General features: G+C 68.0%; 46 protein-coding genes (2 of these 46 cut by a window edge). 29 read left to right on the top strand and 17 right to left on the bottom strand.

The features are described from left to right. A protein-coding gene (gene tyrS / locus ACUDTM_RS14145) for a tyrosine--tRNA ligase (RefSeq protein WP_072168694.1) crosses the window boundary here: on the bottom strand, nt 1–726 show its 5' portion. It extends 486 nt beyond the left edge of the window; 726 of the gene's 1,212 nt are visible here — the first part of the coding sequence; its start codon is at nt 724–726; its stop codon lies off the left edge, out of view. Nucleotides 727–893: 167 nt separating this feature from the next. Here tyrS and ACUDTM_RS14140 point away from each other — a divergent pair, with 167 nt between their 5' ends. Beyond that, nucleotides 894–2,366: a M23 family metallopeptidase gene (locus ACUDTM_RS14140; RefSeq protein WP_180868022.1), complete on the top strand. Its 1,473-nt coding sequence runs from the start codon at nt 894–896 to the stop codon at nt 2,364–2,366. A gap of 65 nt (nt 2,367–2,431) precedes the next feature. Then, on the top strand, nt 2,432–3,559 hold the full coding sequence (locus ACUDTM_RS14135) for an anhydro-N-acetylmuramic acid kinase (protein WP_334271705.1): 1,128 nt from the start codon (nt 2,432–2,434) through the stop codon (nt 3,557–3,559). Nucleotides 3,560–3,633: 74 nt separating this feature from the next. Here the strand turns inward: ACUDTM_RS14135 and ACUDTM_RS14130 are convergent, their stop codons facing one another. From ACUDTM_RS14130 to ACUDTM_RS14120, 3 genes are all read right to left on the bottom strand, one after another. Beyond that, nucleotides 3,634–3,864, bottom strand: a complete 231-nt coding sequence (locus ACUDTM_RS14130) for a hypothetical protein (protein WP_005420465.1) — start codon at nt 3,862–3,864, stop codon at nt 3,634–3,636. Between the two features lie 78 nt (nt 3,865–3,942). Then, the gene (locus ACUDTM_RS14125; protein WP_445391368.1) at nt 3,943–5,247 is read right to left on the bottom strand and encodes an AmpG family muropeptide MFS transporter; all 1,305 of its coding nucleotides are present in this window, start codon (nt 5,245–5,247) and stop codon (nt 3,943–3,945) included. Continuing rightward, on the bottom strand, nt 5,244–6,044 hold the full coding sequence (locus tag ACUDTM_RS14120) for an exodeoxyribonuclease III (RefSeq protein ID WP_069140053.1): 801 nt from the start codon (nt 6,042–6,044) through the stop codon (nt 5,244–5,246). Before ACUDTM_RS14120 ends, ACUDTM_RS14125 begins: the two co-directional genes overlap by 4 nt. Nucleotides 6,045–6,205: 161 nt before the next feature. Between ACUDTM_RS14120 and pyrE the strand changes: the two genes are divergently transcribed. From pyrE to ACUDTM_RS14080, 8 genes are all read left to right on the top strand, one after another. Further along, nucleotides 6,206–6,865: an orotate phosphoribosyltransferase gene (gene pyrE, locus ACUDTM_RS14115; protein ID WP_005420471.1), complete on the top strand. Its 660-nt coding sequence runs from the start codon at nt 6,206–6,208 to the stop codon at nt 6,863–6,865. Nucleotides 6,866–6,884: 19 nt separating this feature from the next. Next, nucleotides 6,885–7,547 (top strand): hypothetical protein, encoded by a 663-nt coding sequence (locus ACUDTM_RS14110; RefSeq protein WP_445391367.1) that lies wholly within the window; start codon nt 6,885–6,887, stop codon nt 7,545–7,547. Nucleotides 7,548–7,768: 221 nt separating this feature from the next. Beyond that, nucleotides 7,769–7,861 carry a potassium-transporting ATPase subunit F gene (locus ACUDTM_RS14105; protein ID WP_005407770.1) on the top strand — a complete coding sequence of 31 codons (93 nt, stop codon included), beginning with the start codon at nt 7,769–7,771 and terminating at the stop codon, nt 7,859–7,861. 12 nt (nt 7,862–7,873) lie between these two features. Then, nucleotides 7,874–9,583 (top strand): potassium-transporting ATPase subunit KdpA, encoded by a 1,710-nt coding sequence (kdpA, locus tag ACUDTM_RS14100; RefSeq protein ID WP_111200526.1) that lies wholly within the window; start codon nt 7,874–7,876, stop codon nt 9,581–9,583. A 10-nt stretch (nt 9,584–9,593) separates the two neighbouring features. After that, on the top strand, nt 9,594–11,651 hold the full coding sequence (kdpB, locus tag ACUDTM_RS14095; protein WP_445391366.1) for a potassium-transporting ATPase subunit KdpB: 2,058 nt from the start codon (nt 9,594–9,596) through the stop codon (nt 11,649–11,651). Next, nucleotides 11,648–12,298, top strand: coding sequence for a potassium-transporting ATPase subunit KdpC (gene kdpC / locus ACUDTM_RS14090; protein WP_111007692.1), 651 nt, complete (start codon nt 11,648–11,650; stop codon nt 12,296–12,298). The genes kdpB and kdpC overlap by 4 nt, the downstream gene beginning before the upstream one ends. A 51-nt stretch (nt 12,299–12,349) precedes the next feature. Further along, on the top strand, nt 12,350–15,010 hold the full coding sequence (locus tag ACUDTM_RS14085) for a sensor histidine kinase (protein ID WP_072168700.1): 2,661 nt from the start codon (nt 12,350–12,352) through the stop codon (nt 15,008–15,010). After that, entirely contained in the window at nt 14,991–15,704 is a 714-nt protein-coding gene (locus ACUDTM_RS14080) for a response regulator transcription factor (RefSeq protein WP_005420506.1), read from the top strand. The genes ACUDTM_RS14085 and ACUDTM_RS14080 overlap by 20 nt, the downstream gene beginning before the upstream one ends. Nucleotides 15,705–15,800: 96 nt before the next feature. Here ACUDTM_RS14080 and ACUDTM_RS14075 read toward each other — a convergent pair whose 3' ends face one another. From ACUDTM_RS14075 to coaBC, 3 genes are read right to left on the bottom strand one after another with little or no spacing between them, the layout of a single operon-like run. Then, nucleotides 15,801–18,149 carry a phosphomannomutase/phosphoglucomutase gene (locus tag ACUDTM_RS14075; protein ID WP_111007693.1) on the bottom strand — a complete coding sequence of 783 codons (2,349 nt, stop codon included), beginning with the start codon at nt 18,147–18,149 and terminating at the stop codon, nt 15,801–15,803. 12 nt (nt 18,150–18,161) lie between these two features. Further along, on the bottom strand, nt 18,162–18,635 hold the full coding sequence (gene dut, locus ACUDTM_RS14070; protein WP_061478745.1) for a dUTP diphosphatase: 474 nt from the start codon (nt 18,633–18,635) through the stop codon (nt 18,162–18,164). Beyond that, the gene (gene coaBC / locus ACUDTM_RS14065; RefSeq protein ID WP_061478746.1) at nt 18,632–19,921 is read right to left on the bottom strand and encodes a bifunctional phosphopantothenoylcysteine decarboxylase/phosphopantothenate--cysteine ligase CoaBC; all 1,290 of its coding nucleotides are present in this window, start codon (nt 19,919–19,921) and stop codon (nt 18,632–18,634) included. The genes dut and coaBC overlap by 4 nt, the downstream gene beginning before the upstream one ends. Nucleotides 19,922–20,120: 199 nt before the next feature. Here coaBC and ACUDTM_RS14060 point away from each other — a divergent pair, with 199 nt between their 5' ends. The 4 genes from ACUDTM_RS14060 (at nt 20,121) to ACUDTM_RS14045 (ending at nt 24,233) form a co-directional block, all read left to right on the top strand. Then, entirely contained in the window at nt 20,121–20,747 is a 627-nt protein-coding gene (locus tag ACUDTM_RS14060; protein ID WP_072168702.1) for a response regulator transcription factor, read from the top strand. Nucleotides 20,748–20,817: 70 nt separating this feature from the next. Continuing rightward, nucleotides 20,818–21,522, top strand: coding sequence for a RadC family protein (gene radC / locus ACUDTM_RS14055; RefSeq protein WP_014035697.1), 705 nt, complete (start codon nt 20,818–20,820; stop codon nt 21,520–21,522). Nucleotides 21,523–21,635: 113 nt separating this feature from the next. Continuing rightward, nucleotides 21,636–23,324 carry an arginine--tRNA ligase gene (gene argS, locus ACUDTM_RS14050; RefSeq protein ID WP_072168704.1) on the top strand — a complete coding sequence of 563 codons (1,689 nt, stop codon included), beginning with the start codon at nt 21,636–21,638 and terminating at the stop codon, nt 23,322–23,324. Nucleotides 23,325–23,345: 21 nt separating this feature from the next. Beyond that, nucleotides 23,346–24,233, top strand: a complete 888-nt coding sequence (locus ACUDTM_RS14045) for an SPOR domain-containing protein (RefSeq protein WP_088497606.1) — start codon at nt 23,346–23,348, stop codon at nt 24,231–24,233. Nucleotides 24,234–24,332: 99 nt separating this feature from the next. Here the strand turns inward: ACUDTM_RS14045 and ACUDTM_RS14040 are convergent, their stop codons facing one another. Both ACUDTM_RS14040 and ACUDTM_RS14035 read right to left on the bottom strand, forming a co-directional pair. Continuing rightward, a complete protein-coding gene (locus ACUDTM_RS14040; RefSeq protein ID WP_005420523.1) occupies nt 24,333–25,085 on the bottom strand; it encodes an SDR family NAD(P)-dependent oxidoreductase in 753 nt (250 codons plus the stop codon). An 87-nt stretch (nt 25,086–25,172) separates the two neighbouring features. Continuing rightward, nucleotides 25,173–25,661: a hypothetical protein gene (locus ACUDTM_RS14035; protein WP_072168706.1), complete on the bottom strand. Its 489-nt coding sequence runs from the start codon at nt 25,659–25,661 to the stop codon at nt 25,173–25,175. Nucleotides 25,662–25,744: 83 nt separating this feature from the next. Here ACUDTM_RS14035 and ACUDTM_RS14030 point away from each other — a divergent pair, with 83 nt between their 5' ends. Then, nucleotides 25,745–26,212, top strand: a complete 468-nt coding sequence (locus ACUDTM_RS14030) for a YehS family protein (RefSeq protein WP_005420526.1) — start codon at nt 25,745–25,747, stop codon at nt 26,210–26,212. On the opposite strand, the gene ACUDTM_RS14025 is transcribed toward ACUDTM_RS14030, so the two are convergent. After that, complete coding sequence (locus ACUDTM_RS14025) at nt 26,181–27,068, bottom strand: LysR family transcriptional regulator (RefSeq protein WP_188241600.1); 888 nt, start codon at nt 27,066–27,068, stop codon at nt 26,181–26,183. The two genes, ACUDTM_RS14030 and ACUDTM_RS14025, sit on opposite strands and share 32 nt — an antisense overlap. Nucleotides 27,069–27,210: 142 nt before the next feature. Here ACUDTM_RS14025 and ACUDTM_RS14020 point away from each other — a divergent pair, with 142 nt between their 5' ends. Continuing rightward, nucleotides 27,211–28,359, top strand: coding sequence for an MFS transporter (locus ACUDTM_RS14020; protein ID WP_194434067.1), 1,149 nt, complete (start codon nt 27,211–27,213; stop codon nt 28,357–28,359). Here ACUDTM_RS14020 and ACUDTM_RS14015 read toward each other — a convergent pair. Beyond that, complete coding sequence (locus tag ACUDTM_RS14015) at nt 28,356–29,054, bottom strand: TorF family putative porin (protein WP_111007697.1); 699 nt, start codon at nt 29,052–29,054, stop codon at nt 28,356–28,358. The two genes, ACUDTM_RS14020 and ACUDTM_RS14015, sit on opposite strands and share 4 nt — an antisense overlap. A 178-nt stretch (nt 29,055–29,232) precedes the next feature. Between ACUDTM_RS14015 and ACUDTM_RS14010 the strand changes: the two genes are divergently transcribed. Continuing rightward, nucleotides 29,233–29,622: a DUF6165 family protein gene (locus tag ACUDTM_RS14010; protein WP_049414316.1), complete on the top strand. Its 390-nt coding sequence runs from the start codon at nt 29,233–29,235 to the stop codon at nt 29,620–29,622. 6 nt (nt 29,623–29,628) lie between these two features. Here the strand turns inward: ACUDTM_RS14010 and ACUDTM_RS14005 are convergent, their stop codons facing one another. Then, nucleotides 29,629–30,306, bottom strand: a complete 678-nt coding sequence (locus tag ACUDTM_RS14005; RefSeq protein WP_180885742.1) for a response regulator transcription factor — start codon at nt 30,304–30,306, stop codon at nt 29,629–29,631. Between the two features lie 198 nt (nt 30,307–30,504). After that, the gene (locus tag ACUDTM_RS14000) at nt 30,505–31,077 is read right to left on the bottom strand and encodes an OmpO family porin (protein ID WP_072168711.1); all 573 of its coding nucleotides are present in this window, start codon (nt 31,075–31,077) and stop codon (nt 30,505–30,507) included. A 276-nt stretch (nt 31,078–31,353) separates the two neighbouring features. Here ACUDTM_RS14000 and ACUDTM_RS13995 point away from each other — a divergent pair, with 276 nt between their 5' ends. After that, nucleotides 31,354–31,713, top strand: coding sequence for a DUF1428 domain-containing protein (locus ACUDTM_RS13995; RefSeq protein ID WP_049414306.1), 360 nt, complete (start codon nt 31,354–31,356; stop codon nt 31,711–31,713). A gap of 15 nt (nt 31,714–31,728) precedes the next feature. Here the strand turns inward: ACUDTM_RS13995 and ACUDTM_RS13990 are convergent, their stop codons facing one another. Beyond that, nucleotides 31,729–32,421, bottom strand: coding sequence for a hypothetical protein (locus tag ACUDTM_RS13990; RefSeq protein WP_072168713.1), 693 nt, complete (start codon nt 32,419–32,421; stop codon nt 31,729–31,731). Nucleotides 32,422–32,527: 106 nt separating this feature from the next. Then, entirely contained in the window at nt 32,528–33,400 is an 873-nt protein-coding gene (locus ACUDTM_RS13985; RefSeq protein WP_227836905.1) for a histone, read from the bottom strand. 490 nt (nt 33,401–33,890) lie between these two features. Here ACUDTM_RS13985 and ACUDTM_RS13980 point away from each other — a divergent pair, with 490 nt between their 5' ends. The 9 genes from ACUDTM_RS13980 (at nt 33,891) to ACUDTM_RS13940 (ending at nt 41,799) form a co-directional block, all read left to right on the top strand. Then, on the top strand, nt 33,891–35,324 hold the full coding sequence (locus ACUDTM_RS13980; RefSeq protein WP_072168715.1) for a Do family serine endopeptidase: 1,434 nt from the start codon (nt 33,891–33,893) through the stop codon (nt 35,322–35,324). Between the two features lie 101 nt (nt 35,325–35,425). Next, nucleotides 35,426–35,791 (top strand): hypothetical protein, encoded by a 366-nt coding sequence (locus ACUDTM_RS13975; RefSeq protein ID WP_010486932.1) that lies wholly within the window; start codon nt 35,426–35,428, stop codon nt 35,789–35,791. A gap of 8 nt (nt 35,792–35,799) precedes the next feature. Then, entirely contained in the window at nt 35,800–36,270 is a 471-nt protein-coding gene (locus ACUDTM_RS13970) for a phage holin family protein (RefSeq protein ID WP_004153834.1), read from the top strand. Next, nucleotides 36,267–36,728: a protein sip-5 gene (locus ACUDTM_RS13965; protein WP_069138037.1), complete on the top strand. Its 462-nt coding sequence runs from the start codon at nt 36,267–36,269 to the stop codon at nt 36,726–36,728. The genes ACUDTM_RS13970 and ACUDTM_RS13965 overlap by 4 nt, the downstream gene beginning before the upstream one ends. Before the next feature lie 67 nt (nt 36,729–36,795). Further along, nucleotides 36,796–37,905, top strand: coding sequence for an AI-2E family transporter (locus ACUDTM_RS13960; protein WP_111007548.1), 1,110 nt, complete (start codon nt 36,796–36,798; stop codon nt 37,903–37,905). A gap of 31 nt (nt 37,906–37,936) precedes the next feature. Beyond that, on the top strand, nt 37,937–38,656 hold the full coding sequence (locus tag ACUDTM_RS13955; protein ID WP_053499497.1) for an HAD family hydrolase: 720 nt from the start codon (nt 37,937–37,939) through the stop codon (nt 38,654–38,656). 3 nt (nt 38,657–38,659) lie between these two features. Then, nucleotides 38,660–40,027, top strand: coding sequence for a leucyl aminopeptidase family protein (locus ACUDTM_RS13950; protein ID WP_445391365.1), 1,368 nt, complete (start codon nt 38,660–38,662; stop codon nt 40,025–40,027). Nucleotides 40,028–40,162: 135 nt separating this feature from the next. Beyond that, on the top strand, nt 40,163–41,266 hold the full coding sequence (locus ACUDTM_RS13945; RefSeq protein ID WP_065178988.1) for a catalase family peroxidase: 1,104 nt from the start codon (nt 40,163–40,165) through the stop codon (nt 41,264–41,266). Beyond that, nucleotides 41,263–41,799 carry a cytochrome b gene (locus tag ACUDTM_RS13940; protein ID WP_072168719.1) on the top strand — a complete coding sequence of 179 codons (537 nt, stop codon included), beginning with the start codon at nt 41,263–41,265 and terminating at the stop codon, nt 41,797–41,799. The genes ACUDTM_RS13945 and ACUDTM_RS13940 overlap by 4 nt, the downstream gene beginning before the upstream one ends. A gap of 629 nt (nt 41,800–42,428) precedes the next feature. On the opposite strand, the gene ACUDTM_RS13935 is transcribed toward ACUDTM_RS13940, so the two are convergent. Both ACUDTM_RS13935 and ACUDTM_RS13930 read right to left on the bottom strand, forming a co-directional pair. Beyond that, on the bottom strand, nt 42,429–43,031 hold the full coding sequence (locus ACUDTM_RS13935; RefSeq protein WP_005420563.1) for a response regulator transcription factor: 603 nt from the start codon (nt 43,029–43,031) through the stop codon (nt 42,429–42,431). After that, complete coding sequence (locus ACUDTM_RS13930) at nt 43,028–44,251, bottom strand: sensor histidine kinase (protein ID WP_445391364.1); 1,224 nt, start codon at nt 44,249–44,251, stop codon at nt 43,028–43,030. Before ACUDTM_RS13930 ends, ACUDTM_RS13935 begins: the two co-directional genes overlap by 4 nt. 327 nt (nt 44,252–44,578) lie before the next feature. Between ACUDTM_RS13930 and ACUDTM_RS13925 the strand changes: the two genes are divergently transcribed. Both ACUDTM_RS13925 and ACUDTM_RS13920 read left to right on the top strand, forming a co-directional pair. Next, entirely contained in the window at nt 44,579–45,826 is a 1,248-nt protein-coding gene (locus ACUDTM_RS13925; RefSeq protein WP_088497249.1) for an efflux RND transporter periplasmic adaptor subunit, read from the top strand. Between the two features lie 102 nt (nt 45,827–45,928). Beyond that, on the top strand, nt 45,929–46,174 hold the 5' portion of the coding sequence (locus tag ACUDTM_RS13920) for an ABC transporter ATP-binding protein (protein ID WP_005420572.1). Its footprint extends 444 nt past the window's final position; 246 of the gene's 690 nt are visible here — the first part of the coding sequence; the start codon lies at nt 45,929–45,931; its stop codon lies beyond the right edge, outside the window.

Here is a 46,174-nt window from a genome sequence, read left to right as displayed (position 1 = left end):
GATGGCCGGCTCGCTGATACCAATGTAGTTGCCCAGCGACTTGGACATCTTGTTGACGCCGTCCAGGCCCTCCAGCAGCGGCATGGTCAGCACCACCTGCGGCTTCTGGCCATGGTGTTCCTGCAGGCCACGGCCCATCAGCAGGTTGAACTTCTGGTCGGTACCGCCCAGCTCGACGTCGGCCTCCAGGGCCACCGAGTCGTAGCCCTGCACCAGCGGGTACAGGAACTCATGGATGGCGATGGACTGCTGGGCGGCATAGCGCTTGGCGAAGTCGTCGCGCTCGAGCATGCGTGCCACGGTGTGCTGGCCGGCCAGGCGGATCATGTCGGCCGCGCCCATCTTGCCGAACCACTCCGAGTTGAAGCGGACTTCGGTACGGCTGCGGTCCAGCACCTTGAACACCTGTTCCTCATAGGTACGGGCGTTGGCCAGCACGTCATCGCGGCTGAGCGGCTTGCGGGTGAGGCTCTTGCCCGAGGGATCGCCGATCATGCCGGTGAAGTCGCCGATCAGGAAAATGACCTGGTGGCCAAGGTCCTGGAACTGGCGCATCTTGTTCAGCAGCACTGTGTGGCCCAGGTGCAGGTCGGGCGCAGTGGGGTCGAAGCCGGCCTTGATCCGCAGCGGGCGGCCTTCCTGCAGGCGCGCGCGCAGATCCTCGAGCTTGAGGATCTCGTCGGCACCGCGGCCGATCAGGGCAAGGGCTTCTTCAATCGAGGACACGTGACTACTCCCGGCAACGCCGATTCTTGTGTGGGGTGTTAAAGCAAAGTTAACCCGATTGGCTTCACAAAAGCCAATGGGCACAAGGGTTTGACGCGGTTTTCTCAGGTGTCTATGGTAACCGCCGATCAGGCCCGCGCTCCCGGGCCGCCAGGAAAAGACCGCCGATGCACAATTCCGAACAAGGGCGCGCACGCAAGCAGCGCTTCCAGGAACGCCTTCACGTCCTGCACGACAACGCCCTGCATCGGAAGCTCAGGCAACACCTTCCCGCCGCCTTCAATGAGCGCTGGACCCGCCGCCATTGGATGCACGCCAGCCTGTTTGCGACCATCGGCGCCCTGGTGGCGACGATCGTCCCCGGTTTCTCGCACACCATTGATGCGCCTTACGCGGACAGCCACACCAGCCTGGCGCTGCCGCTGCCGCCGTTGACCATGGCCCGCCAGCAGCAGGTGCCGGGCGACAGCTGGCAGGTGCTGCGCATCCAGCGCGGCCAGACGCTGAGCGACCTGTTCGACAAGGCCGGCATTCCGGCCAGCACCCTGCACCGGGTGCTGGAGCACCCCGGTGCGCGCGAGGCGCTGACCAAGCTGCGCCCGGGCGCCGAGATCGCCTTCGACATGCCGCTGTCCGGCGACCTGCGCAGCATCCGCTTCGATCGCGACGCCGACAACCGGGTGGAACTGAGCCTGACCGGCGATGACATCAAGGAGAAGGTGACGCGGCGCGAGACCTCCACGCGTACCGTGGTCACCAGCGGCGAGATCACCAGTTCGCTGTATGCCGCGGCCCGCCGGGCCGGGCTGTCGCCGTCGGCGATCGCGACGATGACCGACGACATCTTCAAGTACGACATCGACTTCTCCAAGGACCTGCAGCCGGGCGACCGCTTCAGCGTGGTGATGGACGAGACCTGGCGCGAAGGCGAGAAGGTGGACACCAGCAAGATCCTGGCGGCGACCTTCACCACCGGGGGCAAGACCTATTCCGGCTTCCGCTTCGACCGCAACGGCAAGTCCGAGTACTACGACATCAACGGCCGTTCGTTGAAGAAGAGCTTCATCCGCATGCCGATCCCGTTCGCGCGGCTGAGCTCGACCTTCGGCGCACGCAAGCACCCGGTGCTGGGCAAGATGCGCATGCACAAGGGCGTGGACTACGCCGCGCGCACCGGCACCCCGATCATGGCCGCCGGCGACGCCCGCGTGCAGTTCGCCGGCGTGCAGCGCGGCTACGGCAATGTGGTGATCCTCGACCACGGTCGCGGCCACACCACCCTGTACGGCCACATGTCGCGCTTTGCGAACATCAAGACCGGCCAGCGCGTGGCCCAGGGCACGGTGATCGGCTACGTCGGCTCGACCGGCTTGGCCACCGGCCCGCACCTGCACTACGAATTCCGCGTCAACGGCGAGCACCGCAACCCGCTGACCGTGACCATGCCGCCGCCGGAGCCGCTGAAGGGCGCCGAGCTGGTCGCCTTCCGCGCGCAGACCGCGCCGGCGATGGCCCGCATCCAGGGCATGGAGAAGCTGATCTACGCCGATGCCAGCCCGGCACCGACCAGCCGCGACGAGGCCGCCGCCGAGGTGGCCAGCGCCAAGGACAAGCAGTCGACCGGCCGCAAGCGCGGCTGAGCGCGCTGCGTTGACGAACAAGGACGCGGCAGCCCAAGCTTGCCGCGTCCTTTTTTATGCCCGCCATGAACACCACTGCCGACGCTGACGCCCCCCTGTACCTTGGCCTGATGTCGGGCACCAGCGCCGACGGCATCGACGCTGCGCTGGTGCAGTTTCCCGCGGGCGGTGGCTGCCGCTTCGTGCACGGCCTGACCGCCCGCTGGGAACCGGTGCTGCGCGCGCGGCTGGTGGCGCTGGGCGAAGGTGGCCCGTTGGATTCGCTGGAGGAGCTGGGCGAACTGGACGCGCGGATTGCGATCAACTTCGCCGAGGCTGCCAACCAGCTGCTGGCCGAAGCCGGCGTGGATCGCAGCCAGGTGCGCGCGATCGGCTCGCACGGCCAGACCGTGCGCCACCGCCCGCTGGCCGATCCGGCGTTCACCGTGCAGCTGGGCGACGGCAACCGCATCGCCGAGCTGACCGGAATCACCACGGTGTCCGACTTCCGTCGCCGCGACGTGGCGGCCGGGGGACATGGCGCGCCGCTGATGCCGGCCTTCCACCTCGGCATGCTGGGCGCCGCCGACGAGGACCGTGCCGTGCTCAACCTGGGCGGTATCGCCAACCTGACCCTGATCCCGCGCGAAGGCGCGGTGCGCGGCTTCGATACCGGCCCGGCCAACGCGCTGATGGATGCCTGGTGCCAGCGCCACACCGGCCGTACCTTCGATGCCGATGGCGCGTATGCCGCCAGTGGCGCGGTGGACGAGGGCCTGCTGGCCGGCTGGCGTTCGGACCCGTGGTTCGCGCTGCCGCCGCCGAAGAGCACCGGGCGCGAGCAGTTCCACCTGGCCTGGGCCGAGGCGCACATGGGGGAAGGCGAATATGCCGCTGCCGATGTGCAGGCCACCCTGCTGGAGCTGACCGCGACGACCGTGACCGACGCGCTGCTGGCGCAGCAGCCGCAGACCCGGCGCCTGCTGGTCTGTGGCGGCGGCGTGCGCAACCGGCAGCTGATGAAGCGGCTGGCGGCGCGGCTGCCGGAGGTGCAGGTGGAGTCCAGCGCGCTGCACGGGCTGGACCCGGAGTACGTGGAGGCGATGGGCTTTGCCTGGCTGGCGCAGCGGACGATGGACGGGCTGGCCGGCAACCTGCCGAGCGTGACCGGGGCGACGGGGCCGCGGATCCTGGGGGCAATCCACCTGGCGTGAGGTGGCGCCATCCACGCAGGGCGTGGATTCACCGGGCAGCCGAGCGTGGGCTCGGCTCTACCTCTACAAAGCCGCTAATCGAAGCCCTGCCCTGCGGGCAAGGCCTGCAAGGCGGCGATCGCATCGGAGAGGGCGTCCACTTCGGGATCGCCGAAACCGGAGCGGACCTCCAGTTCACTGCTGAACAGGCCCTGCTCCAACAAGGCGGCGCAGGTCTGTTCATGGGTCCAGCCGCGGGCGACCGCGACACGTCTGATACGTTCCAGCAGCAGCGGGTCCAGGTCCCGCAGCACAACGTCGGCCATGCTCACTTCCCCGTTCGCAAGGCACCGCCCCCTCGGCGCGTCGGGGGCGATGATCCCGCAGTCCGGGCGGGCAGGCAATCAGGCGACCGGTGGCGGCCCGCGGTCGGCGATCCGCGGCCACAGCCAGGCCAGCAGCAGCAGGGTCGGCACCACAATGACCGAGCTGAGGATGAAGAACGTGCTGTAGGACGTCGCCTCAACGATGTATCCGGAGACACCGCCGATGAACTTGCCCGGCAGGTTGGCCAGCGATACCAGCAATGCGTACTGCGTGGCGGTGAAGTTGCGGTCGGTCAGCGACGACATGAAGGCCACCAGCACGGTGCCGGCGAACCCCTGGAACAGGTTGTCGGCACTGAGCGCGGCATAGAACGCCCACAGCTTGCCTGGGTTGTGCGCCATCAGCAGGAAGGCGAGGTTGGACATCGCCACGCCCAGTGCGGCCACCAGCAGCATGCGCCGGAAGCCGAATGCGGCCACCGCAATACCCCCCAGGAACGCACCGCCGATCCCCATCCATACACCGAACAGCTTGGACACGGTGGCGATGTCGGCCTTGTCGAACCCCGAATCGAGATAGAACGGCCCGGCCATCACGCCGATCACCTGATCGGGGAACTTAAACAGGCCGACGAAGGCCAGCAGCACCAATGCCAACGCCACGCCATTACGGCTGAAGAAGCTGGAAATGGGCTGGACGAAGGCTTCGGCGATATCGATGCGACGCTGCACCGCCGTGGCCGGGCGCTCCGGCTCGGCGCACAGCAGGGTAGTGACGATCGGCAGCAGCATCAGCGCGGCCATCGCCAGGTAGGCGACGATCCAGCCTTCGAACTGCGCCAGGTACAGCGCGCCGGCACCGGCCAGGATCAGGCCGATCCGGTAGCCCAGCGTATAGGTGGCCGCCAGCGCGGCCTGCGCGGTCTGCGGAGCGATCTCGATACGGTAGGCATCGACCGCCGAGTCCTGGGTGGCGCCAGCGAACGACGCCACCAGCACCCACATCACCAGTGGCCAGACGCCCTCTTCCGGCCGCACGAAGGCCAGTGCGACCAGGCCGACCAGCACCAGCACCTGCGATACCAGCAGCCACGAACGGCGGCGGCCGAGCGCGCCCAGCAGCGGAAATGCATAGCGGTCCAGCAGCGGCGCCCACAGGAACTTGAGCAGGTAGAAGAAGCTGGCCAGGCTGATCAGGCCGATGCTGCCCAGGTCCAGGCCGACGTCGCGCAGGCGCGTGGACAGCGTCTGCGAAGCGATCAGCAGGAACGGCAGGCCACTGCCGAAGCCAAGCATGGCCATGGTCAGCGCCGACGGGGTACCGAAGGCGCGCTTGATGCCTGCCCAGCCCTTGTAGCTGACCGGTGTGGCGGCCTCGGTCACAGGTCGTAGTCCACGGTGAACGGGGCGTGGTCGGAGAAGCGCTCGTCGCGGTAGATCGAACAGCTACGCAGTTTGTCGCGCAGGCCCGGCGTGATGAACTGGTAGTCGATGCGCCAACCGACGTTGTTGGCGCGGGCGGCGCCGCGGTTGCTCCACCAGGTGTAGTCCTCGCCGGTGGGATTGAGCAGGCGGTAGGCATCGGCCCAACCGCGGCCGGCGGCGACATCGGTGGCCTGGCCGTGGTCGGCGCAGAGGGCGTTGAGCCAGTCGCGTTCCTCCGGCAGGCAGCCGGAATTCTTCTGGTTGGACTTCCAGTTCTTGATGTCCAGCGCCGAACGCACGATGTTCCAGTCGCCGCACAGCACGTAGTCGCGGCCGCTGCGCGCCCACTCCTCCAGGATCGGGCGCAGCCATTCCATCACTTCGAACTTGAAGCCCTGGCGCAGGTCACCCGAGCTGCCGGAGGGAATATAGAAGGAGACCACGCTGAGATTGCCGTAGCGCGCCTCGATGTAGCGGCCTTCGTCGTCGAACGGGGCCCAGCCCAGCGAGGTGATGACCTGGTCCGGCTCGCGCCTGCTGTAGATCGCCACGCCGCTGTAGCCCTTCTTGGTGATGGCGTCGCGGTAGAAGCAGTGATGGCCATCCGGACGGAACATCGGGTCGGTCAGCTGGTCTTCCTGGGCCTTGGTTTCCTGGATGCACAGGACGTCGGCGTCCTGGGCCCGGAACCAGTCCAGGAAGCCCTTGGTCGCGGCGGAACGGATGCCATTGGCGTTGAAACTGATGATGCGCATGCGGGGACCTGCGGCGGGAAACCGGGCAAGCATACCGGTTGCCCGTGGGGCTGCGCAGTCCGCCAGGCAACGCCGCGACAGGCTTCACGCGGGGCCGCACGAGCGCGAAACGCCCAGCTGGATTAGGATTTGTGCTCCAAATGAAGATGAATCGAGTTTTGATGAGCGACCACCGCCACCGTTTCCTGCAGCTGGCCCTGACCGCCGACGCCCTGCGCTTCGGCCAGTTCACCCTCAAGTCCGGCCGGCTGAGCCCCTATTTCTTCAACGCCGGCCGTTTCGACTCCGGTTCGCTGCTGTCCCAGCTCGGCGCCTGCTATGCCGATGCCATCGATGCCAGCGGGATCAAGTACGACGTGGTGTTCGGCCCGGCCTACAAGGGCATCCCGCTGGCCACCGCGATGGCCTGCGAGCTGGCCCAGCGCGGCCGCGACCTGCCGCTGTCATTCAACCGCAAGGAAGCCAAGGACCACGGCGAAGGTGGCCAGCTGATCGGCGCTGACATGAATGGCAAGCGCGTGCTGATCGTCGACGACGTGATCACCGCCGGTACCGCGATCCGCGAAGCGCTGGGCATCATCCGCGCTGCCGGCGGCACCCCGGCCGGCATCGTGGTAGCCCTGGACCGCCAGGAGATCGCCTCGGAAACCGACCGCCGCTCGGCGGCGCAGTCGGTGGCCGAAGAGGCCGGGATTCCGGTGATCGCCGTGGCGTCGCTGGCCGATCTGCTTGATTTCGCCTCCGGCAACCCGGAACTTGTGGGTTACCGCCAGCCGCTGGAAGCCTACCGGGCCCAGTACGGCGTCCGTTCGATCCGCTGACCGACCCAGGGGAAAGGTCATGTCCCGAGTTCCTGCCGTTCTCTTTGCCGGCCTGCTGCTGGTCGTGCCGTCCACCGTGCCGGCGCAGTCGCGCGACGGCGGCAAAGTGGAAAAGAAGCTGTACTGCTGGAACGAGGGCAAGGAGCGGATCTGCAGCGATTCGCTGCCAGCCGATGCGGTCAATCACGCCCGCGAGGAGTTCAACGCGAAGAGCGGCCTGCGCAATGCGCAGGTCCAGCGCGCGTTGACCGACGAGGAGCGTGCCGCGGCCAGCACGGCGGCGCAGCAGCAGCAGCTGGACCTGATGGCTGAGCAGACCCGCCAGCGTACCGAGCAGGCGATGCTGTCCACCTATGGCAGCGAGGAGGACCTGCGCCGGGTGTTCGCCGAGCGCCAGGAAGTGCTGGACAACAACCTCAAGACCGCCGAGTACAACGTCACCAGCCTGCGCGAATCACTGGTGGCGCTGCTGTCGGCCGCCGGTGACCGAGAACTGGCCGGTGGCAAGGTCGCCGACAAGCAGGCCGAGGCGATCCGTCAGCGGCACGTGCAGTTGCAGGCGCAGCAGCGCCTGCAGGCCGGGTTCCTGCAGCAGCAGCAGGCGCTGAAGGCGGAAATTGAAAGCACCCTGCAGCGTTATCGCGAGCTGAAGGGCGTGGCGCCAGCGAGCCAGGCGCCGTGATTCGCTTGTATAGTCGAGCCCATGCTCGGCTCCGCGTGGCCTTGGGAAAGAGCAGCCCAGCATGGGCCCGGCTGTGCAGTAGGCGGCGCCTGGTTACGGCTTGGCCCACGGAATTTATGCACTCTTTACGCGTCGGCACGGTCCGGCGCGTAGTGCGTTTATGGGCGGCAGGACGACGATGACGGCCTGAGGTGGAGGGGTTCCACCAGGACGCTATTGCAATGTCCCCCTGGCTGTCGTTGTTGTGTGGCGTGCTGGTGCTGGTCGCCGCCGCCTATCTCCTTTATGTCGTGCTGCGGCCCGAGTCGTTCTGAGCGGAGCCTGCCATGACCGAGATGCTTGTGATTATTGCCGCCAGCCTGTTGCTGGCGTGGCCGCTGGGCCTGTACCTGGCGCGGGTGATGCGCGGCACGCCGATGAGGGCCGACGTGCTGTTCAACTGGATCGAGAAGCCGCTGTACAAGGTGTTCGGCGTCGATCCCTCGCGCGCGATGTCCTGGCGCGGCTACGTGCTGGCCTTCGTGCTGAGCAACGTGGTGGTCGCCGTACTGACCCAGGCGGTGTTCATGACCCAGGCCTGGTTGCCGTTGAACCCGGACCAGATCCCGAACATGCGCTGGGACACCGCGCTGCACACGATGATCTCGTTCCTGACCAACACCAACCAGCAGCACTATTCGGGCCAGGCGCAGCTGTCCTACCTCTCGCAGATGACCGGCATCACCGGCCTGCAGGTGGTGACACCGATGATGGGCCTGGCGCTGGCGGTGGCCACGCTGCGCGCGTTGTTCTCGCGTGCGCCGCAGGCTGCGGCGGCCACCAGTACCGGCGATGACCGCCAGGTGGCGGTGGGCAACTACTACGTGGACGTGGTGCGCCTGTGCGTGCGCTTCCTGTTGCCGCTGTGCCTGGTGTGGACCCTGCTGCTGACCAGCCAGGGCGTGCCGTCGACGATGGCCGGTGGCCCGCAGGCCACGCCGATCGATGCCAGCGCCGGCATGGCCGGACAGAAGCTGCCGCTGGGCCCGGTGGCGGCGATGGTCGCGGCCAAGCAGCTGGGCGCCAACGGTGGCGGCTGGTACGGCCCGAACAGCAGCTTCCCGCTGGAAAACCCGACCCCGCTGTCGAACGCGCTGGAGATCGTCGGCATCCTGCTGGTGCCGATGGCGGTGATCTTCATGATCGGTGCGTTCACCGGCCGGCGCCGGTTCGGCGCCCTGGTGTTCAGCTGCATGCTGGGCATGTCGCTGCTGTCCACCGGCGCGATGATGTGGAGTGAAGGGCACAGTGCCAGCGCCGCCACGCCGCTGCTGATGGAAGGCAAGGAGGTGCGCTTCGGCGCCGACGGCACGGCGCTGTGGGCGGCGGTGACCACCCAGGTCTCCAACGGTTCGGTCAACGGCATGCATGACTCGCTGGCGCCGCTGAGTGGCGGCATCGCGATGGTCAACATGCTGGTCAGCGCGATCTGGGGCGGCATCGGCTGTGGCCTGCAGCAGTTCATCGTGTACCTGCTGCTGGGCGTGTTCCTGGCCGGGTTGATGACTGGACGTACGCCGGAACTGTTCGGCCGCAAGCTGGAGACGCCACAGGTACGCCTGCTGGCCCTGCTGGTGCTGCTGCAGCCGATCACCCTGCTGGTGTTCACCGCGATCACCCTGGCCGTGCCCGGGCTGGCCGCTACCTCCAACCCGGGCTTCCATGGCATCAGCCAGGTGTTCTACGAGTACGTCTCGGCCTACGCCAACAACGGCTCGGGCTTCGAGGGGCTGGGCGACGCCACGCTGTGGTGGAACCTGAGCTGCTCGCTGGTGCTGCTGCTGGGCCGCTTCCCGCTGCTGATCATCCCGCTGGTGGTGGCCGCGCAACTGGCCGCCAAGCGCCAGGCGCCGGAGTCTGCCGGCAGCCTGCAGATCGAAACCCCGACCTTCGCCCTGACCCTGGTCTCGGTGATCGTCATCCTGACCGTGCTGCAGTTCATGCCGGCGCTGGTACTCGGCCCGATCGCCGACCACCTCAGCCTGGGACTGCACTAAGGACACCCCGATGAGTACCCACGCAAGTTCCACCCATAGTTCCCTTGCCCCGCGCCCTGCGCTGCTTGATGGCGCCGGCCTGCGCCGTGCGCTGGTCGAAGCAGTACGCAAGCTATCGCCGATGCACCTGGTGCGCAGCCCGGTGATGGCGGTGGTGATGGCCGGCACGATCGTCGCCGCCATCGTCACACTGACCGGCAATGCGCCGCTGGGCTTCGGCCTGGCAGTGACCGCGATCCTGCTGGTGACCGTGTTGTTCGGCAATTTCGCCGAAGCAGTGGCCGAGGCGCGTGGCCGTGGCCAGGCCGCGTCACTGCGCCGTGCCCGCCAGGACCTGGTGGCACGCCGGCTGGCGGCGCCGCAGCCGGGTGCCGCAGAAGCCCAGGTGCCGGCCGCCGAACTGCGCCCGGGCGACCATGTGATCGTCAGTGCCGGTGAGCTGGTGCCGGCCGATGGCGAGATCGTGCAGGGCCTGGCCACCATCAACGAGGCGGCGGTGACCGGCGAATCCGCCCCGGTGCTGCGCGAGGCCGGTACCGACCGTTCCGGCGTGATCGGCGGCACCAAAGTACTGTCCGACCAGATCATCGTGCGGGTGACCGCCGAGCCGGGGCACAGCTTCCTGGACCGGATGATCGCGCTGGTGGAGGGTGCCAACCGTCAGAAGACGCCGAACGAGATCGCGCTGACCCTGTTGCTGGCAGCGATGACGCTGACCTTCCTGGTGGTGGTGGCGACGCTGCCGGCGATCGGCGCGGCGGTAGGCGTGCAGGTCGATCCGCTGCTGCTGATCGCGCTGCTGGTATGCCTGATCCCGACCACCATCGGCGGGCTGCTGCCGGCCATCGGCATCGCCGGCATGAACCGTGCGCTGGCTGCCAACGTGCTGGCCAAGTCGGGCAAGGCGGTGGAAGTGGCCGGCGACGTCGACGTGCTGCTGCTGGACAAGACCGGCACCATCACCTACGGCGACCGCCAGGCCAGCCACTTCCATCCGTTGGCCGGCATCGACGCCAGCCAGCTGCGTGAAGCGGCGCTGCTGTCCTCGCTGGCCGACCCGACCCCGGAAGGCAAGTCGATCGTACGCCTGGCGCGCGAGCAGGGTTGCGCCACCGCCGAGCCGGACCATGCCGAGTACCTGGCGTTCAGTGCACAGACCCGCATGTCCGGCGTGGACCTGGAACATGGCCGGCAGATCCGCAAGGGTGCCGCCGATGCGATCCGCGCCCACGTACAGGCGCTGGGCGGCAACGTGCCGGCGGAACTGGCCGGTCGCGTCGAGCAGGTGGCGCGCAATGGCGCCACCCCGCTGGTGGTGGCCGAGGGTCGCCACGTGCTGGGCGTGATCGAGCTGTCGGACGTGGTCAAGCACGGCATGCGCGAGAAGTTCGCGCAGCTGCGCGCGATGGGCATCCGCACGGTGATGATCACCGGCGACAACCCGCTGACCGCCGCTGCCATCGCTGCCGAAGCCGGCGTCGATGACTACATCGCCGAGGCCCGCCCGGAGGACAAACTGGCGCGCATCCGCCAGGAGCAGGCCGGCGGCCGGCTGGTGGCGATGGTCGGCGACGGCACCAACGACGCTCCCGCGCTGGCCCAGGCGGACATCGGCCTGGCGATGAACTCCGGCACGCAGGCGGCGAAGGAGGCCGGCAACATGGTCGACCTCGATTCGGACCCGGCCAAGCTGCTGGCGGTGGTGGAGGTGGGCAAGCAGCAGCTGATCACCCGTGGCGCGCTGACCACCTTCTCGCTGGCCAACGACGTCTCCAAGTACTTCGCGATCCTGCCGGCGCTGTTTGCCGCTGCGGTTCCGGCCATGGCTGCACTGAACGTGATGCAGCTGTCGAGCCCGCGCAATGCGGTGCTGGCAGCGCTGATCTTCAACGCCCTGGTGATTCCCGCCCTGATTCCGCTCGCCCTGCGTGGCGTGCGCTTCCGCCCGGCCACCGCAACGGCGCTGCTGCGCCGGAACATGCTGGTGTACGGCCTCGGCGGCGTGCTGCTGCCGTTCGCGGCGATCAAGGCGATCGACCTCCTTCTTGTCCTGGTATTCGGCGCATGAACCGTACTGTTTCCACTTCGTCTTCCCTTCCCCGCGGACAGAAAGCCGAGGCCCGCGTGGCGAGCCTGCAGGATGGCGCAAGCTGGCGCCCGGCGATCGGCCTGGGCCTGGCTACCCTGCTGCTGGCCGGCGCGGTCTACGCCGGCATCGCCACCGGCTTCGCCGGCCTGGCGTACCCGACCCAGGCCGAGGGCAGCCTGCTGCGCGACGGCAACGGCCAGGTGCGCGGCTCGGCGTGGCTGGCGCAGCCGTTCACCGGTGATGGCTACTTCCAGGCGCGTCCGTCGGCGGCCAACTACGACCCGATGGCCGCGGCCGGTTCCAACATGGCGCGCAGCAATCCCGCGCTGGCCGAGCGCGTCGCTGCCAGCACCGCTGCGGTGGCTGCACGGGAAGGTGTCGCGCCAGCGCAGGTTCCGGCCGATCTGGTAACCCAGTCCGGCGGCGGTCTCGATCCGCAGTTGTCGCCGGCCGCCGCACAGCTGCAGGTGGCGCGCGTAGCGCGTGCCCGTGGCCTGCCAGTGGAGCGCGTGCAGGCACTGGTGCAGGCCCATACCGAAGGGCGCCAGTGGGGCCTGTTCGGCCAGCCACGGGTGAACGTGGTGACGCTGAACTTCGCGCTGGACCATGCAGCCAAGACGCCGTGATGCCGGGCTGTACCCGCTGCGCGCACAATGGTGGCCATGACAGCGGCCCCCATGACTGATGCACGTACCCGCCAGGCCGATGCCCTGGTTGAAGGCCTGCAACGCGAAGCCGGCGGCAAGCTGACCGTGTTCCTCGGCGCGGCGCCGGGCGTGGGCAAGACCTACACCATGCTGACCCGCGCGCAGGAACAGCTGCGCCGCGGCGTCGACCTGGTGGTGGGCCTGGTGGAAACCCATGGACGCACCGATACCCAGGCCCTGTTGGAGGGCCTGCCGCAGCTGCCGCTGAAGGACGTGGCCTATCACGGCCATGCCCTGCAGGAGATGGACCTGGATGCCGTGCTGGCACGGCATCCGGCGCTGGTGCTGGTGGATGAACTGGCCCATCGCAATGCGCCCGGCAGCCGCCATGAGCGGCGCTGGCAGGATGTGATGGAGCTGCTGGACGCCGGCATCGACGTCTGGACCACGGTCAACATCCAGCATCTGGAAAGCCTCAACGATGTGGTGATGCGCATCACCGGCGTACGCGTCAGCGAGACCGTGCCCGACGGCGTGCTCGACCGCCTGCACGACATCGTGCTGGTCGATCTGCCGCCGCGCGAACTGATCGCTCGCCTGCAGCAGGGCAAGGTCTATGTGCCCGAACAGGCCGCACAGGCACTGCAGGCGTTCTTCTCACCGGCCAACCTGACCGCGCTGCGCGAACTGGCGATGCAGGAAGCCGCCGACCGCGTCGACAGCAGCCTGCGCGAAACCCGCGCCGCGCGTGGCGAAGGCAATCTGCCCCTGCGTCGCGGCGTTCTGGTGGCCATCGACGGGGGCGGCCAGAGCGAATACCTGGTGCGCGTGGCGCGGCGCATCGCAGAGCGCCGTGACGCGCCGTGGACGGTAGTGACCGTGCAGGGCCGGCGCCAGGACGAGGCGACCCGGCGCGAGATCGATGCGGCCTTTGCGCTGGCAAGGCGGCTGGGCGGCGACGCCGAACTGCTGCATGGATCGAGCATCGCCGATGCCCTGCTCGACCATGCCGCACACAACGGCGTGTCGACCCTGGTGCTGGGCCGGACCCGCGAACGTCCACTGGCACGGATGTTCAACCGCACCCTGACCCAGCAGCTGATCCAGCGTGGCGCGCATTACGAGATCACCATCATCAGCACGCCACAGGCACGCGCACGCTCGCGCCGCGAGAGCCTGCTGCCGCCAATGCGCGGTATCAGTCATGAACCGGCACAAGCCCTGATCGCTACCGCGCTGGCCTGTGCGGTGGCGTGGCTGGCCGAACACTGGGTGGGCATGGCCGACCTGTCGATGGTGTTCATCGTCGCGGTGGTGCTGGTGGCTGCACGCACGCGCGCCAGCGTGGCGGTGATGGCCGCGATCCTGTGCTTCCTGGCCTACAACTTCCTGTTCATCGCGCCGCGCTTCACCTTCGCCATCGGTGCACGCCAGGGCGTGATCACCGTGTTCCTGTTCCTGGCCGCGGCACTGGTGGCCGGGCGCCTGGCCTCGCGCCTGCGCATGCAGGTGATTGCGCTGCGTGCGGCCAACCGCCATGCGCGTGCGCGCCAGCAGCTGGGCCGTCAGCTGGCCAGCGCGGCCGGCAACGGCGAGGTGGCACAGGCGGGCCGGCATGCGCTGGAGCAGGCCCTGGACGTGCCGGCGTGGCTGCGGATCGGCACCGATACCGCCGCCGGTGGCCGCAACCAGCCTGGCGATACCGACCTGGCTGCCGCCGACTGGGCACTGCGCCACGGCCAGCCCAGTGGGCGCTTCACCGATACCCTGGCCGGTGCGCAATGGTGGTTCCTGCCGTTGCTGGACGGCGAAGACCGTGCGATCGGCGTGGCCGGCCTGTACCTGCCCGGCGCACAGGCGCGCCTGCTGCCCGAACAGCGGCAGCTGGCCGAAGCGATGGTCGATGACATCGCACAGGCCGCGCTGCGTACCCGGCTGGTGGCGGAACTGGAGCAGGCACACGTCAGCAACGAGACCGAGCGGCTGCGCTCGGCGCTGCTCTCCTCGGTGTCGCACGACCTGCGCTCGCCATTGGCGGCGATGATCGGGTCGGCCGACAGCCTGGCCAGCTACGGTGCGGCCATGGATACAGCCGATCGCCGTGCTTTGCTGGACACCATCCTGGTCGAGGGCGAACGGCTGGACCGCTACATCCAGAATCTGCTGGACATGACCCGGCTGGGTCATGAAGGGCTGAAGATCAACCGCGACTGGATCGGCGTGGACGAGCTGATCGGCTCGGCGGCACGGCGCCTGCAGCGCTACCAGCCAAAGGTGCGGCTGGAGCTGGACATCCCAGCCACGCTGGCACCGATCTGGGTGCACCCGGCGCTGGTCGAACAGGCCGTGTTCAACGTGATGGAGAACGCGGCCAAGTTCTCGCCGCCCGACGCCGCCGTGCAGGTACAGGCGCGCGAGCTGGACGGCCAGCTGCGCATCGACGTGATCGATGCCGGCCCCGGCATTCCCGATGACGAGCGCGCGCGCATCTTCGACATGTTCTACAGCGTCGAGCGTGGCGACCGGGGCCGCCACGGCACCGGCCTGGGCCTGACCATCTGCCAGGGCATGATCGGCGCACATGGCGGCAGCGTGCAGGCGCTGCCCGGACGCGACGGTCGCGGTACCCTGATCCGCATCACCCTGCCCCTGCTCAAGCCAGCCTCCCACGATGAGCCCGACCCCGATTGATGCCAGCGTGCCGGCCGCACGCGTGCTGGTGATCGACGATGAAACCCAGATCCGCCGGTTCCTGGACATCAGCCTGCGCGCGCAGGGCTACCAGGTGCGGCAGGCCGCCACCGGCCAGGAAGGCCTGCAGCTGGCCGCCAGCGAAGACATGGACCTGGTGATCCTGGACATTGGCCTGCCGGACATGGAAGGCCATGAGGTCCTGGAACAGCTGCGCCAGTGGAGCCAGGTGCCGGTGATCATGCTGACCGTGCGCGCCGGCGAAGCCGAGAAGGTGCGCGCACTGGATACCGGCGCCAACGACTATGTGACCAAGCCGTTCGGCACGCAGGAGCTGATGGCGCGCGTGCGGGCGCTGCTGCGCACGCGCAGCGTGCCGACCGATGGCACGCCGCCGGTGTTCGACGATGGCCACCTGCACGTGGACCTGGTGCGTCGCGAAGTCGCCCTGCAGGGTGAACCGGTGGCGTTGACCCGCAAGGAATACGCGCTGCTGTCGCTGCTGCTGCGCAATGCCGGGCGGGTGGTGACCCAGCCGCAGATCCTGCAGGAGATCTGGGGGCCGACCCACCAGCACGACACCCACTACCTGCGCATCCTGGTCGGCAAGCTGCGGCACAAGCTGGGCGATTCGGCGCTGGATTCGCGCTACCTGTTCACCGAGCCGGGCGTGGGGTTGCGGTTCAAGGGGTAGTGCCGGCCGCTGGCCGGCAACTGCAGGGTGTGTGAGGTTCATGGGCTTGCCGGCCTGCGGCCGGCACTACCCATTCTGCTGCAGCTTCCAAAGGGGTCAGAACCCCAGCGGGGTGTCGCCCAGCACTGGTTGCAGCTGGCTGCGGAACAGGGCCTGGATGCGTTCCAGTGCGGCCTCGTCGTTGCCTTCGAACCGCAGCACCAGCACCGGCGTGGTATTGGAGGCACGCACCAGGCCCCAGCCATCGGCGAAGTCCACGCGCAGCCCATCGATGGTCGACAGGCGGCCACCCACATACGGGTTGTCCGGCGACTGCGCCGCCGCCACCAGCATCGCCACCAGGGCATGCGGCGTCCCGTCGGCCACCGGTACCTTCAGCTCCGGCGTGGCGACCATTTCCGGCAGTTCGCCCAGCACCTCGTCCGGGGTTTCCTCGCGCTGGGCCAGGATCTCCAGCAATCGCGCAGCGGCGTACAGACCGTCGTCGAAACCGAACCAGCGTTCCTTGAAGAAGAAGTGGCCGCTCATCTCGCCGGCCAGCTCGGCATCGGTCTCGCGCATCTTCGCCTTCATCAGCGAATGCCCGGTCTTCCACATCAGCGGGCTGCCACCGTTGCGCAGCACATGGTCGGACAGCTTGCCGGTGCACTTCACGTCGTAGATCACCATCGCGCCCGGATTGCGCATCAACACATCGGCAGCGAACAGCATCAGCAGGCGATCGGCGTAGATGATCCGGCCTTCGCCGGTCACCACGCCCAGCCGGTCGCCGTCGCCATCGAAGGCCACGCCGAGATCGGCGCCAAAGCGCTTGACCGTCTGCACCAGGTCTTCCAGGTTGGCCGGTTCGCTCGGGTCGGGATGATGGTTGGGGAAGGTGCCGTCGACATCGCAGTACAGCGGAATGACGTCGGCGCCGATCGCTTCCAGCAGCTGCGGCGCCAGCGCGCCGGCCACGCCATTGCCGGCATCGGCCACGACCTTCAGCGGGCGGTCCAGCTGCACGTCATCGGCGATGCGCTGGATGTAGTCGGCACTGACATCGCGCTGCTGGTAGTCACCGGGCTCGGCGGCCTGCGCCAGGCGGCCCTCGACGATGCGCTGGTAGAGATCGGTGATGGCATCGCCGGACAGCGTCTCGCCGCCAATGACCACCTTGAAGCCGTTGTACTCGGGCGGATTGTGGCTGCCTGTGACTGCCACGCAGGTGCCGGTACGCAGATGGAAGGCGGCGTAGTACACCAGTGGGGTCGGCGCCAGGCCGATGTCGATCACCGCGCAGCCGGCACGGCGCAGGCCCTCGGCCAGCCCGGCCGTCAGCTCGGGACCGGACAGGCGGCCATCGCGACCGATCACCACCTCGCGCAGGCCCTGCTCCAGTGCCACGGTGCCGATGGCCTGGCCGATCTGCGCCGCGGTCTTCGGTGTCAGTTCACTGCCCACCACGCCGCGGATGTCATAAGCGCGGAAGATGCCGGCGGCCAGCTCCTCGGCCGGCACCGGCGGTGGCGGCGGTGGCGCGGCATCGCCACTGCCGGTCACAGCGGCCACGGGTGGCGGCGCCTGCTGCAGGCTCTCGCTCAGGGTCGGGCCATGGTCGGCCTCGGACGCTGCGGCGCGGCGTGGCAAGGGCAGCGACTTCGGCAGTCGGTCACGTCCCACCACCAGCAACACGGCAATGAACGCCAGCAGCAACGCCACAATGGCGCTGGCCAGCGCGCCCAGGCCCAGCGGACCGGCGTCGACATTCGGTACCGACGCGACCAGTCGCAGCGGCGTGCCTGCAACCGGGCGCGCCAGCGCTTCGGCGCTTTCGGACAGGCCCGCGTCGCCCTGGGTGACCAGATCGAAGCCACCCTGGCGCAGGCCAAGGAAGCCTGCGGACGGCGCACGCACCTGGTCCAGCGGCGAGGTCAGCCGCAGCAGCGGTTGGCGGACATAGATCACGGCCGGCCCCAGGCTGCCCAGCTGCACTGGCGCAGCCAGGCCCAGGCGATTGCTGCCACCATCGCGGACGACGCGCAGGCTGGGTTTGCCCTCAGCCACCGCCGCTTCCAGCAGGGCCAGGCGTGCATACCCGAAGGTGGCCGGATCGGCATAGGCGTTGGCCAGATCGGCCGTCAGCACCTCGACCTGCTCAACCCCGGTCCAGCTCTCGCGCACGGCCAGCGCCGCTGCAGCGGCATCGCCGGCCTGCAGCGCCTGCTGCACGCGATCGTTCTTCAACTGCTGCTGCAGCTGCTGCAACTGGCCAGCAGCGGCCTGCTGCAGGCCCTGCACGGCCTGGTCGCGCGCTTCTTCCAGCGCCTGGCCGTTGGCCTCCTGCCGCCATTGCTGCACCGCGCTCCATCCGAACCAGCCGGCCAGCAGGATCAGCAGCACCCCCAGTAGTGGTGCACTGCGACCCAACGACCGTCCCCGCTGTCCTTCCCCGATGCCGCTCATCGATGTCCCCTGTCAACGCACCCCGGTATGGCCGAATCCACCCGTGCCCCGCACGCTGTCGGTGAAAGTATCCACCACCTGCAGGCTGACGCGGGCAATCGGAACCACCACCAGCTGCGCGATGCGATCGCCGGGCTCGATGGTGAAGGCCTCGCGGCCACGGTTCCAGACGCTGATCAGCAGCGGCCCCTGGTAGTCGGCATCGATCAGGCCGGTGCCATTGCCCAGCACGATGCCGTGCCGATGGCCCAGCCCCGAACGCGGCAGGATCACCGCGCACAGGTTCGGGTCGGCAATGTGGATGGCCAGGCCGCTGGGCACCAGCGCGGTGTCGCCCGGCTGCAGGGTCAGTGCGGTATCCAGCGCCGCGCGCAGGTCCATGCCGGCGCTGGCTTCGGTGGCGTAGGCCGGCAGCGGCCAGCTGTCGCCAAAGCGCGGATCGAGCAGCTTGACCTGCAGCGGCCGGGAAAGGGATGCCTGGGTCATGCCTGGAGTCTCCGCGCGATCAGCGCCAGCAGTTGTTCGGCCAGTTCGCGCTTGGACGTGGCCGGGAATACCTGTTCACCGTCCTGCCAGAAGGCCGTGGCGGCATTGTTGTCGCTCTCGAAACCACCGCCACTGATGCCGACCTGGTTGGCGATCACCAGGTCCAGGCGCTTGTCGATCAGCTTGCCGCGTGCATATTTCTCCACGTCGTGGGTCTCGGCGGCAAAGCCGACCACCAGCTTCAGCGACTGCGTCTGCGCGGCGACTTCGGCCAGGATGTCCGGCGTGCGCACCAGCTCGATCACCAGCGACTGGCTGTCGGCGGTCTTCTTCAGCTTCTGCGCGGCGACCTGGCGCGGGGTGTAGTCGGACACTGCGGCGGCACCGATATAGATGTCGGCGGGCAGCGACTTCAGTACGGCATCGCGCATCTGCGCGGCCGAGCGCACGTCGATGCGCTGCACGCCCGGTGGCGTCGGCAGCTGGACCGGGCCGCTGACCAGCACCACGTGCGCACCCAGCGCGGCGGCGGCAGCGGCCAGGGCAAAGCCCATCTTGCCGCTGCTGCGGTTGCCGACGTAGCGCACCGGATCGATGTCTTCGTAGGTCGGGCCGGCACTGATCAGCAGGCGCAAGCCCTGCAGGGCACGGGTTTCCGGCGCGGCAACCGTCGCAGCGGTACCGCCATTGGCCACCAGCGCGGCCACGATGTCGCCCGGTTCAGCCAGCCGGCCGGGACCGGATTCACCTTCGGCCAGCGGGCCATCGACCGGGCCGATCACCTGCGCACCGCGCTGGCGCAGCAGGGCGATGTTGGCCTGGGTAGCCGGATGCAGCCACATCCGGTGGTTCATTGCCGGGCAGATCGTCAGCGGTGCGGTGCTGGCCAGGCACAGGGTGCTGACCAGGTCATCGGCATGGCCCTGGGCCAGCCGCGCCAGCAGATCGGCGGTACCCGGCGCGACCACGATGCGGTCGGCCCAGCGGGCCAGCTCGATGTGGCCCATGGCCTGCTCGGCGGCGCTGTCCCACAGCGTGGTGCGGGTCGGCTGCCCGGACAGGGCCTGGAAGCTGAGCGGAGTGACGAACTGCTGGGCACCGGCGGTCATCGCCACCTGCACCTGGGCACCGGCATCGCGCAGGCGCCGCACCAGCTCCAGGGCCTTGTAGGCCGCGATCCCGCCTCCGACGCACAACAGCAGTTTCTGGCCTTCCAGCGCGCGGGCCGGCGCGGGGGAAGCGTTGGGGGAGTCAGCCACCTGGAATTCCTGTGCAAACGAGGGCATTAGCTTACCCGATGGTCGGCAATGTCCCGGTACACGGCACACATAGCGGGCGGCTATCAGCAGATGGGACTTGCGCCACAACGCTTCCGGGGTTCAAGACACTGCGATTCGGAACTTTCCTATACCTGTTGGCCGGCCACGTTTGCAGAATCGTCAGTGGCCACCGCAGGTGTGCCGCTTCGCTTTTCGAGGATTCCGCGTGCACCCGCGCATCATCATCGCCGACGACCATCCCGTCGTCCTGCACGGCATCCGCATCGTGCTGCAGACCCATCTGATGGAGGTCGTCGGCAGCGCGCGTGACGGCGCCCAGCTGCTGCAGCTGGTCGAGCACCACGGCTGCGACGCGGTGCTGACCGACCTCTCCATGCCGGGCACCGGCCCGGATGGCCCGGAACTGATCGCTGAGCTGCGCGAACGCCACCCGGGCATGCCCGTGGTGGTGCTTACCGGCGCCCGTCACCCCGGCCTGCTCGATGGCCTGCTGCGTGAAGGTGTCAGTGGCCTGGTCGACAAGTGCGCCGATTTCGGCGAGTTGCCGCAGGCCCTGAACGCGGCCATGGCCGGGCAGGTGTTCGTCTCGCAGCAGCTGCGCGACCACCTGCAGGCGCGCGACCTGATGTTCGCGCGTGAGCCGGCGGCGCTGTCGGCCCGCGAACAGGAAGTGCTGGACCTGTTGGCCGCCGGGCTGAAAGTGAACGCCATCGCCGTCCACTGCGGCCGCAGCCCGAAAACGATCAGCCGGCAGAAGGCCGAAGCCAAGCGCAAGCTGGGGCTGCAGAACAACCAGGAGCTGTTCGCCTATCTGCAGTCGCGACGCGACTGAGGCAACAGCCTACCCGGGCGTGCGTCCTGCCCTGATGGGACGCATCACCCGCGCTGGCGATGATGCAGGCATGCCCATCCATGACTGGCCCGAGCAGGAACGTCCCCGCGAGAAGCTGATCGCCCGCGGCCCCGCCACGTTGTCCGACGCAGAGCTGCTGGCGCTGTTTCTCGGCTCCGGCTTCGGTGGACGCGACGCGGTGCAGACCGCCCGCGACCTGCTGCAGGCGCATGGCCCGCTGCGCGTGCTGCTGGACCGCCCGGCCCGCGAGCTGGCCCGGTTGCCGGGGCTGGGGCCGGCACGAAGCTGTGCACTGGCCGCCGGCCTGGAACTGGCCCATCGCTACCTGGCCGCCGAGCTTCAGCAGGGCGAGGCGGTCGGCAACAACCCGGCCGCGGTCGGCCGCTACCTGCAGCACCGCCTGCGCGGCCAGGCCCGCGAGATCTTCATGGCGCTGTTCCTGGACAACCGCCACCGGCTGATCGCCTGCGAGGAACTGTTCCAGGGCACCATCAATGCCGCCCCGGTCTACCCCCGCGAGGTGGTGCGGCGAGCCCTGCTGCACAATGCGGCAGCGGTGATCCTCAGCCACAACCACCCCTCCGGCGACCCGGAACCCTCCGGCGCCGATACCCGGATCACCGATGAACTGCAGCAGGCGCTGGCACTGGTGGACGTACGCCTGCTGGACCACTTCGTGGTCGGCGAAGGCCGCCCCGTTTCGTTTGCTGAACGGGGCCTGCTGTCCCCGCCCCAGCCACGCCTGTTCGGCTGAGCGGGCCTGACCAGGGCCGGGCAGGAACCCCCGCAGGCATGTTCTGGTCAGCGTGGGCGCGGGTATCTGCGCTAAAATGGGCGATTCCGCCGCTCATTCTCACAGCAGGCCTCGTGAAAAATCTCCTCCGCGCCCTGATCAGCCAAGGCATCGAAGCCTTGCGCGCCAATGGCACCCTGCCCGCCGACTCCCTGCCGCCGGACTTCGTGGTCGAGCGCCCGAAGACCCGTGACCATGGCGACTTCGCCACCAACGCCGCGATGCTGCTGGCCAAGGCCGCGCGCAGCAATCCGCGCGCACTGGCTCAGGCGCTGGTCGAGGCGCTGCCGCGCAGCGAGGACGTCAGCAAGGTCGAGATCGCCGGCCCCGGCTTCATCAACTTCCACCTGGCTCCGGCTGCGTACCAGCGCGAAGCCGCGTCGGTCATCAAGGAAGCCCACGACTACGGCCGCAACCTGTCCGGCAACGGCCGCACGGTGGGCGTGGAGTACGTGTCGGCCAACCCGACCGGCCCGCTGCATGTCGGCCATGGCCGCGCGGCGGCGATCGGCGACTGCGTGGCCCGCGTGCTCGATGCCAACGGCTGGAACGCCAAGCGCGAGTTCTACTACAACGACGCCGGCGTGCAGATCGAGAACCTGGCGCTGTCGGTGCAGGCCCGCGTGAAGGGCATTGCGCCGGACCAGGAAGGCTGGCCGGAAGGCGGCTACCGCGGTGAGTACATCGCCGATGTTGCCCGCGCCTACATGGCCGGCGCCAGCGTTGACCTGGAAGGCACGCTGGTGGTCGGCGCCAAGGACCCGGACGACATGCAGTCGATCCGTCGCTTCGCCGTGGCCTACCTGCGCAACGAGCAGAACCTGGACCTGGCCGCCTTCGGCGTCGACTTCGACATCTACTTCCTGGAAAGCTCGCTGTACACCGATGGCAAGGTCGCCGAGGCCGTGGCCAAGCTGCAGGCCTCCGGGCACACCTACGAGGAAGGCGGCGCGCTGTGGCTGCGCAGCACCGATTTCGGTGACGACAAGGACCGCGTGATGCGCAAGTCCGACGGCACCTTCACCTACTTCGTACCGGACGTGGCCTACCACCTGTCCAAGTGGCAGCGCGGCTACGAGCGCGCGATCACCGAACTGGGTGCCGATCACCACGGCTCGCTGGCGCGCGTACGCGCCGGCCTGCAGGCGCTGGAAGTGGGCATCCCGCAGGGCTGGCCGGAATACGTGCTGCACCAGATGGTCACCGTCATGCGCGGCGGCGAGGAAGTGAAGCTGTCCAAGCGTGCCGGCAGCTATTTCACCCTGCGCGACCTGATCGAGGAGGCCGGCCGCGATGCGACCCGCTGGTTCCTGATCGCGCGCAAGCCCGATTCGCAGCTGACCTTCGACATCGACCTGGCCCGCCAGCAGAGCAACGACAATCCGGTGTTCTACGTGCAGTACGCGCACGCCCGCGTCTGCAGCCTGCTGCGCCAGGCCCAGGAAAAGGGTCTTGTGTACGAGCAGGGCAATGGCCTGGCCAATCTGGGCCGCCTGGCCGACGATGCCTCGCTGGGGCTGATGAACGAGATCTCGCGGTATCCGGAAGTGGTGGAAGCGGCCGGCGTGGCGCTGGAGCCGCACCTGGTGGCGCAGTACCTGCGTGAATTGGCGCATGCCTTCCACACGTGGTATCACGGGACGCCGGTGCTGGTGGACGACGCCACCGATCGCAACGCCAAGCTGACCCTGGCCTGCGCGGCGCGCCAGGTGCTGGCCAACGGCCTCGAACTCCTGGGCGTGAGTGCCCCGGAAAAAATGTAAGCATCAGGAGACGCAGTACACATGGCAGCACGACGCGGCAAAACCCAGGCACGACGCAACAGCAGCAGCCAGGGCACCCCCGGATGGGTGTGGCTGGTGGCCGGTGTGGCGATCGCCGCCGTGGTGTTCCTGGCGGCGCCGAACCTGTTCAAGGGCGAAGGCGATGGCTTCCTGCGTGCCGGTCCGCAGCCGAACCCGAACGCGCAGCCGGCCCCGGTCGCTGATGCCGACAGCGATGTCGGCAGCCAGCCGGCCGCGCAGCCGGCCACGCCGAAGCCGGCCGAACCGGAGAAGCCCGCCGCGACGCAGTACGACTTCTACACCCTGCTGCCGGGCAAGGAAGTGGAAATGTCCGACGCCGAACTGGCCGCCAGCGCGCGCGCCGAGGATCAGCGCCGGGCCAAGGCCGAAGCGTCGCGCGCGCAGGCCGCGCTGGAGGGCAAGCCGGTACCGCCGGCCAGTACGGCCACGCCGGCACCGACCGCAACGGCCAGCGTCGCAAGCACTGCGCCGGTAACCGCGACCAACCGTCCGCTGCCGGCACCGCTGAACGAGCGCCCGACCGCGGCAACCCCGTCGGCCAGCACGGCGGCCGCCACTCCAGCGCCGCGCGCGGAAAGCGCGCCCGCCGCGTCGGCACCGCCGGCATCCGCTGCTGCACCGGCGGCCGCCGACAACGCCCGCTACATCCTGCAGGCAGGAGCCTTCGGTGCTTCCGGTGACGCCGAAGCCACCAAGGCCAAGCTCGCCATGATGGGCCTGGCGGCACGCGTGGAGTCGGCGCAGATCAACGGCAAGACCGTGTACCGCGTGCGCATGGGCCCGTACGGCAGTGCCGGCGAGTTGTCCGAAGCCAAGCAGAAGCTGGATGGCACCGGCCTGCAGGCGATGGCGATCAAGGCGCAGTAAGCCTGCCGATGTGAATGAAAAAGCCGGGCAGTGCCCGGCTTTCTTGTTTCTGTAGAGTCGAGCATGGCTCGACTCTACAAAAAGCGATTACGACTCCGGTCAGCCCTCGCGGGCGACCTGGAATCCGGCGAACGACTGGCTGACCGGCATCAGCTCCAGCCGGTTGATGTTCAGGTGCGGCGGCAGGCTGGCCACCCAGAAGATCTGCTCGGCGATGTCTTCGGCGGTCATCGGGTTGGCGCCGCTGTACAGCTTGTCCGAGGCGTTCTGATCGCCATGGGTACGTACCACGGTGAATTCGGTTTCGGCCATGCCCGGCTCGATCGTGGTCACGCGCACGCCGGTGCCGTGCAGGTCCGAACGCAGGCCCAGCGAGAACTGGCTGACGAAGGCCTTGGTGCCACCGTAGGCGTTGCCCCCCGGGTACGGGTAGACGCCGGCCACCGACGAGATGTTGATGATCGCGCCCTTGCGCTCCACCAGCTGCGGCAGCAGGCGATGGGTCAGGGTCACCAGCGCGGTGATGTTGGTGTCGATCATCGTGGTCCAGTCCGACAGCGTGGCGCTCTGTGCCGGCGCGGTGCCCTGCGCCAGGCCGGCGTTGTTGACCAGCAGGTCGATCTCGCCAAAGGCCGGCGGCAGCGCCAGCAGGGCCGCCTCCATCGCCACCGCATCGCGGATGTCGAAGGCGGCGGCGTGCACCACGTCCTTGCCGTAGCGCTCGACCAGCGGCTGCAGGCGTTCGCTGCGGCGGCCCGTGGCGATCACTTTCCAGCCGGCCTGGGCGAAGCGGTGGACGGCGGCGGCGCCGAAGCCGGACGTGGCGCCGGTAATCAGGACAGTGCGGGTCATCAGGCAACTCCAGGGGGAAAAACCGGACGCCCATTCTGGCATTCCCGGCCCGTCCTGAGGTGCCCGCCGTCCAGTCGTCCCCCCGGCTCAACGCACGCGAAACACTCTGGCCTTGGGCAGGTCTTCGTCGACCTGCAGGAACCAGCGCCCGGCAATTCCTGGAACAACGGCGATCTGCGGCGACTGCAACACCTTGCGCAGCTTCATCTGTCCCTTCATCACCTGCCATTGCTGGCCGTTATCAAGGGTGAACAGCGTGCCGGGCTGCCAGCCTGCGACCTCTCCGACCACACGGGCACTGACCGGTTCGTCATCCAGGCCCAGATGCATTGCTGGCGGTGCCGGCACATTGGCAGGCAGCGGCGCAGCGACCGGGGCCACCGCTGCCGTCGACGCGGCGGCCGTGCTCTCTGCCTCGCGCAGTACCCGGTTCAACGCCTGCAACTGCGCTGGACTGAGCCCGACCTCGGCCAGTTGGGATGCACTGAGGCGCCGCTCGACGGGTACGAAGCGGTCCTGGGCAAAGGCAGCGAAGCTGCCGGCGAGCAGTAGTGCGGAAAACAGATACCGGCGCATGCAAGGGTCCCAGCGAACGAGTGCTCACGATGCTGCAGTTCGATGACAGTCCGGTGACACGCCAGGGGCCGGTACAATGGGCCATGATCAACAATGATGTCCTGCGCAGCGTGCGCTATTCCCTGGACCTGGGTGACCAGCACGTGGTCGCCCTGTGCCAGATGGCCGACCCGGCCTTTGCCGTGGATACCGGGCAGGTGAAGGCCTGGCTGCGCCGCGAGGACGAAGCCGGTTTCGAGGCGATGAACGACAGCGCGCTGGCGCACTTCCTCGACGGCCTGATCGTGCACCTGCGTGGCCGTGACGAGAGCCAGCCGCAGCGCGCAGTGGAAACCCGCATCGACAACAACCTGGTGCTGAAGAAGCTGCGCGTGGCGTTCCAGCTGCGCGACGTGGACCTGATGGAGATCTTTGCCAGCGCAGGTTTCAATGTCTCCAAGTCGGAAGTGGGCGCGCTGTTCCGTCAACCCGGGCACGCCAACTACCGGCGTTGCCTGGACCAGATGCTGCGCAACTTCCTCAAGGGCCTGAGCCTGCGCCTGCGCGGCTGAGCACGGCGTCGACGAACGCCCGCGCCGCTGGTGTCGGCAGGCGCTGCCAGACCAGGTGCACGCGCCGGGTCGGGGTCGGCTGCAGCGGAATCTGCACCACGCCCTGGAACCCATCGGCGATCAATGCCGGCACGATGCCGACCGCCAACCCATGGCGGACGAAGCGCTCGACCAGTTCCATCAGGTTGACCTCGAAACGGACCGTGTGCGGCAGTCCGGCTGCGGCAAAAGCATCATCGGTCTGACGGCGTGCGCCGGTGCCGCGCGGGAAGTCGACCAATGCTTCATCCTGCAGTGCGGCCAATGGCAGCCGCTTGCGCCCGGCCAGCCGGTGCGATGGCGCCAGTACCGCTACCAGATCCTCCTCCTGCAGCACCTGATGGCAGACACCGTCCAGCGCTGCCGAAGGCGCCAGGCCGACCAGTGCCACATCCAGCGCGCGCGACTGTACCTGCGCGATCAGGTCCTCGCTCTTGTCCACGCGCAAATGGAACTCCACCTGCGGGTGCACGCGCTGGAACGCCGCCAGCATCGCCACAACGTCGATTCCGGTCAGCGAGGAAATCTGCCCGATGGCCAGCAACCCACGCACTTCGCCACTGACGGCGGCCACGTCGGCGCGCAGGTGGCGCAGGCTGGCCAGCACCTGGCGTGCGTGCACCAGCAACGCCTCGCCGGCGGCGGTGGCCCGCACCTGGCGCGGCAGGCGCTCGAACAGCGTGGCACCCAGTTCCTGTTCCAGGTGGGCGATCTGGTGGCTGAGCGCGGACTGCACCACGTGGCAGCGCTCGGCGGCACGGGTGAAATTGCCCTCTTCGGACAGCGCCACGGCGAACTCGAGCTGCTTGAGGTTCATACAACTATCTTGTTTTCAGATGGCATGGATGATGATGATTCATTTCCATCATGCTCGCAGCAGGCGGACACTGTGCCCCCGCTTCCTGGAACATCGCGTGAGCCCGTCCCTTCCCCCTCTGCACCGTTGGCAGGTGCTGCTGATGTCGGTCGCCACCGGTGTGGCCGTGGCCAGCAACTACTACGCGCAACCGCTGCTGCACACCATCGCCGACGCCTTCGGCGTGCCGTTCGGCCAGGTCGGCATGGTGGTTACCGCCGCGCAGCTGAGCTATGCCGCCGGCTTGATTCTGCTGGTGCCGCTGGGTGACCTGTTCGAACGCCGCCGCCTGATCGTGGTGATGAGCCTGCTGTCGGCGGGCGGACTGGTGATCAGTGCCTGCGCACCGTCGCTGACCTGGTTGCTGGTGGGCACTGCGATCACCGGCCTGTTTTCGGTGGTGGCCCAGGTACTGGTGCCGTTCGCCGCCACGCTGGCCGCGCCGGAACACCGCGGCCGCGTGGTCGGAACATTGATGAGTGGCCTGCTGCTGGGCATCCTGCTGGCGCGTACCGTGGCCGGCCTGCTTTCCAGCCTGGGCGACTGGCGCCTGGTGTATGCGATCGCCGCTGCCACTCTGGTGCTGACCGCACTGGCATTGCAGCGCGGCCTGCCGCGATTCCACCACAGCGCCGGCCTTGGCTATTTCGCATTGCTGCGCTCGATCGGCGTGCTGTTCGTGCAGGAACCGGTGCTGCGCCAGCGTACGCTGCTGGGCGCCTGCAGCTTCGCCATGTTCGCGATCTTCTGGACCCCGCTCGCATTCCTGCTGGCACAACCGCCGTACGCCTACAGCGACGCCACCATCGGCCTGTTCGGGCTGGTCGGTGCGGCCGGCACGCTGGCGGCGGGTCTGGCTGGTCGCATGTCCGACCGTGGCCAGACCGGGCGTGCCACCGCCATTGCACTGGCGCTGTTGCTGCTGTCGTGGCTGCCGCTGGGGCTGTCCGCACACTCGCTGCTGGCATTGCTGCTGGGCGTGGTGGTGCTGGATCTGGCCGCGCAGCTGTTGCACGTCAGCAACCAGAACCTGATCTACGCGCTGCAACCGGCAGCACGCAACCGCCTCAATGCCGGCTACATGACCGGCTATTTCATCGGCGGCTCGCTGGGCTCGCTGCTGTCTGCACAGGTCTACCAGCGCTTCGGCTGGACCGGCGTCTGCGTGGCCGGTGCCGCCGTGGCCGTGCTGGCCCTGCTGCTGTGGCTGCCCGGCGCGCTGCGTGCGCGCCAGGCGTCGCTGGCCGACTAGAAGCTGCCCTGCAGCGCCAGCTCCCATCGCCCACCGGCGTTGCCGGGGAACAGGCGCTTGGCTGCGTTGTCCGTGCCATGCACGGTGGCGCGCAGTTCCCATGCCGGGGTAAGCGAGGCGATGGCACTGAGCTGCCCATGCAGGTAGTCCGGGCCCTGCGCGGTGGCCAGCCAGTACTGGCCCACCGCTGCTTCCAGGCGGAGGCGTTCGTGCAACGGCACACGCACACCAAGCTGGGCATAGGTACCGCGATGGCCACCGGCCAACGCATCGTTGGAATGGGCGACCTGCAGCCAGGCGCGCTGCTTCCAGGTCAACGTGGTGTTGAGCTCGGTCCAGTCCAGCGCGCGGCCGGTGCCCGGGTACACGTAACGGGTCAGGTTGGCATCCAGGCTCCAGTCCGGTGCCAGTGCGCCGGACCAGCCCGCCACCAGGTCGAACTCGCTGCGCGCGCCATTGTCCGGTTTGAACGAAACGTTCGAACCCCACACGCTGGCGTACCATCCCGACGGGATCGAGACCTTCGCGCCGGCCTGCACCGCCGGGTCGCCATCGCTCTGCGAGCTGCCACGCCACACGTAGTCGCTGGTCAATGCAGCACTGCCACTGGCCTGCACCTGTGCCTGCGCGCTGCCGATCCCGAGCAGCCCTGCCAGGGCGGCCACCAGCGCCGCCATCATCCCCTTGCTGTTCACTGCACTGTGTTCCTCGTCGAAGGCGGTCGCGCCGCCGGGACGGCAGTGTCGGGTGCGCCGCCGTAACGGATCGAGGGTGCTGCCCGGCCTGCGGCGCAAATTCGGCGTAAATCCCGTCGATGGAGGCTACGCGCCAGCCGCGCGGTATCATGGCGCCTTGTTTCCAGGAACCAACCACGTGGACGCCATCCTGACCCCGGTATCGATCGGCGAGCTGATCGACAAGATCACCATTCTCGAGATCAAGGCCGAGCGCATCGATGATGCTGCCAAGCTGGCCAACGTGCGCACCGAACTGGATGGCCTGTTGCCCTTGCTGCAGCAGCAGCTGCAGGCGCAGCCGGCATTGGACGCGCTGAAGCAGCAGCTGAAGGCGATCAACGAGCGCATGTGGGACATCCAGGACCAGCTGCGCGACAAGGAAGCGGCCCAGGTGTTCGACGATGCGTTCATCCAGCTGGCACGCGGTGTCTATGGCACCAATGGCGAGCGCGTGCAGGTGAAGAACGAGATCAACCGCGTGGCCGGTTCGGCGCTGGTGGAAGAGAAGCAGTACCAGGGCGAGTAAGGCCGCTCAGCCACATTCGAGCAGGTGGCGGAAGCGGAACAGGTCACCATCCCCGCGGATGCCGAGCTTGCGGTAGGCCGACGTTTTCTGCGAGCTGATGGTGCTGGCCGAGCGCCCTGAGCGCAGGGCCATTTCACTGGTGCTGACGCCCTTCAGCACCAACCCGAGCACTTCACGCTCGCGCTGGCTCAGCGGCGTCAGCACCGGTGCAGATACCCGGCGTGTGCGTGGCAGCTTCAGCTCCTCACGCAGTTCCGGTGGCACGAAGCGGCCGCCACGGGCGACCACGTCAATGGCGCGCAGCAACGTCTCCGGTGGCATCGACTTGGACAGGAAGCCGCGCGCGCCGGCTCGCATCGCGGTGGTCACCGTACTGGCGTTGCAGTGCGCCGAGAGCACCAGCACCGGCAGCGCCGGCCAACGCTGCGACAGCACGCGCAGCAGGGCCAACCCATCGCCCAGGTCGCCCATCGGCAGCGCATCGATCAGCAGCAGGTCGACACACCTCGGGCTGCGCTCCAGCAACTGCAGCAGGCGCGCCTCGTTGGACAGGCTCACGCGCACCTGCACACCACTGTGTTGGCGGAGCAGAACTTCCACGCCCAACCGCAGTACCGGGTGCGGATCCAGCAGCGCCAGGCGTCGTGGCCGATCAGGCCGCAGGGGCGGGAGTGTCGGTGGCATCGCGGCCTGTCCAGGCAACATGGAACATCCACCGTAGGCCGGTGCCCGCAGCGGCGGAATCCAATTCCTTGCAATGCTCGGCCCGCGTGCACCACCAGTCAGACGGCATTTTGTTTCGCGCCGCCACAAACGCAACAGGCCCGGCAAGAGCCGGGCCTGTCGAGACTTCTCCAGCGCGCAGGCGCGCCGGAACTGCAATTACCAGCTGAAGCGCGGGCCGACGGTGTATTCCTTGTCGCCGTCGCGGTTCATCTTCAGTTCGCCGTTCAGGCCCCAGTTCTGGTTCAGCTTGACCTGACCACCCAGGCGGCCGTACCACTGGCCTTCCGGGTTGACGCCGTGCTTCTTCGAGAAATCTTCGTAGCCGACCATGCCATAGACCTCGGCGTGGGCACCGAAGGCGGTGCGGATACCGGCTTCAGCGCTGTAGCCGTTGAAGTCCAGGCCGTGCTTCGGGTCGAGCTTCTGGTAGGCAACGCGGGCAACGAAGTCGGTGCTCGGAGCGATTTCAACGTTGTAGCCTGCACCGATCTTCCACTGGTCCAGCTTGACGTTGGTGTGGTCGAATTCCTGACGGCTGTACTCACCGAAAGCGTGGAAGTTCGGCAGGAAGCCGTACGAACCCTTCACGCCCCAACCGTCGGACTTGAACGCGTCGTTGTCGGTCTTGGCGTAGTTGGCTTCGGCGTAGTTGTAGGACAGGTTTTCAGCAGCCGAGGCGGTGAACGGCAGGGCAGCGGCCAGGGCCAGAGCAATCAGCGAATTCTTCATGGGGGTACACCTTTACTTTCTTATGGTGTGCAGCAGCGCCAGGGCGCCATCGCATCGGGAATGTAAATTCTCCGTTATTCGCCACAACGCTCCCTGAAAACAGCAGTCTTCGCATTGCTGAATTTTCTGGCTTGATTCAGGCTGTATCTGGCATACGCGCGCGGCGCGCGTGCATTTTCAGGTTTCTTCACGATCCAGCGCTGTCGATCCCCGATCCCCTGGTTCGTCGTGTACTTGAAGGCCGTGCATGTGGCACGGTCCATCCGGAGGCTGGCAATGAGCTACATCGATGGTTTCGTCCTGGCGGTGCCCACCGCCAACAAGGAGAAGTTCCTCGCCCATGCACGCACAGGAGATCCGGTCTTCATCGAGTACGGGGCACTGCGCGTGGTCGAGTGCTGGGGCGATGACGTGCCGCACGGCAAGACCACCGATTTCTTCGGCGCGGTGAAAGCCACGCCGGACGAGACGGTGGTGTTTTCCTGGATCGAATGGCCCGACAAACCGACCCGCGACGCCGGCATGAAGAAGATGATGGAAGACCCGCGGTTTGATCCAACGAAGAATCCGATGCCGTTTGACGGTGCGCGGATGATCTACGGCGGCTTCGTGCCGATCTACGAGCTGACCCGCTGAACCCGGCGGACGTGCTCAGCGCGCGTCCGTTTCATCGCTGGCAGTGGCATGGCCGGCGCCCAGTGCGGCGCCGGCACCGAGGCCCATGCCGCCCATGCCAGCGCCCATTCCGCCGCCCCCACCTCCGCCACCACCCGCACGGCCGCCCTTGGCATCGCCATCGTTGCGCCCCTTGCCGCCACCGCTGGCAGCGGGGCGGGTCGGCCCCTGCGGCGGAATCCGCAGGTCGGGAGGAATCGGCGCCAGATCCAGCGCTTCGCGCACGAAGTCGCGCAGCGAGACCACCAGTTCGTGGGTATGCACCGGTCGCCCCTGTGCAAGATCGTTGGCAGCGCGGGCGGCCAGCCGCACCTGTTCGTCGGTGCCCAGCAACAGGATGTCCGAGAGCGCGGCCTCGACCGCATCGCGGATGCGGCGCGTTCGATCCGAACGCGGTTCGGCGATGCCTTCGGCCGCTTCGCGCTGGCGCAGATCGCGGCGATGGCTGGGATCCACGCCCAGTTCACCAGTGAATGAACCGCCCAGGGTCTTGTAGGCCGCCATCAGTGTGCGCAGCCGCTCGTTGATCTGCCGGTTCTCGCGCTCGCGACGCTGCTGCAGGGTCTGCATCACAAGCAGGCGGATGCCTACGCCCAGCAGGGTGATCAGGACCAGGCCGGCCAACGTGGACAGCACACCCTGCCAGGAACTGAAATCGATACCGCGCATGCTGGGGCTCCGGCGGGAAGAATCTGCATCTTGCCCCAGACCGCGCCCCGAAAACGCGAAAGGCCCCACCACCCGGTGGGCGGCAGGGCCTTCGGTCACGGCGCGATTACTTGCGCTTGGCGACCTTGCGCACGGCCTTGGCCGGGGCCTTCCTGGCAACAGCCTTCTTGGCCGGAGCCTTCTTGGCGGCGACCTTCTTCAGCGGTGCAGCCTTCTTGGCGACGACCTTCTTGGTCGCAGCGACCTTCTTGCCGACAGTCTTCTTGGCAGCAGTGGTCTTCCTGGCAACGGCCTTCTTGGCGACAGCAGCCTTCTTGCCGACAACCTTCTTGGCGGCGGCAGTCTTCTTGGTGGCGACCTTCCTGGTGGCGGCAACCTTCTTGCCGACAACCTTCTTCGCAGCCACGGCCTTCTTGGCGGCGACGGTCTTCTTGGCCACAGCCTTCTTGGCGGTGGCGACCTTCTTGCCAACCACCTTCTTGGCGGCCGCAGTCTTCTTGGCAACGGTCTTCTTCGCGACAGCAGCCTTCTTGGTGGCGGCCTTCTTCACGGTGGCGACCTTCTTGCCGGCAGCCTTGGTGGTGGCCTTGGTGGTCTTCTTGGCAGCGGCGGCCTTCTTGGTCACGGCCTTGCCCGCAGCCGCCTTCTTCTTCGCCACTTCCTTCTTCAGGGCAGCAGCTTCGGCCTTGGCGTTCTTCTTGGCCGCTTCCAGCTTCTTCCTGGCGTTGGCAACCGTCTTGCCGACCGACTTGGCAGCCTTCTCGGCCTTCTTGGCAACGGTCTTCTCGACCTTGGCCACGGCCTTCTTGGCCTTGGCAACGCGGGTACCGGCAGCCTTGCTGGCGCGCTTGACGGTCTTCTTGACCGACTTCACTGCGTCTTCGGCGGCGTGGGCGATGGTCTCGCCGACGTTGGTGGCGGCTTCTTTCACGTTCTCGACAGCGTCGGTCACGACCGACACACCATTACCGTTGCTCATGTTGCCCTCCTGCGGGCCTTAAGTATCAAAACGGGGCGATGCTATACCGACATTGACGATCGTGGAACGGGGCATGTGCCGGCAATCGCATCTGTTGCGACGCCGATGGTGTACGCAGCAGCCCCTGTTGCCACCTGCGGTTCGCAGCAAACCCCTTTTTTTCAGTGCTGCGCTACGCAAACCCAGCATTGTCTGGCCGTCGCCGCGCGCACGTGCACGGAGGCAGCGTCCGGCATCCGTCGTGGCGCATTGCGGCACCCGCCTGCGCGGAACTGCGCACGTATCCGCCTGCGCCAGTGCGGCGCGCGTTGGCCTTGAATGGCGCACCCATCACCTGCCCGGGTGTCGCCACAAGCGCGTTCTGGCCCCCGCGCTCCCCCCTTCGAGGCACCCGTTTTCATGGCGCATTTATCCAGATCGCGACACACTCATTCAGCTTGTTCTACCGTAGGGCCGTACCGCCCCCACCCACGCCAGCGAACCGACTCCCATGCGACCGCTTCCTACCCTGCTCACGCTCGCAATCGCCGCCGCCTTCGGTGGCTTCGTTGCCACCGGCATCAATGCCCACCTGGACAACCGTGCCGACGCCGCGCCGCTGCCGGCGGTCCTGCCGACCACTGCAGCGTTGCCGGCCTCGGTGGCCGGACAGGCGGTACCGTCGCTGGCACCGATGCTGGAGAAGGCGATGCCGGCGGTGGTCAGCGTCAACACCAAGCAGGTGATTCGCGTACGCAATCCCTTCTTCAACGACCCGTTCTTCCGCCGCCTGTTCCCGGATATCCCACAGGAACGCATCAACGAATCGCTGGGCTCGGGCGTGATCATCGACGCCAAGGAGGGGCTGGTGCTGACCAACCACCATGTCATCGACAACGCCGATGACGTCCAGGTGACACTGGCGGACGGGCGCACGGTCAAGGCCGAGTTCCTCGGTTCGGACCGCGATACCGACATCGCGCTGATCCGCATTCCGGCGCAGAACCTGACCGACATCAAGCTCGGCAACAGCGACCAGCTGCGCGTAGGCGACTTCGTGGTGGCCATCGGCAACCCGTTCGGCTTCAGCCAGACGGTCACGTCCGGCATCGTCTCGGCGGTGGGCCGCAGCGGCATCCGCGGGCTGGGCTACCAGAACTTCATCCAGACCGATGCGTCGATCAATCCGGGCAACTCCGGTGGCGCGCTGGTCGACCTGCAGGGCCAGCTGGTCGGCATCAATACCGCCAGCTTCAACCCGCAGGGCAGCATGGCCGGCAACATCGGCCTGGGCCTGGCGATTCCTTCCAACCTGGCGCGCAGCGTGGTCGACCAGCTGGTCAAGCACGGCGTTGTGGTGCGCGGCACGCTGGGCGTGGAAAGCCAGAACCTGACCGCGCAGATCGCGCAGGGCCTGGGCCTGGGCGAAACCCGCGGTGCGCTGATCACCCGCGTGCTGGCCGGTTCGGCCGCCGCCGCAGCCGGGCTGAAGCCGGGCGACGTGGTGGTGTCGGCCAACGGCCAGCGCGTGGACAGCGCCGAGGCCCTGCACAACGTGGAAGGCCTGGCGGCCGTCGGCAGCGCGATGACGCTGGACGTACGCCGTGAAGGCAAGCCACTGCAGATCAAGGCGACGCTGAAGGAACAGGCGCGCGCGGTCACCGGTGAGAGCCTGGACCCGCGCCTGACCGGTGCGACCTTCGTCGACCTGCCCGAGTCACTGCGGCAGTCTGGCGTCGGCGGCGTGCTGGTCAGCGAGGTCAAGCGCGGCAGCCGCGCCGCCAGCAACGGCCTGCAGCAGGGCGACATCATCACCGACGCCACCGTGGGCGAATTCGCCGACCTGGCCAGCTGGCGTGCCAATTTCCAGCAGCGCCCGCCGACCCTGGTGGTGCGCGTGCTGCGCAACAATGGCCAGCAGCAGGGCCAGCTCGTGATGCGCTGATCGCCCTGCCGTAACACCCCCTATACCCCGGCAATGCTATTGCTGTCAGTCCAGGTCGGCACCGCCGACGCCCGTTCCCCCATCGCAACAGGAGTGATTCGATGAGCCCCACCAATACCGAGAACCTGAAGGAACACCTGGGTGAAGCCGGTTCCCACCTGAAGCAGGCCGCCAGCGCCGCCGGCGGTGCGATCAAGGGCGCCACCGGTGCGGCCACCGACGAACTGCGGATCGGCAAGGCCAACGTCAAGGCTGAACTGTCCGACAGCGCGCTGTCCGGCCTGGCCGCTGCCGAGTTTGGTGGTGCCGCCGCCAAGGAGCAGGTCGATGCGCTGATGGACAAGGGCAAGGACCTGATCGACAGCGCCGCCGAGCTGATCCGCGAACGTCCGCTGGCCTCGTTCGGCGTGGCCTTCGCTGCCGGCTGGATCATCGCCAAGCTGGCCCGCGGCAGCAGCGACAAGTAAGCCGCGGCGTGAGCGAAGACAACGCGCAAGCCCCTGATCCGGCGGCTACCCCGCCGCTGGATGAGAGCATCCGCCAGGTCGGCGCGGCCGGTCGTGCCGCTGCCGACTCGGCCAAGCACTCGCTGCGTTCGCTGCGCCGGTTGGCCTCGGCCGACTTCGCGCTGGCACGCAGTGCCTTCGGCCGCGCGCTGGCCTGGGCCGGCGTAGCGATCGTATTCGGAGCGTCGGCCTGGCTGCTGATGGCCGCCACCCTCATCGCCCTGCTGCAGAGCTGGGGCCTGAGCTGGCTGCAGGCCCTGCTGATCACCTCGCTGCTGAGCCTGGCCGTCACCGGTTATGCGATCTGGCGGGTGTCCTACTTCTTCCACCACACCGGCATGCACGCCACCCGGCGCCAGCTGTCCCGCCTGGGCCTGTTCGACGAGCCCAGCGAAGACGACCCCGATGCCGATGTGCAGCTGCCAGAGGGCAAGCCATGAAGTTCGGTGCGCTGCAGCGGCGGGTGAAGCGCTGCGAACAGGTGGTGACCGTACGCCTGGTCGAGACCCAGGACCACTGGTCCACGCTCAGCCAGGTCTGGCGCCAGGGCTGGTCGCCACTACGCATCGTGGTAGTGGGCCTGGCCGGTGGCTTCATTGCCGGCAAGCTGGAAATGCCGGGCAAGGTCAACGGTGCGCGCTGGCTGCAGATGGTGGGTTCGGTCTCGAACCTGTTCGCCAGTGCGCAGGCAGCGTTCGCCACGGCGATGGCGGCGCAGGCGGCGGCCACCGCCGACGATGCGGCCGAAGAAGCCGGCGATGCCAGCGAACAGGCACACGCAGCGGCCTCCGCCGCTGAAGCGCGGCCCGCAGCGGCGGCGCGAGCTGTGCCGGAGGCGGAACCGGACCTGCGCGAACCGCGCCCGGCCGAGGCGGCCACCGAACTGTCCGAACGTTGATCCATGGAATCCGCCGCGCCGATGGCGGCCGGCGGATAATGCGCTCCCCTTTCCGGCTGATGCGTCGATGAGCGAGTCCTCCCTGTCCCCGTCACCAGCCGATCCACAGGACCCGGAGGCACCGCTGCCGCCTCCGTCTCGCCCACGCGGGCCGATGTCGCTGGTGGTGCTGGCGACCCTGGCGGTGGGCTACACGCTGTGGGCGGCGCAGGACATCATCCTGCCGGTGCTGCTGGCGATGTTCTTCGCACTGGTCGGCAACCCGATCCTGCGCCTGCTGCAGAAACTGTGGATTCCGCGCGCGCTGGGCGCGCTGCTGATTCTCGGCGCCGGCCTGGGCGTGACCGGTTCACTGGCGGTGCAATTGATCGGCCCGGCGATGGAATGGGCGCAGGAAGCCCCGCAGCAGCTGCGCAAGGTCGCCCGCCAGGTGCAGGACCTGACCAAGCCGGTGCAGCAGGCCAACCAGGCGGCGGAGAACTTCGCCCGCGTGGCCGGTGGTGACAGCAACCACAAGGTGCAGGTGATCCGCACCCAGCTCGACGACCCGTACCGCATGCTGACCCGCGCGCCACGGCTTGCCGCCTCGGTGCTGGCCGTGGTGCTGCTGACCCTGTTCTTCATGATCTATGGGCAGAGCCTGCAGCGCGCGGCAATCGCGCTGTTCCCGAGCCGCCAGCAGCAGCGCTTCACCGCCGACATCCTGCGGTCGATCGAGCGCGAAGTCTCGCGCTATGTGCTGACCATCAGCGTGATCAACACCCTGGTCGGGCTGGTGTTCGCCGGCGTGCTGATGCTGCTCGGCATCGGCCTGCAGGAGGCGCTGCTGTGGGGCACGGTGGCCGCGCTGCTGAACTTTGCCCCGTACGTCGGTCCGCTGATCGGCGTGGCACTGATGCTGCTGATGGGCTTCGTGGAACTCCGCGACCCGCTGCAGGCGCTGCTGCCGGCGGCCGCGTACCTGGCCCTGCACACTCTGGAAGGGCAGATGGTGACCCCGATCGTGCTGGGCCGGCGCATGAAGCTGTCGCCGCTGGTGCTGATCCTGGCGCTGATGGTGTTCGGCTGGGCCTGGGGCATGATCGGCCTGCTGCTGGCGGTGCCGCTGCTGGTCTGCATCAAGCTGGTGCTGGCACGGCTGGAAGGCATGCAGGGCTGGGCACGGCTGCTGGAATGAAAGCCCGCGCGGGCAGGCGTAGAATGGAGGGGTGAATTTCCCCGTCCAAGCCATCACTCTCGACCTTGACGACACGCTGTGGCCGTTCGCTCCGATTGGCGCCCGCATCGACCTGGTCCTGCACGAGTGGATGCGTGAACACAGCCCCGCCACCGCCGCGATGTATCCGGTGGCGGCGATGCGCGAACTGCGCGAGCGCCTGTACCACGCCCATCCGCACCTCCACCACGACCTGAGCGCGCTGCGTCGGTTGACCCTGCACGAAGCGCTGCACGCCAGTGGCGCCAGCCTCGATCTGCTGGAGCCGGCGTACGAAGCGTTCTACGCCGCGCGCAATCAGGTCGAGTGCTATCCCGATGCGATCGATGCGCTGGCGAGGATTGCCGCGCGGGTGCCGGTGGCAGCACTGAGCAACGGCAACGCCGATCTGGAGCGGATCGGCCTGGCCCATCATTTCGCCTTCCAGCTGGGCGCGCGCGAACACGGCGCGGCCAAGCCGGAGGCAAGCATCTTCCACGCCGCCTGCACCCGCCTGGGTGTGGCGCCGGCACAGGTGCTACATGTCGGCGACCACGCCGAAATGGACGTGGCCGGGGCGATCGCCGCCGGCCTGCGCGGGTGCTGGATCAACCGCGAAGCAGCCACCTGGACCCATCCGAAACTGCAGCCGGACCTGCAGTTTGACACCCTCACCGGCCTGGCCGACTGGTTGGACGCCAACCTCGACGCCGCCGCATCCCGGAGTACCTGACGCATGAGCGAGATCACTGGTTTCACCGCCGACACCACCGCGGCGCTGCCGCTGTACGTGCTGGACCGCGAGCAGTTCGCCGCTTGGAAGGACGGCCAACCGGCCGCGACCCAGGCCTGGCTGGCCTCGCAGGGTTTCACTGCCGGTGCGCACAGCGTGGCCCTGCTGCCCGGCAGTGAGGGCCTGGCCGGCGCGGTGATCGGTGTCGGTGATCGCGCCGATGCCTACAGCTATGCGCATGCGCCGCACGCCCTGCCGGAAGGCAGTGTCTGGCAGCTGGCCAATGAACTGCCTGCCGCCGAACAGGCGCTGCTGCAGCTGGGCTGGGGCTTGGGCAGCTACCGCTTCGACCGTTACCGCAAGCGCAACCGCGCCCCGGCGCAGCTGGTGGCCGCACCGTCCGGCGAAGTGGCCGACCTGATCGCCGCCAGCCTGCGCGTGCGCGACTGGGTCAACACCCCGACCGAAGACATGGGGCCGCAGCAGCTGGAAGACGCCGCGCGTGCACTGGCCGATGCACATGGTGCGCAGGTCGAGGCGATCACCGGCGATGAACTGCTGAAGCAGAACTTCCCGGCCATCCACGCCGTGGGCCGCGCGTCGCACCGCGCGCCGCGCCTGGTGGTGCTGCGCTGGGGCAAGGAAACCGACCCGGCACTGGTGCTGGTCGGCAAGGGCGTGTGCTTCGATACCGGCGGCCTGGACATCAAGCCGGCCGACGGCATGCGCAACATGAAGAAGGACATGGGCGGCGCCGCGCACGCGCTGGCCCTGGGCGGCCTGGTGATGGCGCGCGGACTGCCGGTGCGGCTGACGCTGCTGGTGCCGGCGGTGGAAAATGCGATCGGTCCGGATGCGTTCCGCCCCGGCGAAGTGATCGCCACCCGCAAGGGGTTGAGCGTGGAGATCGACAACACCGATGCCGAAGGCCGCGTGATCCTGTGCGACGCGCTGACCTTCGCCGGTGAGCAGAAGCCGGACCTTGTGCTGGATTTCGCCACTCTTACCGGTGCCGCACGCATCGCGCTGGGTCCGGATCTGCCGGCGCTCTTCAGCAACGACGACACGGTGGCGCAGCAGTGGCTGCAGGCCGGCGACGCAACCCGTGACCCGGTCTGGCGCATGCCGCTGTGGCGCCCCTACCTGCGCTATCTGAGCAGCGGCATTGCCGACCTGGCCAATGCCGGTTCGCGCATGGCCGGCTCGGTGACCGCCGCGCTGTACCTGGAGCGCTTCCTGGAAGACGGCCAGCGCTGGGCGCACCTGGACGTGTACGCCTGGAACGACGGCGAACGCCCGGGCCGTCCGGCCGGTGGCGAAGCGCTGGCGCTGCGCTCGGCCTGGGCGATGCTGAAGGCGCGTTACAGCTGATCGGGTGGGTGCCGACCTTGGTCGGCACGCTGTCCCCGGCAAATCTGACGAAAAATTGAATTTCGGCCTCGGCCGGGTTCTGCGAGGATGTGTGGGTCGACCACCCACACGCTCCGTGAAGGCAGGACTCCGACCATGTCGCTCTTCGGCTACACCCGTGCCGGCCAGACGCCGGGCGCACCGCGCAAGCATTCCCCCCTGCTCTGGATCGCGCTGATCGCGCTCATCCTGGGTACCGTGGCGCTGGCCTTCGCCTGGCTGGCCGGCTGGATGGGCGACCGCCTCACCGCGCAGCGCTTCACCGACACCATCGAGGCCACCGGCCCGGCCCATCCGGGCTTCCGCCGTGCACACAGCAAGGGCATCTGCGTAAGCGGCTGGTTCGAACCCAGCGCGCAGGCCCCTACCCTGTCCAGTGCCCGGGTGTTCTCGCAGACACGTGTGCCGGTGATGGGCCGCCTGTCAATCGGTGGCGGCGACCCCTACGGCGCCGACAACACCGCACGCGTGCGCAGCCTGGCGGTGCAGATGGTCAGCGATGATGGCCAGGAATGGCGCATGGCGATGAACAGCTTCCCGTTCTTCGCGGTACCCACGGCCGAGGCGTTCTACGAGCAGACGCGCGCCTCGATTCCCGACCCGGCCACCGGCAAGCCGGACCCGCAGAAGATGGCGGCAGTGCTGGCGAAATACCCCAGTGCGCAGGCGTTCCAGCAGTGGGCGAAGACAGCGCCATGGACCAGCAGCTGGGCCGACACCACTTTCAACAGCGTCAACAGTTTCTGGTTCACCAATGCGCAGGGCCAGAAGCGTGCGGTGCGCTGGCGCTGGCAGCCGCTGGCGCCGGTGGTGGAGATGGATGCGGAAGCGCGCAAGCAGGCCAGCGTCGATTTCCTCAGCCAGGAACTGCAGCAGCGCCTGGCCCGCGGCCCGGTACGCTGGAACCTGGTCGTGACCACCGCCGAGCCCGGCGATGCCATCGATGATCCGTCGGTACCGTGGCCCGAGTCGCGTGACCAGGTAGTGGCGGGCGTACTCAGCCTGGACCGCATGCAGTCGCAGGAAGAAGGCGCCTGCGGCCAGATCAACTTCGATCCGCTGATCCTGCCCAGTGGGGTGCGCGGCAGTAATGATCCGATCCTGGCGGCCCGCTCGGCGGTGTACTCGCAGTCCTTCAACCGCCGTGAACGCGAGCGCGCCGCCGGCAATGTCGAACAACCGAAGGAGGCCGCACGATGAGCACCGGCAACGGCCACTTCAACCTGCTGGCGCGGGTGCTGCACTGGTCCATGGCGCTGATGATCGTCGCCATGCTGTTCATCGGCGTGACCATGGTCGCCTCGCTGCACCTGCGTCCCGCGCTGATCGACCTGCACCGCCCGCTGGGCATCGCGATCCTGTTGCTGGCGCTGCTGCGCCTGTACAACCGGCTGCGCCATCGCCCACCGGCGCTGCCTGCCGACCTGCCGGTCTGGCAGGGGGTAGCGGCCAAGGCCTCGCACTGGGTGCTGTACGCGCTGATGCTGGCGATGCCGTTGATCGGCTGGGCGATGCTGTCGGCCGGCGGATACCCGATCGTGCTGTGGGGTGGATTCCACCTGCCATCGATCGTTCCGCACACCCCGGCGCTGTATGCCGCGCTGCGCAATGCGCACAGCCTGCTGGCCTATGTGTTGTTCGCCACGGTGCTGATGCATGTGGGTGCGGCGTTGTTCCACCTGTGGGTGCGGCGGGACGGGGTGTTCCAGGCGATGGCGCGCGGGAAGGATTGAAAGGATTCGCCGGGCGTTCCCGGCGGATTGTTTCCGCGACCGCGGGGGGGGTGTCACTTTTCTTTTCGCGCGAAAAGAAAAGTAACCAAAAGAAACGCGCCGCCAGAGCGCGAGCCGGTGCTGCGCACCGGTGCCCTGTGCTTCTCGGTGAATCAGGGGACGGCGCCGAACTCGCTACGCTCAAACACCGGCGCCTCTTCGCCCCTGATTCCCCCGCGATGCTCGGCTCGCTCAAGGCGGACCCAACATCAAGAGCGACAGCTGCACCCAGTAGATCCACGCCATGCGTGGTTGCTGTTGCCGTTGATCTTGACCTTCCAGTCCGCCTTGAGCGAGCCGAGCACCGCAGGTCCGGCGAGGGCGAAGAGGTGCGGGTGTCTGAGCGCAGCGAGTTCCCGCGTCGTCCCTCGACGGACCGAGGAGCGCAGGGCACCGGCGTGCGACGCACGCCGGCTCGCGGCCGGCGGAGCGTTTCTTTGGTTACTTTCTTGATGGCCCACATCCATGTGCGCCACCCTACGGGCCGGCTACGCCGTTCCACGCTGCTCCTGCAGCGTGGTGCACGAGCAAGGAAAGTGACACCCACCCGCGGTCGCGGAAACGACATCACCAGGAAAGGCAGGCCGCCCCTACAGCCACCCTTTCTGCCGCGCCAGCCGGTACGCCTCAATGCGATTGGCTACGCCCAGCTTGCCGATGCACTCGGACAGATAGTTGCGCACCGTGCCGTGCGACAGCCCCAACTGCTCGGCGATCTCGCTGGCGGTACGGCCCTCGCCCGCCAGCCGCAGCACGCGGCGCTCGCGGTCGGTCAGCGGGTCGGCCTGCGACCACGCATCCAGTGCCAGCTGCGGGTCGATCGCACGGATGCCCTGCTTGACCTTGCGCAGTGCCTCGGCCAGGTTCTCAGCCGGTGCGTCCTTCAGCAGGTAGCCCAGCACGCCGGCTTCCAGCGCGCGGCGCAGGAAACCTGCGCGGGCGAAGGTGGTCACGATCACCACCTTGATCGGCAGCTCGTGACGCGCGATGCGCTGTGCAAGCTCCAACCCGGACAGGCCCGGCATCTCGATGTCGGTCACCAGGATGTCCGGCTGCAGCTGCTGCAGCATGCGCCACGCGGTTTCGCCGTCGGCGGCGCTGCCCAGCACTTCGATATCCGCTTCCAGGCCCAGCAGCGCCGACAGTGCGCCGCGTACCATCGCCTGGTCTTCGGCCAGCAGGATGCGGATCATGCGGCACCGTCCTGCACCAGCGACGGCGGCACGCCTGGCGGCAGCGGTGTGGTCGCAGCGGCCAGCGGCACGCGCACGGTCAACACCGTGCCCTCGCCCTTTGCGGACTGCACCTGCAGGCTTCCACCCAGGGCGGCCACGCGTTCGCGCATGCCGCACAACCCATTGCCCTCGGCCTGCACGCCGCCACGACCATCGTCGCGGATCTGCATCGCCAGCATGCTTCCCTCCAGCATGAACTCCACCCGTGCCTGCGTCGCCTGTGCATGGCGCACGATATTGGTCGCGGCCTCGCGCAGCACCAGTGCCAGCCCGCGTTCGACATCCACCGGCATCGCCGGTGGTGGTGCGTACTGAAGGTGGACCTGCTGGCACTCCAGCAGCAGCCGCGCCGATGCCAGCTCGCCGGCCAGGTCGCTGGCGCGGATACCGGTGACCGCACTTCGGACCTGCGCCAGCGCCTCGCGGGCGATGGCCTCGGCCTCGCCGATCTCCTGCCGCGCGCGTGCATCACCGCGGTCCTGCAGCTTGCGCGCCAGTTCCAGCTTCAACGTGATCAGCGACAGGGTGTGGCCGAGCAGGTCGTGCAGGTCGCGGCCGATGCGTTCGCGCTCAGCGGTGGCTGCTAGCCGCCGCACCTCGTCCTGTGAAAGCTGCAGTGCCGCATCCTTCTGCTGGTTGAGTGCCTCCACGTTCACGACCAGGCCGACGATATAGGACACGGCGGGGATCCAGACCAGGCTCTGCCACGGGTACTGGAACAGCAGGGCGAGGCTGCAGAACAGGAGGTTCAGACCAGTGAGCTGCAGCAGATACTGCCACCAGCCGCCGCGACCGCTCACCCGCAGCAGCACGCAGCCGAACACGAAGTAGGTCAGCCCGGACGGGTACCAGGGCAGCAGCACCAGCGACATCGCGATCAGGCCCAGGGCATAGCGCGGGGCGTGATGGCGCGGCGCCACCATCACCTTGGCGTACAGCAGCAGGAACACCGGATAGCTGGCCAGCGTCAACAGCAGCCAGTGCAGGGTGAAGCCATGGCCAAGCAAGGGCGTCAGGAAGATCCACACTGACCACAGCAGGTGGATTGCCTCGCCCCAGGGGGACTTTCCCCGGCGCAGCGTCTCGGCCACCGCCGAGTCCGGCGCGGGGCGCAGCAGCGAGGCAAGCCAGATGGACGGCACGGGCGGTTCCAGGCGGGGACGATCGCCGCCGATCATGCCAGTTCAGCCGCCTGCGCGCAGGCGCCACCGTCGGCTGGGCGGCACCGGCGCAACCGGGCGCAGATCACGGTACGCTTGGCGGCGCCGCTGCGGCGGGCCGGCAATGGGGCGATCGGATCCATGGGCAGTACCGGTAGCGGGAACGTTGCCATCCTGTGCCGCCGTGGTCACATTTCGCAGTTGCCGCCGTCAGTGTCATCGGATGACAGCTGTCACTGCCGTCTTCGCTGTGCCTGCCTTCATGCTGTGCCGCACGCTCCACCGCCGGAACCGCCGTCGTCCGCGCTTCCGGCCACACCCGCCCGAACGCATGTGATGGAACGAATGAACGCTTCTGCCGAGCTGTTGAAGGAACTCCGTATCGACCGCAAGTCGCCGCCGCCGGCCGCCGGAGGCAATGGCGGTGGCCGCCGCGGGTTGTGGATCGCGATCATCGTGGTCGTGCTGCTGGTCGCCGCGGCCGTGGCCTACCTGTTCGGCCGCGCACCGGCCGTAGAGGTGGAAACCGCTCCCGCCGTGGCCATCCAGCAGGGCAGCACCAGCAGCTCGGTGCTCGACGCCAGTGGCTACGTGGTCGCCCGGCGCATGGCCACGGTATCGGCCAAGATCACCGGCAAGGTGCGCGAGGTGATGATCGAAGAAGGCATGCGGGTCGAGGCTGGCCAGGTGATGGCCACGCTCGACCCGATCGATGCCGACGCGCAGCGCAGCCTGTACGCCTCGCAGCTGCAGGCCGCACGCAGCCAGGTCGCCGGGCTGGAGGCGCAGCAGAGGCAGGCCGCCGCCGAAGCCAGCCGCCTGCAGGCGCTGGTTGGCCAGCAGCTGGTCTCGCGCTCGCAGTACGACCAGGCCGTGGCCCAGCGCGACAGCCTGCGTGCGCAGCTGGATACCGCGCAGCGCAACGTCAAGGTTGCCAACGATCAGCTGGCCATCGCCGATCTGGGCGTGGACAACAACATCGTGCGCGCGCCGTTCTCCGGCGTGGTCACCGCCAAGGCGGCGCAGCCCGGCGAGATCGTTTCGCCGCTGTCGGCGGGTGGTGGGTTCACCCGTACCGGCATCGGCACCATCGTGGACATGGACTCGCTGGAGATCGAAGTGGAGGTCGGCGAGGCCTTCATCGGCCGCGTGCAGCCGAAGATGCCGGTGGAAGCCACGCTCAACGCCTACCCGGAATGGAAGATTCCCGGCGAGGTGATCGCCATCATCCCCACCGCCGACCGCGGCAAGGCCACGGTCAAGGTGCGCGTGGCGCTGAAGGTGAAAGATCCGCGCATCGTGCCGGAGATGGGCGTGCGGGTCAGCTTCCTGGAACAGGCGCAGCCGCAGGCGGCCGCCAAGCCGCAGGGCGTGCGCGTGCCGGGCGGCGCCGTGGTCCAGCGCGACGGTGCCTCGGTGGCCTTCGTGCTGGGTGACGGGAACCGCGTTCAGCAGCGCACGGTCGAGGCCGGCCAGGCGATGGGCAAGGACCGCCAGATCCTCAAGGGCGTGAGCGCAGGTGAGCCGGTGGTGGTGAACCCACCCGACACGCTGCGCGATGGCGCCAAGGTGCAACAGAAACAAGCGCAGTAACGGCCTGGCGCCCGTGGGCGCGGCCGGCAGCATCGCTCGACGCACGCCTGCGGCCACCGCAGGTGCGCTTCCCCGTTTCCCGCTTCCCGTGGAGAACCACCCATGTCGACCCTGGTTTCACTGCGCAACATCACCAAGACCTACCAGCGTGGCCCCGAGCAAGTGCAGGTGCTGCACGGCATCGACCTGGACATCGCCAGCGGCGACTTCGTTGCGCTGATGGGCCCGTCCGGTTCGGGCAAGACCACCCTGCTCAACCTGATCGGCGGCCTGGACAGCCCCACTGGCGGCGAGATCAGCATCGAGGGCGAGCGCATCGACCAGATGAGTGGCGGCCAGCTGTCGACC

The organism is Stenotrophomonas maltophilia group sp. vghtpe118 (assembly GCF_052605195.1).
Note: the sequence above shows the minus strand (reverse complement) of the source record. Positions and strands in the feature narration are given on the sequence as shown.

What these genes read in the sequence shown, in the direction of transcription:
- ACUDTM_RS13975 (WP_010486932.1), top strand. Translation starts at nt 35,426, where the DNA reads ATGAGCCCCACCAATACCGAGAACCTGAAGGAACACCTGGGTGAAGCC.
- ACUDTM_RS14035 (WP_072168706.1), bottom strand. Translation starts at nt 25,661, where the DNA reads ATGCGCCGGTATCTGTTTTCCGCACTACTGCTCGCCGGCAGCTTCGCT.
- ACUDTM_RS13945 (WP_065178988.1), top strand. Translation starts at nt 40,163, where the DNA reads ATGTCGCTCTTCGGCTACACCCGTGCCGGCCAGACGCCGGGCGCACCG.
- ACUDTM_RS13935 (WP_005420563.1), bottom strand. Translation starts at nt 43,031, where the DNA reads ATGATCCGCATCCTGCTGGCCGAAGACCAGGCGATGGTACGCGGCGCA.
- kdpA (WP_111200526.1), top strand. Translation starts at nt 7,874, where the DNA reads ATGACCGAGATGCTTGTGATTATTGCCGCCAGCCTGTTGCTGGCGTGG.
- ACUDTM_RS14120 (WP_069140053.1), bottom strand. Translation starts at nt 6,044, where the DNA reads ATGCGCATCATCAGTTTCAACGCCAATGGCATCCGTTCCGCCGCGACC.
- ACUDTM_RS14140 (WP_180868022.1), top strand. Translation starts at nt 894, where the DNA reads ATGCACAATTCCGAACAAGGGCGCGCACGCAAGCAGCGCTTCCAGGAA.
- ACUDTM_RS14135 (WP_334271705.1), top strand. Translation starts at nt 2,432, where the DNA reads ATGAACACCACTGCCGACGCTGACGCCCCCCTGTACCTTGGCCTGATG.
- ACUDTM_RS13930 (WP_445391364.1), bottom strand. Translation starts at nt 44,251, where the DNA reads ATGATCGGCGGCGATCGTCCCCGCCTGGAACCGCCCGTGCCGTCCATC.
- ACUDTM_RS13985 (WP_227836905.1), bottom strand. Translation starts at nt 33,400, where the DNA reads ATGAGCAACGGTAATGGTGTGTCGGTCGTGACCGACGCTGTCGAGAAC.
- ACUDTM_RS14075 (WP_111007693.1), bottom strand. Translation starts at nt 18,149, where the DNA reads ATGAGCGGCATCGGGGAAGGACAGCGGGGACGGTCGTTGGGTCGCAGT.
- pyrE (WP_005420471.1), top strand. Translation starts at nt 6,206, where the DNA reads ATGAGCGACCACCGCCACCGTTTCCTGCAGCTGGCCCTGACCGCCGAC.
- ACUDTM_RS14045 (WP_088497606.1), top strand. Translation starts at nt 23,346, where the DNA reads ATGGCAGCACGACGCGGCAAAACCCAGGCACGACGCAACAGCAGCAGC.
- ACUDTM_RS14105 (WP_005407770.1), top strand. Translation starts at nt 7,769, where the DNA reads ATGTCCCCCTGGCTGTCGTTGTTGTGTGGCGTGCTGGTGCTGGTCGCC.
- ACUDTM_RS13960 (WP_111007548.1), top strand. Translation starts at nt 36,796, where the DNA reads ATGAGCGAGTCCTCCCTGTCCCCGTCACCAGCCGATCCACAGGACCCG.
- ACUDTM_RS13995 (WP_049414306.1), top strand. Translation starts at nt 31,354, where the DNA reads ATGAGCTACATCGATGGTTTCGTCCTGGCGGTGCCCACCGCCAACAAG.
- ACUDTM_RS14020 (WP_194434067.1), top strand. Translation starts at nt 27,211, where the DNA reads ATGTCGGTCGCCACCGGTGTGGCCGTGGCCAGCAACTACTACGCGCAA.
- ACUDTM_RS13980 (WP_072168715.1), top strand. Translation starts at nt 33,891, where the DNA reads ATGCGACCGCTTCCTACCCTGCTCACGCTCGCAATCGCCGCCGCCTTC.
- coaBC (WP_061478746.1), bottom strand. Translation starts at nt 19,921, where the DNA reads ATGCCCTCGTTTGCACAGGAATTCCAGGTGGCTGACTCCCCCAACGCT.
- ACUDTM_RS14025 (WP_188241600.1), bottom strand. Translation starts at nt 27,068, where the DNA reads ATGAACCTCAAGCAGCTCGAGTTCGCCGTGGCGCTGTCCGAAGAGGGC.
- ACUDTM_RS13925 (WP_088497249.1), top strand. Translation starts at nt 44,579, where the DNA reads ATGAACGCTTCTGCCGAGCTGTTGAAGGAACTCCGTATCGACCGCAAG.
- ACUDTM_RS14110 (WP_445391367.1), top strand. Translation starts at nt 6,885, where the DNA reads ATGTCCCGAGTTCCTGCCGTTCTCTTTGCCGGCCTGCTGCTGGTCGTG.
- ACUDTM_RS14080 (WP_005420506.1), top strand. Translation starts at nt 14,991, where the DNA reads ATGAGCCCGACCCCGATTGATGCCAGCGTGCCGGCCGCACGCGTGCTG.
- ACUDTM_RS13990 (WP_072168713.1), bottom strand. Translation starts at nt 32,421, where the DNA reads ATGCGCGGTATCGATTTCAGTTCCTGGCAGGGTGTGCTGTCCACGTTG.
- ACUDTM_RS14030 (WP_005420526.1), top strand. Translation starts at nt 25,745, where the DNA reads ATGATCAACAATGATGTCCTGCGCAGCGTGCGCTATTCCCTGGACCTG.
- ACUDTM_RS14085 (WP_072168700.1), top strand. Translation starts at nt 12,350, where the DNA reads ATGACTGATGCACGTACCCGCCAGGCCGATGCCCTGGTTGAAGGCCTG.
- ACUDTM_RS14130 (WP_005420465.1), bottom strand. Translation starts at nt 3,864, where the DNA reads ATGGCCGACGTTGTGCTGCGGGACCTGGACCCGCTGCTGCTGGAACGT.
- ACUDTM_RS13950 (WP_445391365.1), top strand. Translation starts at nt 38,660, where the DNA reads ATGAGCGAGATCACTGGTTTCACCGCCGACACCACCGCGGCGCTGCCG.
- radC (WP_014035697.1), top strand. Translation starts at nt 20,818, where the DNA reads ATGCCCATCCATGACTGGCCCGAGCAGGAACGTCCCCGCGAGAAGCTG.
- ACUDTM_RS14000 (WP_072168711.1), bottom strand. Translation starts at nt 31,077, where the DNA reads ATGAAGAATTCGCTGATTGCTCTGGCCCTGGCCGCTGCCCTGCCGTTC.
- dut (WP_061478745.1), bottom strand. Translation starts at nt 18,635, where the DNA reads ATGACCCAGGCATCCCTTTCCCGGCCGCTGCAGGTCAAGCTGCTCGAT.
- ACUDTM_RS14040 (WP_005420523.1), bottom strand. Translation starts at nt 25,085, where the DNA reads ATGACCCGCACTGTCCTGATTACCGGCGCCACGTCCGGCTTCGGCGCC.
- kdpB (WP_445391366.1), top strand. Translation starts at nt 9,594, where the DNA reads ATGAGTACCCACGCAAGTTCCACCCATAGTTCCCTTGCCCCGCGCCCT.
- ACUDTM_RS13940 (WP_072168719.1), top strand. Translation starts at nt 41,263, where the DNA reads ATGAGCACCGGCAACGGCCACTTCAACCTGCTGGCGCGGGTGCTGCAC.
- ACUDTM_RS14005 (WP_180885742.1), bottom strand. Translation starts at nt 30,306, where the DNA reads ATGCCACCGACACTCCCGCCCCTGCGGCCTGATCGGCCACGACGCCTG.
- kdpC (WP_111007692.1), top strand. Translation starts at nt 11,648, where the DNA reads ATGAACCGTACTGTTTCCACTTCGTCTTCCCTTCCCCGCGGACAGAAA.
- ACUDTM_RS13965 (WP_069138037.1), top strand. Translation starts at nt 36,267, where the DNA reads ATGAAGTTCGGTGCGCTGCAGCGGCGGGTGAAGCGCTGCGAACAGGTG.